The sequence below is a fragment of the uncultured Microbacterium sp. genome (assembly GCF_947632095.1).
In the GTDB taxonomy this organism is placed as follows: Bacteria; Actinomycetota; Actinomycetes; order Actinomycetales; family Microbacteriaceae; genus Microbacterium.
In genome coordinates this window covers 170,659-225,847 of the sequence record NZ_CANROA010000001.1, presented here as the reverse complement: position 1 = coordinate 225,847, position 55,189 = coordinate 170,659, and the positions used below count along the sequence as shown (strand labels likewise).

Genomic DNA, 55,189 nt, shown 5'->3' with positions numbered 1-55,189 from the left:
GGCGACGTCGTCGTCTTCGAAGATCCGGGCGGATGGCTGCCCCCGGCCGTGCAGAAGCCCGCCGGCCCTCCGCTGCTGGAAGGGATCGACAAGCTGCTGACGGTGATCGGGCTCTCCACCTCCGACAGTGAGGACCACCTCGTCAAGAGGATCATCGGCGTCGGCGGCGACCACGTCGTCTGCTGCAACGCGCTCGGCCAGATCGAGATCAATGGCGCGCCGATCGATGAGCTCAGCTATCTGGACCTTCCCGAAGGCGACACGCAGGCCTCCAACGATCCCTTCGACGTCACCGTGCCGGAGGGTGCGCTCTGGCTGCTCGGCGATAACCGTGACCGTTCCCAGGACGCCCGTGCGCACCAGGATCTCCCCAGCGGAGGATTCGTGCCGCTGGAGAACGTCGTCGGCAAGGCCTTTCTGATCACGTGGCCGCTCGGAAGGATCAGTGCGGTCGATGGGCACCATGACATCTTCAACGGCATCCCCGACGCACAATGACGGTGATCGAACCGACGCTGACGCTCGAGCGCGAGATCCTCGCGGAATACGACCTCATCATCGCCCTCGATGAGGTCGGGCGCGGAGCGCTCGCGGGGCCCGTCTCGGTGGGCGCGGCAGTGATGGATGCTGCCGGGGCCCGACGTCGCATCCCCGAAGGCCTGCGCGACTCGAAGCTGATCACCGAGAAACGCCGACCGGAGATGGCGGAACGGGCAGCAGCCTGGGTCCAGGCCTCCGCAATCGGGTGGGCAACAGCATCCGAAGTGGACGAGGTCGGCATCATGCGGTCCCTGGGGCTGGCGGCATCCCGCGCGATCGACGCCGTCGTGGCGCAGGGAGCCTCCATCGCGGGAGCGCTCGTCATCCTCGACGGAAACCATGATTACGTCTCCCGGGTGCACCCGGTCCCGCTGCAGGTCCGCTCCGTTATCAAGGGGGATCGTGACTGCGCCTCGGTGTCGGCGGCATCCGTCATCGCGAAGGTCGAGCGAGACGCGCTGATGGCCGATCTGCATGATTCGCACACCGCCTACCGGTGGGACCGCAACAAGGGTTACGCGAGTCCTGATCACCGCGCGGCCATCCGCGACTTCGGCCTCACGCCGCACCACCGCGCGTCCTGGGCGATCACCGACGCGCCACCGGCGCTGTTCTGATCGGGAACGCCATTTGTTCTCATAGGATGGAGTCATCATGGATGACGAGGCGTTCGACGACTACGACCGCGAGCTCGAGCTCGCTCTCTTCCGGGAGTACCGGGATGTCGTGGGGCAGTTCCAGTATGTGGTCGAGACCGAGCGACGGTTCTATCTGGCTAATGAGGTCAGCGTCGTCCGCCGCGACACCGAGAACGACTTCTACTTCGAACTGTCGATGACGGATGTGTGGGTGTGGGACATCTACCGCGCCGACAGGTTCGTCAAGGCCGTGCGCGTCCTCACCTTCAAGGACGTCAACGTGGAAGAGCTGCAGCGCCGCGAGTTCGAGCTCCCGGACGACCTCTCGCTCGACGGCAAGTGACTTCTTTCCACATCTGAGCGCTTCTCGCTTGTTCTGCGCAGATCGTGCATAGGGCAACAGACCGCTTTGCCGCCCGTCTCATGCTTGAGGGATGGCAGAGAAAGACGACCTCGGACGTGCCGGTGAAGACCGCGCCGTCGACCACCTGACGGCCCGCGGCTATCGCATTCTCGACCGCAACTGGCGCTGTCGTCAGGGCGAGATCGATATCGTCGCCGAGAGCGATGGCGTGTTGTGCATCGTCGAGGTGAAGACCCGGACGAGCATCGGTTTCGGGCATCCTTTCGACGCGATCGATGGGCGAAAGCGCGATCGGCTCTGGCGTCTCGCATTCGCCTGGGCGGCGGATCATCCTGATGTCGCACGCCGACGGATGCCGAGACTGGAGATCATCGGGATCACCGGAGCCGATCCGGCCACCGCGATGATCGAGCACCTGGTCGATCTGCGATGAGGACAGCACGGACCTGGGCCGTCGCGCTCACCGGCGTCGACGGGCACCTCGTCGAGATCGAAGCGGATGTGTCGAATCAGACACCGGGGTTCCGGATCGTCGGTCTGCCGGACAAAGCGCTCGGCGAAGCCGTGCAGCGCGTGCACAACGCCGTATCGAACTCGGGACTGCCCATGACGAGACGGCGCCTCACGGTGAACCTCTCGCCGGCGAGTCTGCCGAAGAACGGCAGCGGGTTCGACCTGGGCGTCGCGATCTCGGCTGTTGCGACGGAAGGCGTTCTGGACGCCGGGTCGATCTCTCGAACGGTGCATATCGGCGAACTCGGTCTCGACGGACGCCTGCGCCCGGTTCCCGGGGTGCTGCCGGCCGTGTTCGCCGCTGCGCGAGCCGGTTTCGAACGCGTGATCGTGCCCTACGCGAATGCCGAGGAAGCCCGTCTGGTGCCCGGCGTCCATGTGCATGCGGCACGCAGTCTTGCCGAAGCGGCGCAGTGGCACGGTGCCGACATCATCGTGCCGGACGTGGAGCCTGTGGCGCGGGAAGAATCTGCCCCGCGGGAGGACGAGGCACTGGACCTGGTCGACGTGGTCGGTCAGGACGAGGCGGTCGAGGCGCTCGTGGTCGCGGCCGCAGGCGGGCACCACCTGTTGATGAGCGGCCCGCCCGGCGCGGGAAAGACGATGCTCGCACGGCGGCTCCCGGGAATCCTGCCTCCGCTGGACGACGACGCGGCACTCGAGGTCGCGGCGATCCGCTCGCTCCACGGAGGAGACGTGGATGCGCTCGACCGGTTGCCGCCCATCGAAGCGCCCCATCACAGTGCTTCGGTCGCCGCGCTCGTGGGTGGCGGATCGCGAGCGGTGCGCCCCGGGGCGATCGTGCGCGCCCATCGCGGAGTTCTGTTCCTCGACGAAGCCGCCGAGTTCTCGCGCGTCGCGCTCGATGCGCTGCGCCAGCCGCTCGAGTCCGGACGCATCGAGATCGACCGCGCGGGCTTCCGCGCGCGTTTCCCGGCGAAGTTCCAACTAGCCCTCGCGACGAATCCCTGCCCCTGCGGAAACTACGGGGTCCGCAATGCCGAATGCATCTGTCCGCCCGTGGCGATCCGACGATACGGCGCTCGGCTCTCAGGGCCGCTCCGAGATCGGATCGACATCGACCTGCAGGTGACGCGCGTGGCGGCCTCGGTCGCGACGGGCGCTGCTGGCTCGGGCCTCACGACGGCCCAGGCGCGAGAACGGGTGGAGCGCGCTCGAATCGCCGCCGCAGGACGTTGGTCCGCAACTCCCTGGCGGGTGAACGCGGAGGTGTCGGGAGCGTGGCTTCGTCAGGGGGAGTGGCGCGTGCCCGCAGTCACCAGGGCGCCCCTGGACCGCGCCCTCGAGCGCGGACAGCTGACCCTGCGCGGATACGACCGGGTTCTGCGTCTCGCCTGGACGCTCGCCGATATCGCCGGCGCAGACCGGCCCGGAGCCGACCACCTCGGACACGCCCTGTTTCTCAAGAGAGGACTCATCGCATGATCGCCGCACTGATGTCGGACGCCCTGCTCCTGCACGCTGCGCGTCAGTTGCGCCCTGACCGGGAGGATCCCGTCGAGACGATCGCCCGGATCGCCTGGAACACCATGACGGAGCCCGGAGACGGGGTCGCCGGAGTGCTGATCGAGCGCCTCGGCGCTGCGGAAGCCTTGCGCGTTGCGTGCGACGAGCGCGGCTTGACCGAGAAGACGCTTCACGAAGCGCGGAAGAGATGGATGCCACGTGCGCGTCCGGCTGCCGTGCACGACGCCCTGCGGGGCGCTCTGGAAGCGGGTTCCGCTCTGCTGCTGCCGGGGGATGCCGCATGGCCGACGGCTGTAGACGACCTTGCAGAGCATGCGCCGACAGCACTGTGGATGCGGGGCGACCCGGCAATTCTGAACATGCGGCAACGCGCGAGCATCGTCGGTGCGCGGGCAGCAACCGCATACGGCGATCGTGTCGCGGCGGAGCTCGCCGGGGATCTCGCGATGGGCGGTGCCGCGGTCATCTCCGGCGGCGCCTACGGAATCGACGGATCGGCTCATCGCGCTGCGCTGGGAGTCGGCGGCGCCACCGTCGCTGTGCTCGCCGGGGGAGTCGATCGCGCGTATCCCGCCGGGCACCAACAACTTTTCGACCAGATCCGATCTTCCGGTGTCGTCCTCAGCGAGCTTCCCTGCGGTGCGGCACCGACCAAGTGGCGGTTTTTGAGTCGAAACAGGATTATCGCCGCGCTCGGCCAGGCGACAGTCGTCGTCGAGGCGGGGTGGCGCAGCGGTTCGCTGAACACAGCCGGGCACGCCTCGTCGCTGGGGAGGCCGCTGGGGGCGGTGCCGGGTCCGATCACCAGTGCTGCTTCTGCAGGTTGCCATCGGCTGCTGCGCGAATACGATGCGCACTGCGTGACCAGCGCCGAAGAGGTCCGCGAGCTCATGGGTGCCGGCGCAGCCTGCCAGGGCGGGCCGTCATTCGCAGAGGATCGTGAAGAACCCGATACCGTTCGGGTGCTGGATGCGCTCAGCAGGAGGGTGGCGCATCCGCCCGCTGAGATCGCGGCACGGTCGGGACTCGCGGTCGACAGAGTCCGCGGGATACTCGGTCTGCTGGGCCTCGACGGGCGTGCGGCGCAGAGTGCCGAAGGATGGCGGCGGGCGTGAGGGGTGGCATGCTGGAAGCATGGAATTCCGGGCGGCGGTGACGCGCTTCCTCACCCATATCGAACAGGTGAGACGGCTGTCGCCGGCGACGGTGCGCGCCTACGATGCTGATCTACGCGATCTCGGAGCGCATCTCGGGGAGCTTTCATTGGGCGACGTCGATCTGGAAGCGCTGCGGGACTGGCTCTGGCACGCAACGCAGCGCGGCGATGCCCGATCGACGTTGGCTCGGCGGGCGTCGACGGCACGTGCCTTCTGCGCCTGGGCGAAGGAAGAGGAGCTGATCAGCCTCGATCCCAGCCTCCGGCTCGTATCGCCCAAGCGTGGACGCACTCTGCCCGCGGTCGCGTCCCAGGACGGCATGCGCGAGCTGCTTGATTCGCGTCGCGCGGCAGCGGCGAGCGGCGACCCGGTGCTGCTGCGCGATCACGCAATCCTCGAAATCCTGTACGGGGCCGGTGTCCGTGTTGCCGAACTCTGCGGCCTTGATATCGACGACGTCGATCGGGAGCGGGCGACGCTGCGGGTACTCGGGAAGGGCGGCAAGGAGCGCGTGGTGCCGTTCGGGCTGCCGGCGCGCGACTCGCTCGACGCTTACCTCACCCGCGGGCGAGGCGCCCTCCAGATGAGGAGCGAACAGGCCTCACCGGCGGTATTCCTCGGAGCCCGCGGTGCCAGGCTCGGTCCTCGCACCGTGTACACGCTCGTCGCCGAGGCGCTGGGTCCCATCGTCGGAAGCGACGCAGTGGGACCGCATGCGCTGCGGCATTCGGCCGCCACCCATCTGCTCGACGGCGGTGCCGATCTCCGTGCCGTGCAGGAGCTCCTCGGGCATGCGAGTCTCGGCACCACCCAGATCTATACGCACGTATCGTCCGAGAGGCTCAGGGCGACGTACCGGCTCGCCCATCCGCGGGCGTGATCGCCTGGCAGCAGGGGAGCAGTACGGCGCGGGGAGCGTCTCCGAAGAGTGCCATCGGATTGATGTACACGCCGTTCCATCGGACCCCGACATGCAGCTGACCCGCCGGTGTGTGGCCGCCCGTGGCGACGTGACCGATCTCTGCGCCGGCGACGATTGCATCCCCGAGGGCGAGATCGGAATCCATCGGCTCGAAGGTTGAGACGAACCCGCCGCCATGATCGATCGTCAGCAGGGGCCGATCGACGACCGTGCCGCGGAACGCGACGACGCCGTGGGCCGGAGCGCGAACCGCAGCGCCGACGGAGGAGGCCAGATCGACCCCGCGATGTCCGGGGCCGAAATCATGGGAGGGTGCGCGGAATACTGTGATCACGTCGCGCGGGCCGTCCAGAGGCCATCGCCAGGACGCAGGGGCCGGCGCAGCGCCGGCAGAGGTGAGGAAGAGCGCAACAAGGCACAGCGACAGCACGAGGAAAGGGCGGCGAAGGCCGTGTGAAGACAGCATGAGCACGATCATCGGCCCTCGAACAGAAATGCATCCGCGTCCAATCCCCGCTGGTGGAGAACCGGCGCCGACGCTGCCGCCGTGGAGGAGAAGTTGATTGATCGCGATCCTGTACACTGGAAGTCGCACCTCGAGTATCGAGGTGACTACGCGTGCCCAGAGCGACTTATGTCGCGGCATTCACTCCCACAGGTCCCTCTCCGCGAGAGGGCGGGTGTGCGCCGGGCACCAGGACAGTCGATCACCTGATCGCGAAACAACCTCAACGGCGCGCGAGCGCCACAACACAAAGGAGACGACCATGGCAGTGGTCACCGTCCGTCAGCTGCTCGATGCTGGCGTTCACTTCGGACACCAGACCCGTCGCTGGAACCCGAAGGGCAAGCGCTTCATCCTCACTGAGCGCAGCGGCATCCACATCATTGACCTGCAGCAGTCGGTCAACTACATCAACCAGGCCTACGACTTCGTCAAGGAGACGGTTGCCCATGGCGGCACCATCCTCTTCGTTGGCACGAAGAAGCAGGCGCAGGAGATTCTCGCAGAGCAGGCGACGCGCGTCGGCCAACCTTACGTGAACCAGCGCTGGCTCGGTGGCCTCCTCACCAACTTCCAGACGATCGCCAAGCGCCTCGCTCGCATGAAGGAGCTCGAGGAGCTCGACTACGAGAACCCGTCTGCTTCGGGCTTCACGAAGAAGGAGCTGCTGCTCAAGAAGCGCGAGCTCGACAAGCTGCACAAGTCGCTGGGCGGTATCCGCAACCTCACCAAGACGCCGTCGGCCCTGTGGGTCGTCGACGCCAAGCGCGAGCACCTTGCGATCGACGAGGCAAAGAAGCTTGGCATCCCCGTGATCGGCATCCTCGACACGAACGCCGACCCGGACGACTTCCAGTACCCGATCCCCGGCAACGACGACGCGATCCGCTCCGTCTCGCTGCTGACCCGCGTCATCGCCGATGCTGCAGCCGAGGGTCTGCAGAAGAAGCACAACCCCGAGTCGGGCGACGCCGAGCCGCTGGCCGCATGGGAGCAGGAGCTCCTCGAGGCTCCGGCCGAGGGTGCTGCTGAGGCTCCCACCGAGGCTCCGGCAGAGGCTCCGGCCGCTGACGCAGCCGACGCCAAGTAATTCCGCGTACACACACCTAACGAAGCAAGGAGCCACCACCATGGCCAACTTCACCATCGCCGACATCAAGGCGCTGCGTGAGCAGCTCGGCACCGGAATGGTTGACACGAAGAAGGCGCTCGAAGAGGCCGACGGCGACCGCGAAAAGGCCGTCGAGCTTCTCCGCCTGAAGGGTGCGAAGGGCAACGCCAAGCGCGCCGACCGTTCGACCAGCGAGGGCCTCGTCGTCTCGCGTGAGCAGGGCAACAGCGTCACGCTCATCGAGCTCGCCTGCGAGACCGACTTCGTCGCGAAGAACGAGCGTTTCATCGCGCTCGCCGACAAGGTCGCGGATGCTGTTGCAGCCGTCAACGCTGACTCGGTCGAGGCGGCCCTGGCCGCGTCGGTCGACGCCCAGACCGTCGGGGACCTGATCTCCGACGAGGCAGCCATCATCGGCGAGAAGGTCGAGCTGCGCCAGGTGCGCACCGTGACCGGTGACGCCGTCGAGGTCTACATGCACCGCACGAGCAAGGATCTGCCCCCGCAGATCGGCGTGGTCGTCGCCTACTCGGGTGACGACGCGGCAACGGCTCGCAGCATCGCGCAGCACATCTCGTTCGCGAACCCGTCCTACCTGTCCCGTGAGGACGTCCCCGCGGACGCCGTCGAGAAGGAGCGCGAGATCGTCACGGAGATCTCCCGCAACGAGGGCAAGCCGGAAGCGGCTCTGCCCAAGATCGTCGAGGGCCGTGTCTCTGCATTCATCAAGCAGGTCGCCCTGCTCGAGCAGGACTACGCCAAGGACAGCAAGCTCTCTGTCGCCCAGGTGGCGAAGGACGCCGGTATCACCGTGACGGACTTCGCGCGCTTCAAGGTCGGCGCGTAGTTATTCTGAAGGGGTTCGGATCCATACGGGTCCGAACCCCTTCTTCATGCCCAGAAGGCACTATCTTGAATCGGGACGAGAGGACATCACACCCATGACTGAACGCACCGGACGCCGCCGCGTCCTTCTCAAGCTCTCCGGTGAGGCTTTCGGAGCCGGCCAGCTGGGCGTCAACCCCGATGTGGTGAGCCAGATCGCCCGCGAGATCGCCGCGGCGGTCGATGAGGTCGAGATCGCGATCGTCGTCGGCGGCGGAAACTTCTTCCGGGGTGCCGAGCTCAGCCAGCGAGGCATGGACCGGGGACGCGCCGATTACATGGGCATGCTCGGGACGGTCATGAACGCACTCGCGCTGCAGGACTTCCTCGAGCAGGCGGGCGCGCCCACGCGCGTGCAGTCCGCCATTTCCATGACGCAGGTCGCCGAGTCCTACATTCCTCTTCGCGCCGAGCGGCACATGGAGAAGGGGCGCGTCGTCATCTTCGGAGCCGGAGCCGGTCTGCCCTACTTCTCGACCGACACGGTCGCTGCGCAGCGCGCACTGGAGATCGGCGCACAGGAGGTCCTCGTCGCGAAGAACGGCGTCGACGCCGTATACACCGCCGACCCGCACAAGGATTCCTCGGCGACGCGCATCGACAAGGTGACCTACCGCGATGCGCTGCAGCGCGGGCTCAAGGTCGTCGATTCGACAGCTTTCAGTCTCTGCATGGACAACAACATGGACATGCGCGTGTTCGGAATGGAGCCCGCTGGCAACGTCACGCGTGCCCTTCTGGGCGAACCGATCGGCACACTGGTCACCGCCTGAGGGCGTGCCGGTGACCGGGGCACAGCCGTGCAGCCCGGTAGAATTGCAAGAACACACTGACGATAGGAGTCACCGTGATCGCGGATGTCCTCGCTGAAACCACCTCTCGCATGACGCGTGCGGTCGAAGCTGCCAAGGAGGACTTCGCCACCGTTCGCACGGGTCGCGCGAACCCCCAGCTGTTCCAGAAGGTGATGGTCGACTACTACGGCTCGCCGACTCCTCTTGCCCAGCTCGCGTCCCTCGCGAACCCCGAGGCCCGTTCGCTGATCATCACGCCGTACGACAAGTCGGCGCTGAAGGCGATCGAGCAGGCGATCCGCGACATGCCGAACCTCGGAGCGAACCCGACGAACGATGGCAACATCGTCCGGGTCACGATGCCCGAGCTGACCGAGGAACGGCGCAAGGAGTACGTGAAGCTCGTCCGCACCAAGGGCGAGGACGCGAAGGTCCACGTCCGCGGCATCCGTCGCAAGGCCAAGGACGAGCTCGACGCGCTGAAGAGCGAGGTCGGCGAGGACGAGATCGCCCGCGGTGAGAAGGAACTGGATGCTGTCACGCGCCAGCACGTCGATCTGATCGATGACGCGCTCAAGCGCAAAGAGGTCGAGCTTCTCGAGGTCTGATCACGATATGAGCGATTCGCGTGGTGACACCGACGCCGACCGCCCGCGCACGCGGCGAGAGGCGCGTGAAGAGCTGACCCCGGATTCGATCGGTCCCGACTCCGTCGAGCCCCCGACGTTCGATGAGGCCCTGATCCCGCCTCGCCCACCGCTTCCGGAACCCGTGGAGCCGGTGTCCGGGGCGGGATCCGCCGTCCGCGAGCAACTGCGCCACGCACGAGGCGAATTCGAGACGCATGTCAACCAGGCCCGCGAGCAGCTGGATCAGGCGAACGAGCGGATCAAGGCCCGTACCGGGCGTGATCTGATCCTCGCGATCCTCGTCGGAGTCGCGCTGGGCGCCCTGCTGCTGGGGTCGTTGCTGTTCATCAAGGAGCTCTTCGTCCCCATCGCCCTGGCGATCGCTCTGCTCGGTGTGTTCGAGCTGACGCGTGCGCTGCGCACTTCGGGACGCCACCTCGACCTGACCCCGCAGATGATCGCGGCAGCCGCGCTCGTGCTGGCCGGTTATTTCGCCCCGGCATGGCTCTACTGGGTCGCCCTCATCTTCGCGGTGGCCTTCGTCATCGTGTGGCGTCTCGTCGCCCAGATGTTCTCGCGGCACGAGCGAACATATGCCGATGTCCTCTCCGATGCGCTCGTGAGCGGTCTGGTTCAGATCTATGTGCCGTTCCTGGCCGGTATCGCGATGATGCTGCTCGCTCAGGAGGGCGGTCAGTGGTGGGTGCTCGGCTTCATCGCCGTCGCGGTTGCCTCGGACACCGGAGCCTACGCCGCGGGCGTTGCGATCGGCAAGCATCCGATGGCTCCCCGAATCAGCCCGAAGAAGACCTGGGAGGGCTTCGGTGGAGCGGTTGTCGCGGCCGTGGCCGTGGGTGTCGTCCTTGCACTCACCCTTCTGGAGCTCCCGTGGTGGGCCGGTGCGATCTTCGGCATCGCGATTCTGCTCACAGCGACGATGGGCGACCTGGCGGAGTCGATGATCAAGCGCGACATCGGGATCAAGGACATGAGCTCCTGGCTCCCGGGCCACGGCGGTCTGCTCGATCGGCTCGACAGCATCCTGCCCTCGACGATTCCCGCACTGAGTCTGTACTTCCTGCTGTCGCCCTGGGCGGTAGCGGGATGAGTTCGAAGACGGAGACCGATGTGAAGGACTTTGAGCCGGATGACGCGCCCACGGCCTTTCGCGTGACGAGTGGTCGTGTGCGCGGATATCACCGTGCGGCAGTCGACACCTTCCTCGCGGCCGCTCGGGAGAGCTTCGAGCACGATCTCGATGAGCTCACCGCGGCGGAAATCCGCATCGCCTCATTCCCGCTCGTCAAGAACGGTTATGTGATCGGCGATGTCGATGCGGCGCTGGGACGAGTTGAAGACGCCTTCGCGGCACGTGAGCGCGAACGATCGGTGCGCGATCTCGGGGCCGAGGCGTGGGTGAGCAGAGCTCGTGGTGAGGCCCAGAGCATCCTCGATCACCTGGCGCGGCCGAACAGGAAGATCTTCGCGCGCACCAGCCTTCTGACCTTCGGGTACCGCGTCGACGAGGTCGATCATGTCGCGGCACGCATCGTCCGCTACCTGCGCGATGGGGATGCCCTATCGGCAGAGCAGCTCCGCTCGGCCGCTTTCCGTATGCAGCGTCGGGGTTATCGTGAGGAGCAGGTCGACGCACTGCTCGATGCGGCGATTGACGTGATTCTGGCGGTTCGCTGAGTGTTCTCATGGTGGACTCAGGCGCAGCTGGCTACACTGAGGATATTGTGACTTCCGGTACTGACATCGAATCATCGGGGGACGTTATCGCTCCCAATGCTCTCGCATCCCGAAAATCACCTTCTCCGGGCGCGAAGCGGCGTTCTCGTCGGGTCTCCGGCATACTCGCGGCGCTGTCGGTCCTGGGACTCGCGGCGGCTGTCGTGGCCCCGACGGGCATGGCCCTGGCAGGCTCCAGTGCGGATGATGTCGAGACCTCGTTCTCGCTGGCTGTCAAGGACACCCAGCAGCTCTCGGTGACTGTCGAGGGGACGACATTCGCTCCGGTCGAGCGCGGCGCGTTCGAGGTCTACGTGACTCCGACTCCGACGCCGGAGCCCGAGCCGGAGCCCGCTTCCAATACGTCGGACAGCGGCGGGACGACCGGCGGTGGGCCGCTCTATTACAGCGGAGGCGGAGCGCCGGCGGAGTGGATGGCTGCGGCCGGAATCTCTTCGGGCGACTGGGGCTACGTCGACTACATCGTCTCTCGTGAGAGCGGCTGGAACCCCAACGCGACGAACTCCTCGTCGGGCGCCTGCGGGCTCGTTCAGGCGCTGCCCTGCAGCAAGGTCCCGGGCAACGGTTACAACCCGATCGACAATCTGCGCTGGGCGAACGGTTATGCGACCGGTCGTTACGGCAGCTGGGCCGCGGCCTACGCCTTCTGGACCAACAACCACTGGTGGTAACCCGCTACGATGGGACGCGCGAACAGAAGGCGCCCGGAGCGCTCGAGCTCTGACGAGTCTTTCGATCGGCTCCTCGCGGGGTGGAAGAGGACAGAAGCCCGACGCGGCCACGAGTGGACTGTGCAACCGGTCTCCGCGCAGCGTGCGGTGAAGGACTACACCTGCCCGGGATGCCGCGGAACGGTGCGTTCCGGATCCGCCCATCTGGTGGTCTGGCGGGCCGATGGCGTACTGGGCGACGCCGCTGATCTGGAAGCGCGCCGTCACTGGCACACCCACTGCTGGAACGTCGCGTGATCCTTCTGCTCGGCTGAGCTGTCTCAGCGCTCGTTCATCCGGGGGATGAGCACCTGGCGGTAGATGATCAGGATGCTGGCGGCGACGGGGATCGCGATGAGCGCACCCAACAGGCCGAGCAACGCGCCGCCGGCGAGGGCTGCGACGACCACGACGGCACCGGGCACGGACACAGCACGGCTCATGATGCGCGGGGTGATCGCATAGGCCTCGATCTGCATGTAGATCAGATAGTAGATTCCGGCTGCCAGCGCGGTTGCGGGGGAGCCCAGCCCCGGGATCAGGCAGACGAGCACGATGATGGTCGATCCGGTCAGCGTTCCGACGAGCGGGATCAGCGAGAAGAAGAACGCGATGACGGCCAGCACCGCGGGGAACGGCGCATCGATGATCGTGAGATAGATGGCGCTGAGAATCCCGTTGATCACGCCGAGCGTGATCTGACCCATGACGTAGTAACCGACGGAGTCGGTGATCTGCTCGGCGAGGTCGACGAAGCGGGCGCGCTTGGATGCGGGGACGAGCTGATAGACCGCCCGCTTCAGCGACGGCGTCGACGCCGTCAGATAGATCGTCAGGATCAGGACGATGAATGCGCCGAACAGGCCCGTGACGATGGTGGTGCCCACGGTGACCACGCTCTCCGTGATGGTCGTCCAGTTCTCGGTGAGCCAGTCGGTGGCGTTGAGGAAAAGGTCGTCCACGAAGCTGCGGCGAACGCCGGGGAAGGTCGCGATGAGCCAGTCCTTGACATCGTCGAGGCGGGTGCTCTGGAGGAAGAAGGTGATCTGGCGGACGAGCTGGCCGATCTGATCGATGAGGATCGGGAGTACGGTGAGCACGATTCCGGCGAAGAGGGCGAGCACTCCGAGGATCGTGGCGAGCACGGCCGCCCAACGGGGGAGTCTGCGTCGCTCGAGGAAGGTGATGACGGGGTCGAGGCCCAGGCTGATGAACAGTGCTGTGCCCACGTAGAGGAGAACGGTCGAGAGCGTTTCCAAACTGCCGATGAGGAGGATGCCCAAGCCGACGCCGAGGGTCGCCACCAGGGCGGTGCGGAATGGATTGTGAACCTTCATCACTGACTCCTCATTGCGGGTGCACCTCAGAGTAATGCGGTTGAGGACAGCGTTCGCCCCGACCTGCCGATGAAGCGACGCGTGAGCTCTCGTAGTCAACACACAGAGAGGTTCGCTAGGCTGAAACGTCGAGCGGAGACCGGACTCGGCGTCACGGTCACGTAAGGAGTCATTTCGTGCGTTTCGTATGGGCCGTCGTGGCCTTCATCCTGGCCACGCTTCTCATCGGAGCGGGCATCGCTCAGCGCACCATCTTCATGGGGCCCGAGACGCAGGAGCTGTCGCTGGTCGTCGAGGAGCCGCAGCCCTATCTGCTGGTGGATGGCGCTGTTCTTCGTGAGCAGCCGGGCCAGCAGACGCTGTTCGTCCGTGGCGAGGGAGAGCTCTTCGTCGCCTATGGGCGCACGGCCGATCTCGAAGCCTGGCTCTCGGATGCCGCATACAACTCGGCGACGATCGATGAGGATGGTCTCGTCGTCGTCAACGGGATCGAACCGGAGCTCGACGATACGGCTGAGGATGGCGAAGAGGCGGACGCCGCTGAGCCGGCCGAAGAAGCCGTCGTCGGTCGTAGCCCTGTCGGCTCCGATCTGTGGCTGCATTCCTTCAACGAAACAGACCAGCTCATCACCGACATGCAACTCCCCGAGGGGATGAGTCTGCTCATCGCCCGTGACGGGACCGCTCCGGCACCGGAGGACGTCGTCGTCTCCTGGCCCCTTGACACGACGACTCCGTGGGCGGGCCCGCTGGTTGCCGTGGGATGCGCTGTGATGCTCGCCGGTCTCGTGATGTACGTCCTCGGGATCCGCCATCAGCGTCGCGGCCGCGGGCCTCGCCGAAAGGGCCCGGGACCGCTGCCCGCGACGGAGCCCATCGACCTCACGATCGATCCTCTGCCCGGCCGCGACGCCCTCGAGCGCCCGGCGGACGGGCAGCCCGGACGCGGGCAATGGACGGCTCAGCGCCGCAGGCGCGTGCTCTCCGTCCCCGTGCTGGGTCTCGCCGCGGTGATGATCGCCGGCTGCTCCAGCGACTCGTGGCCCGATTTCACCTCGTCATCCCCGAGCCCCTCGCCGACGCAGACCGTCATCGCCCCGGAGAACCAGCGGCCCCCGGCGGTCACCGACGCCCAGGCCTCGAGGATCCTTCAAAACGTCTCGACCACGCTGGAAGAGGCGGACGCGGCGCGCGACCTCGAACTCGCGAAGACTCGTCTCGCGGGCGCGGCTCTTGCAGCTCGAACCACCGACTACACCCTGCGGGGTTCCCTGTCCGATCGTGCCCTGCCGGCGGTCATCCCCACGGATGTCATCGAGGTGCTTCTGCCCCAGGCGACCGAGTCCTGGCCGCGCACCGTTCTCGTGCTGAGCAAGAGCAAGAGCGACGACACGGTGCCTCCCGTCATCCTGACCATGACGCAGGCCGATCCGTGGGCCAACTACAAGGTCACCAACATCGCCGAGATGCAGGCCTCGGCCGAGGTTCCGCAGGTCGCGCCGGCCTGGATCGGCACCAGTCTGATCACCGAGAACGCGGCAGCATTCCTGCAGCTGGCACCGGCGGATCTCGCTGCGGCCTTCTCCGACGTCGTCGATGCGGGGGAGAAGAGCGAGTACTACGATCTTTTCGACCCGGTGAGCATCGCGCTTGTCGACTCGCTCATTCAGAGCCGTGCGGCCGTCAAGCAGGCTTTGGCCGATAAGGACGCCGCGGACACCACTTCGCTCGCTTTCGACATCGCGCCGAGTGCGCAGGACCCGGTCGCCTTGGCGACGCTGGAGAGCGGCGCGATCGTCGCAGTCTCCTTCGTCGACAGCGAGAAGATCACGCCCACCTCGGGCGACGCAGTGATCAAGTTCGGGGAGAACCCCGAGGCCAAGGCCCTCACGGGCGTGGAGGAGTCTGCGAAGGGCGTGACGACCACGTACGGCCTGCAGATGTTCTTCGCGGTCCCGGCCCAGGGATCGACCGAGCAGATCAAGCTTCTCGCCGTGCACCAGGACCTCCTCAACGTGGAAGTGATCAAGTGACTGAAATCTCTGCCGCCGCGCTTCGCGGCGCCGTCGACCTGTCGAGTCTGCGCAACCGTCCGGCGGCGGGAGCCGCCCCCGATGGTCAGGATGCCGGGACGGCCCAGCCCGGCGGGTACATCGTCGATGTCACCGATGCGACGTTCGGTCAGATCCTCGAGCTGTCGCGCACGGTCCCGATCGTCGTGGACCTCTGGGCGGAATGGTGCGGCCCGTGCAAGCAGCTCGGTCCCGTGCTGGAGAAGGTCGTCAACGAGCACGCAGGACGCCTGGTGCTCGCCAAGGTCGACGTCGATGCCAACCCCCAGCTCGCGCAGAGCTTCCGCGCTCAGTCGATCCCCATGGTCGTGGCGCTCGTCGCGGGTCAGCCGGTGCCGATGTTCACGGGGGCTGTGCCGGAGGAGCAGGTCCGTCAGGTCGTCGAACAGCTCTTGCAGGTCGCGGCGCAGAATGGCGTGACCGGAACGGTGGGGGCGAAGGAACCGACCGAGACCGCCGGCGAGGACGGAGCGTCGGAGCCGGCCCCGCTTCCTCCGTTGCATGCCGAGGCGTTCGCAGCGATCGAGACCGGTGACTTCGCAACGGCGATCCAGGCCTATGAGAAGGCCCTCGCGGAGAACCCTCGTGACGACGAGGCCCGCGCCGGTCTCGGACAGGTGCGCCTGCTGGACCGTGTGCAGGGAGTCGATCTGCAGCAGGCACGAGGCGCTGCGGCTGCGGCGCCGTCCGATGTCCAGGCGCAGTTCTTGGTCGCCGATCTCGACATCTCCGGCGGACACGTCGATGACGCGTTCGGGCGGCTTCTCGACCTCTTTGGCCTTCTTCCCGCCGATGAGCGGACGCCGGTGCGTGAGCGCCTCGTGGAGCTTTTCGGGCTGATCGGCCCGAACGATCCGCGGGTGGTGGCAGCGCGCAATCGCCTGTCGTCGCTGTTGTTCTGATCAGCGTCCGGTGCATCACTTCCTGTAGCGCAGCCACAGCGTGCTGCGTGCGGGGAGGGTGATGCGTGCTTGCGGCGCGTCGCCAGGAGCTGATCGTCGGCTGACGATCCATCCGTCGTTCCCGCTGCCGGTGCCGCCGTATTCGACGTCATCGGTGTTCAGGATCTCGTCCCATATCCCTTCGACCGGCAGGTCCAGTGCGAGCCGGCTCTTCTCGGTCTCGTCGAAGTTGCTGATGACGAGGACACGACCGCCGTGCGCATCACGGCGTTCGAAGGCGATGACATCGGGATCCCAGGTGGGCGCACCGCGTCGATCGAACCGTGCGCGATCGCGGTCGTACTCCCACAGCGGAGCCGTGCTCCGGTAGGTTTCGTTCATCCGACCGATCAACCGCAGCAGCGCGGCGTGAGGGGGCTGTTCGAGCAGGTCCCATTCCAAGCCGGTGCCGGTGGTCCATTCCGCGAGCTGGCCGAACTCCTGGCCCATGAAGAGCAGCTTCTTGCCCGGGTGGCCCCACATGTGCCCGAGGAACGCGCGCAGATCCGCGAATCTCGCAGCATCCGGCCCAGAGAGTCCGGTCAGCAGGTTCGCCGTGCGATGGGATGTTTCGTCGTGCCCGAGCGGCAGCAGATAGTTCTCTCCGAAGGCATAGACGAAGGAGAAGGTCATTTCGCCCTCGTGATGGGCGCGCTCCACGGGCGTGCGCCTCATGTAACGGAGGGACTCTTCGGCCCAGCCGTCGTTCCATTTGAGCGTGAAACCCAGTCCGGCGTGCTCGGGTGCAGCGGTGACACCGGGGAAGCGGCCGCTCTCCACAGCGATGGTCACGGCGCCGGGATGGCTCCGGTGGACCGCGCGATTGAGGTCTTGGAGGAATCGGATGCCGGCGAGGTTCTCACGGCCGCCATGGATGTTGGGCGTCCACTCGCCCGGCCCGCGGGCGTGATCGAGATAGAGGAGACCGGTGATCGAGCGCAGGCGCAGTCCATCGATGTGGAAGGAATCGAACCAGTAGAGCGCATTCGCTGTCACGGCGGCCCGCACCGCGGCATCGTCGAAATCGATGGCGGTCTCGTACGACAGAGGGTGGATGCCGGTGGGCTCCCATTCCAAGAGGACGCCGATTCCCGCGCGGTGCAGGCGGTCGATGAGGGATCGGAGCTCATCGGACGTGCCGTATCGCGGATCGGGGGCGTATGCCGATGTCGCGCGGATACGTCCGGCCGCTGCGGGCACGGTGAACGGAAGGAATTCGACATGGGTGAAACCGCTGCCGAGCACATGCTCGATCAGTGGTTCCGCGATCGTGGCGTATCCGAGGCCGTCGCGCCAGGAACCGAGGTGGAGCTGGTACACCGACATCGGCTGGGCGACGGCTCGAGTCGCCGCGCGTCTCGTCATCCAGGCACCATCGCGCCAGATGTGCGTCGAGAAGTCGACGACGGATCCGGTGAGGGCGGCGGCGTCTGCGCGGCGGCCGAAGGGGTCGGATGCACGGACCCAGGTGCCGGCATCCGTGAGGATCTCGTAGGCGTAGGCAGTTCCCGGGGAAGCGTCAGGGACGAACAGCTCCCAGATTCCCTGCGGGTCGAGGCGGCGCATCCCGAGCGGGGCACCGGCGGTTTCGGCGAGCGGGCCGACGATGCGAACGGCTTCCGCACGGGGCGCCCAGATGGCGAAGGCGACACCGATCTCGGTGCCGATCGGGCGCGCGTTGGCGCCGAGCGCCTCCCAGAGCCGATCGCGGTCCCCGTTCCGGATGCGGCGCCGATCCTCTTCGCTCAGGGTAGGCGCGTGCCGGTAGGGATCGCCGATGGTCGAAGCTCTTCCGTCGCGGAGCGTTCGCACACGGTAGAAGGAGGGATCGCCGTCGTGCTGACCGATCCACAGGCCGTCTTCGGCAGGGGAGAGCGGGAGGGTCGTGCCGTCGCTGAAGACGAGCGAGACCGCATCGGCATGAGGGCGGAGAACGCGGATCTCCGTGCGCCGGGAACCGGTTCCGGACGCCGCCGGGTGCGGTCCGAGCACGGAGTGCGGCTGCGGATGCCCGCCGATCGAGATCATCCGCGTCGAGAGATCGTCCCCACGTATCGACACCCTTCGATTTTAGCTGTCGGAAAGGGGCGATGGCAGGAGATCCTCAACGCTCCCGACCGGCAACGACGTGCGCGACGAGTGCGTGATGGGGGAGAGTTGAGACATGGTCTTCTATCTCGATCACGCGGCGACGACACCGCTGCGCCCGGAGTCGCGTCAAGCCTGGCTCGCTGCCTCGACGGAACCGGGGAACGCCGCCTCCACTCATGGAGCAGGTCAGCGTGCGCGTCGCCTGCTCGAGGAATCCCGCGAGCGCATCGCGGCAGTGCTCGACTGCGAGCCGATCGAGGTCGTGCTGACATCCGGCGGTACGGAGTCCATCAACACGGCGCTGCGAGGACTCTGGCGCGTTCGCGCGGAGAAGTCCCGGTCGATCGTTCTCCCGGATGGTGAGCACCACGCGACCATGGACACCGTCGGAGCGCTCGTCGCCGACGGTGCGCAGTGCGTGCCGGTGCGGCTCGACAGCGTCGGACGCATCGACGCGGACGCATTCGCCGCAGCGCTTCCGGGAGCCGCTCTGGCGACGGCGCTGGTCGCCAACAACGAGGTCGGCACGGTGAACGACGCAGCCGCGCTCGCCCGGGCGGCGGGCCGGACCGCGGTGCCCATGCACCTCGATGCCGTTGCGGGACTGGGGCATGTGCCGCTGTCCTTCCGAGACCTGCGCGGGGATGCGCCCGCAGCAGGCGGCCTCGTGGCCATGAGTCTGGCCGGGCACAAGGTCGGCGCACCCGTCGGAATCGGGGCATTGATCGTCGCGCGGACGGCGCGGATGGCGCCCTTGCTGCACGGCGGATCCCAGCAGAGGGGTCTGCGTGCCGGCACCCAGGACATCGCCGGGGCAGCGGCGTTCGCCGCGGCGCTCGAGTGCGCCGAAACCGAGCGAGTGACGGAGAATCAGCGGTTGGGCGCACTGCGGGATCTGTTGATCGCCGGGATCCTCGCATCGGTTCCCGCGGCGGAGCTGCTCGGCGATCCCATCGATCGTCTGCCGAACAACGCGCATATCCTCTTTCCCGGCGCTGTGGGGGAGAGCCTTCTCTTCCTCCTCGATGTCGCCGGTGTCGCAGCATCCACGGGGTCGGCCTGCCAGGCCGGCGTCGCCGAGCCGTCGCACGTCGTCATGGCGATGGGGCGCAGCGAGCACGATGCGCGAAGCGTCCTGCGGTTCACATTCGGTCGCACCTCCAGTGATGCCGACGTGGATGCGGTGCTCGCGGTCATCGTGGATGCCTACGCGCGGGCCTCGGGAACTCTGAACGGGCGTTGAGCCGGTGCCGCCGGTGCGCTCGTAGAATAGAGGCATGCGAATTCTGGCAGCTATGAGCGGTGGAGTGGACTCGGCGGTCGCCGCGGCCCGCGCCGTCGAGGCGGGCCACGACGTCACCGGTGTTCACCTCGCGCTCTCCCGCGCCGGTGGAACCCTGCGCAGCGGGAGCCGCGGATGCTGCACGATCGAGGATGCCATGGACGCCCGGCGGGCCTCCGACATGCTCGGCATCCCGTTCTACGTGTGGGACTTCTCCGAACGGTTCCGCGACGACGTCATCGACGACTTCATCAGCGAGTACCAGGCCGGCCGTACGCCCAACCCGTGCATGCGCTGCAACGAGAAGATCAAGTTCGCAGCCCTCCTCGAGCGTGCGCTCGAACTCGGCTTCGATGCGGTCTGCACCGGCCATTACGCCAACCTCGTCTCGACGGAGACCGGACTCGAACTGCACCGGGCGGCCGATGATGCGAAGGATCAGTCCTACGTCCTCGGTGTGCTCACAGCCGAGCAGCTCGCCCACACGTACTTCCCGCTCGGGTCAACCCCGTCGAAGGCTCTCGTTCGTGCAGAGGCCGCCGAGCGAGGTCTGAGTGTGGCTCAGAAGCCGGACAGCCACGACATCTGCTTCATCCCCGATGGCGATACCCGCGGTTGGCTGGCTGACAAGGTCGGTGCGGCGGACGGCGAGATCCTCGATCAGTCCGGCGCGGTGGTGGGCAGTCACGAGGGAGCGCACGCGTTCACCGTCGGTCAGCGCCGCGGTCTCAAGCTCGGGGTCCCGGCCGCGGACGGCAAACCGCGCTTCGTGCTCGAGGTCCGGCCCGTGTCGAACACGGTGGTCGTCGGCCCGAAGGAGGCTCTCGCAATCGCAGAGATCTCCGGAGAGCGGTACTCGTGGGCGGGTGCCGCGCCCCTCGCACCGGATTTCGAGTGCCATGTGCAGATCCGCGCACATTCCGAGCCCGTGCTCGCACAGGCCTCGGTCTCGGATGCCGGTGTGCGGGTGGTCCCGTCGGTCCCGCTCGATGGCGTCGCGCCTGGCCAGACCGCGGTGCTCTATCTCGGCACTCGTGTTCTGGGTCAGTTCACGATCGATACGACGGTCTCGGCGGTTCCTGCTACGGCCTGACGGCCGTGCGCACCGGCATCCGACTGGTCAGCCGTAGGTGTAGAAGCCGCGGCCCGTGGACGTGCCCAGGTAGCCCTTGTCGATGTAGTCGGTCTTCAGCTCCTCGGCGAATGCCTTCATGTCGGGATCAGCGCTGTCCTTGTTGAGCATGTACGGCGTCATCATGCCGACGACGTCGTAGATCTGGAAGGGGCCCAACGGAGCCCCGGTGGAGACGCGCCAGACCTTGTCGATGTCCTCGATGTCGGCGATGCCGTTCACGTGCAGCTTCGCCGCGGCGGCGAGGAAGGGCACGAGCAGCGAGTTGAGCACGTAGCCGGGCTGCTCCTTGTGAATTCGGATCGGGACCATGCCGATCTGCTCGGCGAACTCGACCGCCGCAGCGAACACCGCGGCGTCCGTTCCGGGATGCTCCATGATCTCGCAGGTGTTGAACTTCCAGACCTCGTTCGCGAAATGCATCGCGAGGAACTTCTCGGGACGGTCGGTGAACGGAGCGATCCGACTGGGCAGCAGAGTGGAGGAGTTCGTTGCGAAGATCGTCCTCGCGGGCGCGACGGCGCTGACCTTCTTCCAGGTGTCCTGCTTGATGTCGAGACGCTCCGGAACCGCCTCGATGATGAGGTCGGCATCCTTGACGGCATCCGTGAGATCGCTGCTGACACGGATGCGCGCCACGGCGGCATCGAGCTTCTCGGGCGTGGCATCGGGCAGATCGCGCAGGTACGAGGGCTTCAGCTGTTCCCAGCGTGCCGGCAGCTTCTGGAGGATCTCGTCGCTGATGTCATAGGCGACGACGTCCTTGCCGGAGTACGCGGACTGAAAGATGATCTGCGACCCGAGCACGCCTGTGCCCAGGACCGTGAGATTCTGCATATTTCCCCCTCTGAGATGGTTTCGGCGGATGCCGTTGCACGGCACCTTATGAGGAGATCAGCCACTTCGGCAAGGCAGCGCGTCTTCGGCGCCGAGAATGTCGGCGGCCGCTCGTAGACTGGATTCGTGCCGGAGAACATTCCCTTGGACGACGCCCGTATCGAGGCGGATTCGCTGACAGAGCGCATCCTCGAGGCGAAGGACGCGTACTACGGGCGCGATACGTCGCTCGTCGACGACGCGACCTATGACGGGTGGATGCGGCGACTCGAAGAGCTCGAGCGGTTGCACCCCGAGCTGCAGGGGCAGGACTCGCCGACGCAGATGGTCGGCGCGGCTGAGGCCACGGGCCTCGATACCATCGAGCACGCCGAGCGGATGCTCAGCCTCGACAACGTCTTCTCCATCGATGAGCTGCGCGAATGGGCGGCGAAGACCCATGCCGCGGCCGGTCGCGAGGTCGCCTGGCTCACCGAGCTGAAGATCGATGGTCTTGCGATCAACCTGCGCTATGAGAACGGAATTCTGACCTCGGCCGCGACGCGCGGAGATGGGCGCGTCGGCGAGATCGTGACAGAGAACGCTCTGCGGCTGGGCATGATCCCGTCGAAGCTGAGCGGCACGGGGCATCCGGAGATCGTCGAGGTGCGCGGCGAGGTGTTCATCCCCGTCGCGGCGTTCGAGAGGCTCAACGCGGCGCAGGCGTCTTTCCGCGAGCGGGCGTATGCGGATGCGCTGGGGAAGTGGGAGGCGCGCAGCGGCGCGAAGAAGCCGTTCGACGAAGAGAAGGCGCGCACGGCGGCCGCCCGTCGCTTCCCGGCGTTCGCGAATCCGCGCAACGCGGCGAGCGGCGGCCTGCGGCAGCAGATCGACAAGAAGGACGGCCTCGAGCTCGAAGCCGGCCGTCTGCGGCTCGAGTCTCTCGACCTGTACGTGCACGGCATCGGCGCGTGGACGAACCCGCCCGTCGCCGCGCAGAGCGAGGTCTATGAGCTGCTCTCCGATTGGGGCCTGCCCACGAGCCCGCACACGAAGGTCTGCGCGACGATCGACGAGGTCGTCGCATTCGTCGAGCACTTCGGGGAGCATCGGCACGACATCGAGCACGAACTCGACGGCATCGTCGTGAAGGTCGATGAGCTCGCGCTGCATGACGAGCTCGGCATGACCTCGCGCGCACCGCGCTGGGCGATCGCCTTCAAGTATCCGCCCGAGGAGGTGCAGACGACGCTCCTCGACATCGTCGTCTCCGTCGGTCGCACCGGCCGGGCGACGCCGTACGCCGTGATGGCGCCCGCGCATGTGGCAGGATCCGTCGTGCGCCAGGCGACCCTGCACAACAAGGACGTCGTCAAGGCCAAGGGCGTCCTCATCGGCGACACCATCGTGCTGCGCAAGGCCGGGGACGTGATCCCCGAGGTCCTGGGCCCCGTGGTCGACAAGCGCGATGGAACCGAGCGCGAATTCGTGATGCCGGTGGGATGCCCCGAGTGCGGCACGGAGCTTCGGTCGATGAAGGAGGGCGACATCGATCTGCGCTGCCCGAACGCCCGCTCGTGTCCCGCGCAGGTGCGCGGACGCGTCGAGCACATCGGATCGCGCGGTGCACTTGATGTCGAGGCGCTCGGTGAAGTGACGGCCGCCGCTCTGACGCAGCCGAGCTTCCCCGAGGTTCCGCCGCTGGTGACCGAGGCCGGACTGTTCGATCTCACACTCGAGCAGATCGTGCCGGTCGAGGTCGTCGTGCGCGACGCCGAGACGGGGCTGCCGAAGGAGGACGAGGACGGCGTCATGAAGACGCGTTCGCCGTTCCGCCGCAACGCCACCGCCGCGGAGAAGAAGGAGGGGGCCGTCGCGAGTCAGCCCTCGTCCCAGGCGGTGAAGCTGCTCGCGGAGCTCGAGAAGGCGAAGACGAAGGAGCTGTGGCGTCTACTCGTCTCGCTGAACATCCGTCACGTCGGGCCGGTCGCCGCTCGTGCGCTCGCACAGTGGTTCGGTTCTCTCGACGCCATCCGCTCGGCCTCGCTCGAAGAGCTGTCGGCCGTCGACGGAGTAGGCGGCATCATCGCGGAGTCGCTGCTGGCCTGGTTCGAGGTGGACTGGCACATGGACATCGTCGACCAGTGGACGGCTGCCGGTGTGCAGTGGGCCACGCCGGGCCACCCGGGCCCGGGCGCCGCCGTCGCCGAGGGGGGAGTGCTCGAAGGCCTCACCATCGTCGCCACCGGCTCGCTCGACGGCTACACCCGCGACGGCGCCCAGGAGGCGATCATCTCCGCCGGCGGCAAGGCGGCTTCGAGCGTCTCGAAGAAGACGGACTTCGTCGCCGCCGGGCCCGGTGCGGGCTCGAAGCTCAAGAAGGCGGAGGACCTCGGCATCCGGGTCCTCGACGCAGCTCAGTTCCGCATCCTCGTGACCGAGGGGCCGGACGCGCTCGACGCCTGAACGACGAAGCAGGACTTCCCGATCGGGAAGTCCTGCTTCAGCGCGAACAGCTCAGTTCTTGTGGCGGGGCTTGCGCTCGTAGCCGCCGTCACGGCTGCCGCGGTCACGGTCGTATCCGCCCCGGCGGTCGCCGCCGTCACGACGCTCGTATCCTCCGCGACGCTCGTAGCCGCCTTCGCGACGCGCACCGCCGCCGCGCGGACCGTTGTCGGGCTTGATCTCGATGAGACGGCCCGAGATGCGGGTGTCGCTGAGCTTGTCGAGGACCGCGGGGTCCATGGTCACGGGGAGCTCGACGATCGAGAAGTCCGGCTTGATGTTGATCGCGCCGAAGTCGTCACGGCCGAGACCGCCCTCGTTCGCGAGCGCACCGACGATCTGTCGGGGCTCGACACGGTGGCGGCGGCCCACCTCGATGCGGTAGGGAGTGTAGTCGCCGCGACCGCGACGCTCGCGCGGCTCACGGGCCGGACGGTCGCGGTCGTTGCGCTCGCGCGGGGGACGGTTGTCGCGCTCGACGGCGGCGGAGAGACGATCGTTGTCGGCATCCAGCAGCAGCGGTGATTCGCCCTGGGCGACGACGGCGAGGGCCGCCGCGACGTCGGTCTCGGGAACATCGTGGTTGCGCACGTAGTGGGCGATGATGTCGCGGAACTTCTCGATGCGACCGGTTTCAGCCAGTGCCGAGGTGATCGCATCGTCGAAGCGTGCGAGGCGCGTCGTGTTGACGTCCTCGATGCTCGGCAGCTGCATCTGGGCGGGCTGCTGGCGGGTTGCGCGCTCGATGCTCTTGAGCAGGTAGCGCTCGCGCGGGGTGATGAAGCTGATCGCGTCACCGGTGCGGCCGGCGCGGCCGGTGCGGCCGATGCGGTGCACATAGGACTCGGTGTCGGTCGGGATGTCGAAGTTGACGACATGACTGATGCGTTCGACGTCGAGTCCGCGGGCAGCGACGTCCGTGGCGACGAGGATGTCGAGCTTGCCGTCCTTGAGCTGGTTGACGCTGCGCTCGCGCTGCACCTGGGCGATGTCGCCGTTGATGGCTGCCGCGGAGTACCCGCGGGCGCGCAGCTTCTCGGCGAGGGTCTCGGTCTCGTTCTTCGTGCGGACGAAGATGATCATGCCGTCGAAGTTCTCGACCTCGAGGATGCGGGTGAGGGCGTCGACCTTCTGCTGGTAGGAGACGACCAGGTAGCGCTGGGTGATGTTCGTGTTCGTCGCGGTCTTCGACTTGACCGTGATCTCTTCCGCGTCGCGCAGGTACTGCTGGGCGAGGCGGCGGATGCTCGGAGGCATGGTCGCGGAGAAGAGAGCGACCTGCTTCTCCTCGGGCGTCTGGGAGAGGATCTCCTCGACGTCCTCCGCGAAGCCCATCTTCAGCATCTCATCGGCCTCGTCGAGCACGAGGTACTTCAGCTCGGAAAGGTCGAGTGTGCCCTTGGCGAGGTGGTCCATGATGCGACCGGGGGTGCCGACGACGACGTGGACGCCGCGACGGAGCGCGGACAGCTGGACGCCGTAGCCCTGACCGCCGTACACGGGGAGGACGTGGACGCCCTTCATCTTCGTGGAGTACGACTCGAAGGCCTCGCACACCTGGAGTGCGAGCTCACGGGTCGGGGCGAGCACGAGCGCCTGGGGGGTCTTCTGGGAGACGTCGAGGCGTTCGAGCACGGGCAGAGCGAACGCGGCCGTCTTGCCGGTTCCGGTCTGAGCCATGCCGACGACGTCGCGGCCGCCGAGGAGGGTGGGGATCGTCGCGGCCTGGATCGCCGAAGGCGTCTCGTAGCCGAGGTCGCGGATGGCCTTCAACACGGGGCCGGTGATGCCGAGCTCCTCGAATCCGAGTGTGGACGGGGCGTCGGGCGTCTGGTCTTGATCAGCAGTCACTTCCCGAGCGTAGCGCTTTCACCTGGGAAGCCGCCTGGCGACAGGCCTCGGGCGCGTCAGCTGCCCGAGGTGAGCGATAGGAGGTTGTCCTTGACCTGACGGCGCAGAACCTTGCCGATCATCGACTTCGGCAGCTCATCGACGACGAAGAGTCGTCGCGGCACCTTGTAGGGAGTCAGGATGCCGCGGACGTACTCGCGGATGCCGTGCTCGTCGAGCTCCGCGCCGGCATCGAGGACGACGGCTGCGACGACCTCTTCGCCGCTGTGGCTGCTCGGGAGGCCGACGACGGCAGCATCGGTGACGTCGGGGTGCTGGCGCAGCGCGATCTCGACTTCGGTGGGCGCGACGTTGAAGCCGCCTGTGATGATGAGCTCCTTGATGCGGTCGACGATGCGGAAGAATCCGGCGTCGTCCATCGTCACGACGTCGCCCGTGCGGAACCAGTCCTCGTGGAACACCGCGGCGGTGGCCTCCGGACGACCGTAGTAGCCGGAGAACACCTGGGGGCCGCGCACGAGGAGCTCGCCGGGCTGCCCGGGGGCGGCATCCTTCGACGGGTCCTCCTGATCCGCGATGCGCACTTCGGTTCCCGGCATCGGAAGACCGATGCTTCCGGCGGTGCGCTTGTCATCGACGGGGTTGACCATGAGCACGGGGGAGCACTCCGAGAGCCCGTAGCCCTCGATGAGCATCCCGCCGGTCTCGGCCTCCCAGGGCTCGACGAGTTCCTTGTCGAGGGCCATCGCGCCGGAGACCGCGATCCCGGTGCCGGCGAGGGAGATGCCTCGCTCGCGCGCACGGGCGAGGAGGCGTTCGGCGATCGGGGGCACGAGCGGCAGGACCGTCGCGGGGCGCTTCTTGACGACGTCGAGCACCATATCGGGATCGAACTTCGGGAAGAGCACGAGACGGGCCCCGACAGACATCGCGAAAGTCAGGCAGAGGGTGAGCCCGTATGCGTGGAACATAGGCAGCACCGCGTAGAACACCGTGCCGGCGCCGCGCTCGACCATCGGGATGCACGAGACCGCCTGCATCGCATTGGCGAGCAGGTTGCGGTGGGTGAGGGAGGCTCCCTTCGGGTCACCGGTGGTGCCGCTGGTGTATTGGATGATCGCCAGGTCGTCGGTCTGCGGACGTGGATGCTGGGCGGCGAGGGGCTCGTGGGAGACGATGTCCTCCCAACTGATGGCGTCGCGGACCGGGCGCGTCAGCTGGGCGCGCTTGGCACGCAGCGAGGGCACCGGAAGCTTCAGCGCAAGCTGCATGACGGCGGGCATTCCCCGGGTGATGTCGACGGAGATCAGCGTGTCGACGGCGAGGTCTGCGGGGAACTCCTGCACGAGGTGGGCGACGTTGCTCCACGCGATGACGTGCTTGGATCCGTGGTCGGAGAACTGCTTGCGCAGCTCGCGCGGGGTGTAGAGCGGGTTGTGCTCGACGACGATGGCGCCGAGTCGCAGGATCGCGTAGAAGGCGATGATGTGCTGCGGGCAGTTGGGCAGGATGATCGCGACGGGGTCGCCTGCGCGGACGCCACGGGCGGCGAGGCCGGCGGCCGCGCGTTCGATGGCCGACTGCAGCTCGCGGTACGTGGTCTCGCGTCCGAAGAACTCGAGCGCCGGGGCATCCGGATAGTCGCGTGCGGAGGCTTGGACGATGTCGATGAGCGAACCGGAGATCTCACCGAGGTCTTGCGGAACTCCCGGAGCGTACGAGGCTGTCCACGGGCGCGGGGGGTCGAACGTGATCATGAATCACAGCATATTGGGACGCGCGACCGGTGACTGCGCACTGCGCGCTCTAGACTGTTGTGGTGTCTGAAATCACCCCTGATCTTGTGCGCCATCTCGGCGTGCTCGCGCGTATCCAGCTGAACGACGACGAGGTGACGCGGCTCACGGGCCAGCTCGATGCCATCGTCGACAACATCGCGAAGGTCGCGGAGGTCGCAACGGCCGATGTCGCCGCGACGAGCCACCCGATTCCGCTCGCGAACGTCTTCCGTCCCGATGTGGTCGGTGAGACGTTGACGCATGAGCAGGTGCTGCAGAACGCACCGGATGCCGCGGATGGCCGTTTCCGCGTGACCGCGATCCTGGGAGAAGAGCAGTGACCGACATCATCCGCCTCACCGCGGCCGAGCTCGCCGACAAGCTGAACGCCGGAGAGCTCTCCAGCCGCGAGGCCACCCAGGCCCACCTCGACCGCATCGCCGCCGTCGACGGCGACGTCCACGCCTTCCTGCACATCAACGAGGGCGCGATCGCCGCGGCGGATGCCGTCGACGCCTCCCGTGCCGCGGGGGAGCAGCTGCACCCGCTGGCCGGTGTCCCGCTGGCCATCAAGGACGTGCTGGTCACCAAGGACCAGCCGACCACCAGCGGTTCCAAGATCCTCGAGGGCTACATGTCGCCCTACGACGCGACCGTCGTGGCCCGTGCCCGTGCGGCCGGCCTCATCGCGCTCGGCAAGACGAACATGGACGAGTTCGCGATGGGCTCCTCCACGGAGCACTCCGCCTACGGACCGACCCGCAACCCGTGGGACCTCGATCGGATCCCCGGCGGTTCCGGTGGAGGCTCGGCGGCCGCGGTGGCCGCTTTCGAAGCGCCGCTCGCACTCGGCTCGGACACCGGCGGATCGATCCGCCAGCCCGCCCACGTCACCGGCACGGTCGGCGTCAAGCCCACCTACGGCTCGGTGAGCCGCTACGGCTCGATCGCGCTGGCGTCCAGCCTCGACCAGGTGGGCCCCGTCACCCGTACGGTGCTCGACTCGGGGCTCCTGCACGATGTCATCGGCGGCCATGACGCGAACGACTCCACCTCGCTGACCGACGCCTGGCCGTCGTTCGCCGAGGCCGCTCGCGAGGGCGCCCGCGGCGACGTGCTCAAGGGCCTGAAGGTCGGCGTCATCAAGGAGCTGCCCGATTCCGGATTCCAGCCCGGCGTCGCGGCATCCTTCCGCGCCTCGCTCGCCCTCATGGAGCAGCAGGGCGCAGAGATCGTCGAGATCTCGACCCCGCACTTCGAGTACGGTGTGGCCGCCTACTACCTGATCCTGCCTGCCGAGGCTTCCAGCAACCTGGCGAAGTTCGATTCCGTGCGCTTCGGCATGCGCGTGACCCCTGAGGGCGGCGCGACGGTCGAGGACGTCATGTCGGCGACCCGCGAGGCCGGTTTCGGCGACGAGGTCAAGCGCCGCATCATCCTCGGCACCTACGCGCTCTCGGCCGGCTACTACGACGCCTACTACGGCAGCGCGCAGAAGGTCCGCACCCTCATCCAGCAGGACTTCGATCAGGCGTTCTCCCAGGTCGACGTCATCGCGACGCCGACGGCACCGACCACCGCCTTCAAGCTCGGCGAGCGCATCGGCGACCCGCTGCAGATGTACCTGAACGACCTGACGACGATTCCGGCGAACCTCGCCGGCGTCCCCGGCATCTCGATCCCGTCCGGCCTGGCCGAGGACGACGGTCTGCCCGTCGGCATCCAATTCCTCGCGCCGGCGCGCGAGGACGCCCGCCTGTACCGCGTGGGCGCCGCGCTCGAGACCGCACTCGTCGACTCGTGGGGAGCCCCCCTGCTCACCCGCGCACCGCAGCTCGCAGGAGGAAAGAACTGATGGCCGCCGCAGCCAAGCTCATGGACTTCGACAAGGCGCTCGAGATGTTCGAGCCCGTGCTCGGCTTCGAGGTGCACGTCGAGCTGAACACCGAGACCAAGATGTTCTCGGGCGCCCCGAACCCGGCGAACGAGAAGTACCACGCGGCGGAGCCGAACACGCTCATCGCCCCGGTCGACATGGGCCTGCCCGGCGCCATGCCCACGGTGAACGCCACGGCGATCCGCTCCTCGATCAGCCTCGGCCTCGCGCTCGGCTGCTCGATCGCCGAGTCGAGCCGCTTCGCGCGCAAGAACTACTTCTACCCGGACCTCGGCAAGAACTACCAGATCTCGCAGTACGACGAGCCGATCGCCTACGAGGGTGAAGTCGTCGTCGAGCTCGAGGACGGCACGCTCGTCACCGTGCCGATCGAGCGCGCGCACATGGAGGAGGACGCCGGAAAGCTCACCCACATGGGTGGTGCGACCGGTCGCATCCAGGGCGCCGAGTACTCGCTGGTCGACTACAACCGCGCCGGCGTGCCGCTGGTGGAGATCGTCACCAAGACGATCTTCGGCACGGACCACCGCGCCCCCGAGGTCGCGAAGGCCTACGTCTCGACGATCCGCGACATCGTGCGCAGCCTCGGCATCTCAGAGGCCCGTCTCGAGCGCGGCAACCTGCGCTGCGACGCGAACGTCTCGCTGCGCCCGCGCGTCGCCGATGGCGAGGAGCCCGCGCCGCTGGGAACCCGCACCGAGACGAAGAACGTCAACTCGATGCGCTCGGTCGAGCGCGCCGTGCGTCACGAGATCCAGCGCCAGGCGCAGATCCTCGCCGATGGCGGCACGATCATCCAGGAGACCCGTCACTGGCACGAGGACACCGGCACGACCTCGCCGGGCCGTCCGAAGTCGGATGCCGACGACTACCGCTACTTCCCGGAGCCCGACCTGCTGCCCGTGCAGCCGGCCGCCGAGCTCATCGAGGAGCTCCGGGCAGCGCTGCCCGAGCAGCCCGTCGCGCGCCGTCGCCGTTTGAAGGCCGAGTGGGGCTTCACCGACCTCGAGTACCAGGACGTGCGCAACAGCGACCTGGTCGACGTCGTCGAGGCGACCATCGCCGCCGGTACGACCCCGGCCGCCGCACGCAAGTGGTGGACGGGTGAGATCACCCGCCAGGCCAATGCGCAGGACAAGTCCGCCGTCGAGCTCATCTCGCCGGCATCCGTCGCCGCTCTCCAGCAGCTCGTCGATGCCGGAACGCTGAACGACAAGCTCGCCCGTCAGGTGCTCGAGGGCGTCATCGCCGGCGAGGGCACCCCGCAGGAGGTCGTGGACGCCCGCGGTCTCGCGGTCGTCTCGGACGACGGCGCGCTCATCGCGGCGATCGATGAGGCACTCGCCGCGCAGCCCGACGTCTTGGCGAAGATCAAGGACGGCAAGGTTCAGGCCGCGGGCGCCGTCATCGGCGCCGTCATGAAGGCGATGAAGGGTCAGGCCGACGCCGCACGCGTGCGGGAACTGATCCTGGAGCGCGCCGCGCAGTAACAGCGACTCCACGTCCGGTTGCCGGGCCGATCCTCGTGATCGGTCCGGCATCCGTGCGTCCGGCGGGCCGGCGTCGATGTCGGAGGATTCGGGGAGAATGGAAGCATGGGGCGCGGTGACGGACGAGGCAGGGTCGTATCCCCGGACGGGGCCGACGATTCGGGTACCCGCATCCTGCACGTCGACATGGATGCCTTCTACGCGGCCGTCGAGGTCATGCACGATCCGTCGCTCGCCGGCCTGCCTCTGATCATCGGCGCACCGGATGGTCGCTCCGTGGTCTCGAGCGCCTCCTACGAGGCGCGGCGATACGGTGTGCGCGCGGCGATGCCGGTGGCCCAGGCGGTCAGACTGTGCCCGTCCGCACGGATCGTCCCGCCGCACTTCGAGCGCTATCAAGCGGTGTCACGGCAGGTCATGGGGGTCTTCGAATCGATCACTCCACTTGTCGAGCCGCTGTCGGTTGATGAGGCATTCCTCGATGTGCGGGGTGTGCGACGGCTGTGGGGGAGTCCGGGGGAGATCGCACGCCTTGTGCGGGCACGGGTGGAGTCCGAAGTGGGGATCACCTGCAGCGTCGGCGTCGCAGCGACCAAGCACGTCGCGAAGATGGCGTCGACGCTCTGCAAACCCGACGGGATGCTGATCATCCCCGAGTCCCAGACCATCGAGTTCCTTTCGCCTCGATCGGTGCGTGCGATGTGGGGTGTGGGCCCGAAGGCGGCGGATGCGCTGGAAGCACGGGGCATTCGAACGATCGGCGACATCCGGGAAGCGCCTCAGGATATGCTCGATCGCGCGGTCGGCCCGGCGCTCGGGGCGCGGATCGCCGCGCTGTCGCGCGGAGTCGATCATCGCGCCGTCGATACGGACCGAGTGGAGAAGAGCATCGGCCACGAGGAGACGTTCGACGTCGACATCACCGACCGCGAGACGCTTCATGCCGAACTGCTGCGGCTCGCCGATCGCGTGGCTGCGCGCCTGCGCAAGGCCGGTTGGGAGTGCGCGTCCGTCGCGATCAAGGTGCGCTTCGACGACTTCACCACGCTGAGCCGCTCCCAGACGCTGCCCGAGCCGACCTCGGTCGGACAGCGCATGGGAGAGGCCGCACAGGCGCTTTTCGAGACCATTGGCCGGCGCGATCCGGTGCGCCTCATCGGCGTCCGGGCCGAGAAGCTGCGCCCCGCGGGAGGGGCGGCGTTCGCGCTGTGGGACGATGATGAGCACTGGCGCAAGGTTGAGGGCGCGCTCGACGATGCCCGGGCGCGCTTCGGGTCTGCGACGATCACGCGCGCCAGGCACCTCGGCCGTGGCGAGGGGCGCGGAGCGCCGAAGCATCCGAAATCCCATGGTCTGGAGTGAACCCGCACAGCGCGCGAGTTCCTGGGATAACGTGGACTCATGCCGAACATCGCAGTGGAACTCGGAAAGCAAGCAGCCTCCTTCGGAGTGAAGAGCGCGTACGGTGAAACCCAGGACGTCGACGGCGTGAGCATCACGCCCGTCGCGCTGACCATGTCCGGCTTCGCCGGCGGTGCGGGAGGCGCGGAGAGCGCCGAAGGCGGCAGCGGAGAGGGCGGAACTGGCGGGGGCGTATCCGTTCCGCTGGGCGTATACGTGCGCCGAGAAGAGGGGCTGCGGTTCGAACCGAACATCGTCACGCTTCTGGCCGTAGCGATTCCTTTCGTCTGCGTCGCCGGTCGCGCGCTGGCTCGCGTCATCCGTGCGCTCAAGAAGTAACGATCCGTTCGCCCTGGCGCTCCAGCGCGGCACCGCCGCGGTTCTGGACGCCGTGGTGGCGGTTGAAGCATCCAATCCGGTCGTGCTGATCGATGGCAGATCGGGGGCGGGGAAGACGACGCTTTCTCGGATGCTCACCGCGAACTGGCCGCTTTCAGCGCGGCCGCAGCTCGTGGCGCTGGATTCGATCTATCCCGGTTGGGACGGCATGGATGCCGGCGCCGAGAAGGCTCTGCACGATGTGCTGCGTCCGCATGCGCGGGGCCTGCTGAGCACGTGGCGCCGCTGGGACTGGAACGATCAGAGCGAAGCAGAGGCGCACGCGGTGAGTCCTGCGCTCGGGCTCATCGTCGAGGGGTGCGGCGTCCTCACCCCGGCATCTGCGCGGATCGCCGATGTGCGCGTCTGGGTCGAATCTCCGGAAACGTCGCGCAAGCGCCGTGCCCTCGAGCGGGATGGCGATGGATTCCGTCCTCACTGGGATCGATGGGCGACGCAGGAGGACAAGCACATCGCGCGCGATGATCCACGCAGCCTCGCCGACGTGACGGTCGTTCTGCCCTAGTCGTCGGTGGGCGGATCCTCCGCGTACTCATCGAGCGCATCGGCGAGCGCGACCAGGGAATCCAGGCGGAAGCCCAACCAGTCGTAGACCCCGAATCGATCGTCGTCGTCATCATGGTCGTCGTCGTCGATCACGCCGAGACGGTCCGCGATGATCACCCGCAGCGCTGCGAGTGTGCGCAACCAGGAGTCGACGTGCGCCGCGGTGATGTCCACCGTGACCTGAGCCATCGCATCGGCTTCGTCGTCGAGATCCGCCACGGGGGCGAGCCCGTCGAGCATCGCCCGGGCATCCGTGGCCCGACGCCCCAGGAGATCTGTGCGGGTGAGCGCAGCGAACTCCGCGGAGGCGTGCTCGTCACCCGGGTAGGCGCTCGGCGTCAGCCGGGCGAGTGCTGGGTCCGTCGGATCGTCGACGGCGAGGAGCCCGGTGAGGTCCTCGACGAGCCGGCGCAGGTTCACGGCCTCGATGTGCGCCATCTCGAGGCGGATCATGCGCTCCATCATGCATCCGCCTTCCGCACGGTCGCCCACAGTCCGTAATCGTGCATCGCCTGGGCGTGCACCTCCATCGTCTCCCGGGGCCCGGTCGCGACGATCGCATGTCCGTCGTGGTGGACGGCGAGCATCAGTTGCGTCGCGTGCTCCTTCGAGTATCCGAAGTACGTGCGGAAGACGCGCACGACGTAGCTCATGAGATTCACGGGATCGTTCCAGACGACGACCTGCCAGGGCACCAGCGGCGCGGCCTGCAGATCGACGTCTTCATCGAGGTCGGGAGCCGGACTCGACATGCTCATCACGCCCATCCCATCTCATGCAGCCGGTCATCATCGATGCCGTAGAAGTGCGCGATCTCGTGCACCAGAGTCGTGTGGACCTCATCGCGCAGCTCCTGTTCGTCATCGCACTGGGCGAGGTGCGGTTCACGGTAGATGATGATGCGATCGGGAAGATCGCCCATGCCGTAATGGCCGCGCTCGGTCAGCGCGAGGCCGTCGTACAGGCCCAGCAGGTCGAGACTGCCGTCCTCCGGGCGGTCCTCGACGACGAACACGACATTGTCGAGTCCGTCGACCATCTCATCCGGCAGCTGATCGAGCTCGTCGATGACGAGTTCCTCGAAGGCCGTGGCATCCATCTCCATCGTGTCCAGCCTATGGGGCCGGAGCCGTCAGTGGACGACGAGCAGGAGTATGGCGAGGCCGAGAAAGAGCGCTCCGAAGAGCGCGTTGAGCGTGCGCACCCCCGTGCGGGTGCGGGTCAGACGGCGGAACGGGCGGGCCGCCGTCGCGAAGAAGCCCCACATCACGATCACATCGACGACGATGACCGTCCCGATGAGGATCAGATACTGGGGGAGAGCCGGCTGATCGAGGCGGATGAACTGCGGCACGAAGGCCAGGAATAAGACGATGGCCTTCGGATTCAGCACGTTCACCCAGAATCCGCGCCGGATCATCGATAGGCGCCCTTCGCGTGTCGGCAGCGGGCCATCGTCGGCAGCCGGCTCGGGAACGCGACTGAGGATCATTCGGATGCCGAGGAAGACGAGATAGGCCGCGCCCGCGCAGCGGATGCCGTTGAACAGCACGGGGGGAGCGGGAGACGATCAGCCCCACACCTGCGGCGACGATGATGACGTGCACGATCAGAGCGATCTGCTGCCCGATGATCCCCCAGACGGAACGGCGCCACCCCTGAGCAAGCGCATTCGACATGGTGTTGATCGCACCGGCGCCGGGCGTGAAGCTGATCACGACGGATGCCCCCAGCACGGAGAGCCAAGCGGTCAGGGTCACAGAGCGATTCTATGGATTGCCCATGCTGTATGTCGTCGCTCGGCAGGAGCCACCGCTGCCGAGACACGGACCGATCACGGTCGACGGCGGATGGATCATGCCTCGACGGCCGGGCGTGCCGGGCTCTCTGCCGAACAGTGGCTCACATGCAAAGATCCCCCACCTGCATACAGGCGGGGGATCTCTCTGGGGTGGCTAACGGGACTTGAACCCGCGACCCCCGCGACCACAACGCGGTGCTCTACCAACTGAGCTATAGCCACCATGTTCCCGCCGAAGCAGGCAACTCCATAAGTGTATTACATGTCTGAGGTGAACTTTGACACAGCGCGCTCCGAAATGGCCCGAGCCTCGTCGCTGGTGGGTCCGGGATCGGCCACGAACACCGCTTCTCGGTAGTAGCGGAGCTCACGGATCGATTCAAGGATGTCAGCCAGTGCGCGGTGTCCGCCGTTCTTCGCGGGGGCTTGGAAGAAGACCCGCGGGTACCAGCGGCGGGAGAGCTCCTTCACACTGGAGACGTCGACGTTGCGGTAGTGCAGGTACTGGTCGATCTGCGGCATGTATTTCGCGAGGAACATGCGGTCGGTGCCGATCGTGTTGCCGGCGAGCGGAGCCTTGCGCTCCTGCGGCACGAACCGCCGGATGTACGCGAGCGTCTGCGTCTCGGCCTCGGCAAGCGAGACGCCGTTCGGGATCTCTTCGATGAGCCCGGAGGTCTCGTGCATGTTCGTCACGAAGTCGTTCATATTCGCCAGAGCGGAGTCGCTGGGCTTGATGACGACCTGGAACCCCGTGTCGACCGGTCGGAGTTCGAAATCGGTGATGACGACGGCGATCTCGACGAGTTCATCGACGGCGAGGTCGAGTCCCGTCATCTCGCAATCGATCCAGACAAGGCGGTCGTTCTCGGACGCAGATACCATGGGGTCATTCTATCGAGGGCAGGGACATCGCCCTGGTAGCGTAGAGAGGTCCGCCTCCGTAGCTCAGCGGAAGAGCAACGGCCTTCTAATCCGTCGGTCGCAGGTTCGAATCCTGCCGGGGGCACAGTCATCCATTGCGCAGCGACTGCACAGCGTCGTCTGCGCGCCAGAAGTCGCCGACGGGACGGAACGTCGAGGTCGGACGGTGCAGCCGTTCCGCGCGATATCGAAGACCCTCATCGGCGGACATCACGCGCAGGTGCCCGATGATGCGTTCGGTGCCATTCTCGACGACCCGCCAGAGCCGATCGGATGCTCGGACCAGATGCTCTCGCGGGGAGTCGATGTTCGGCTGGAGTGATGGTGTTCTCAATGCGCTGGTCATGGCTCCTCCGTTCGCAACGACCGTAGGACGGGCTTCCGACATTGCGCCGACACCCGTTCTGCACGATTCCCTGCGCCGGGGCCTTTGCGCACATGTCCCGGGTTCTGGGCGATGGCGTCACCCGGCGGGAACGCATTCTGGGAGGCATCCGGGCAGGGTCCCGGACGATCGAAGGAGAGCGAAATGAATGACAGCGTCACGATTCTCGGGCGTGTTGCAGCCGATCCGAATCGGAACACCACCAGCGCCGGGGTGCCCGTGGTGAACTTCCGCGTGGCCAGCACGCAGCGCCGTTTCGACAACAAGTCGGGCCAATGGGTCGATGCCGGGACGAACTGGTACAACGTGTCGGCCTTCCGCCAGCTCGCCGAGCATGCGAAGTCTTCCCTGCGGCAGGGGCACCCGGTGATCGTCACGGGAAAGCTCAAGCTCCGCGAGTGGGAGAGCGGCGAGCGCCGCGGGATCAGTGCCGACATCGATGCCGATTCGATCGGACACGACTTGCGTTGGGGAGCGAGCGCCTACGTGGCGGCATCCCCGCGCGTCGTCGCCGGGGCTTCGGCGGAAGTGGCCTCGAATCCAGCAGGACACATGGCTGGGAGCTCGCAGCTACACGGTGGGGAGGTCGCGCTCGACGGCCGCGATACCGCTGAGAATTCCGAATCCGACGAGGACTGGCGTTTGCCGGCGTGAGATCGGTGCGGGACGGAGCCGGCGAATCCAGTGCGAGTGCGCACGCATCATGAGCGACGGTCGGCGGGGTGCGCCGTAGGATCGGAGCGTGCCTCGTCGACTTCGCCCTGTACGTTCCATCTCCGCAGCAGCGGGAGTGCTGCTGGCCGGTGCGCTCGTGTTGACCGGATGCTCCCTCCTCCCGGACCTGGGCTTCACGGGCGATCCGGAGCCGACGGCGACGATCAGTGCACCCGTGCCGGAGGGCACCGCGGTCCCGTCGGGTCCTGCGCTGGTTCCCGATGGAACCGCGCAGGACAACCTGCCGCTCTTCCAATCCGTGACGGCCGAGGTCTGGGCCTCAGACCAGCGCGCCTCCGGGCGCGCCTATATCGATGCTCTGGTGGCGGCAGGCTTCGACAAGGCGGCCATGCAGGTCACGGAAGACGCATCGACGGTCGGAAACGCCGCCGAGAGCCTGCAGTTCTCCGTCCGCTGGGGGAATGCGGAGTGCCTCGTGGGTCAGGTGGGCCCTTCGACCGGTGATCCGGTCACCATTGTCGTCGACCAGCTCGCCGAAGGGCGCTGCCTGATCGGAAAAACCCGACTGATCGACTGGTGACCCAGAGCCGGTAGGCTGGAGTGTCGATCCTCGACGCCTACTTAAGGAGCGGTTTTCGGTGGCAGAGTACATCTACTCGATGGTTCGTGCGCGTAAGGCTGTGGGTGAGAAACTCATCCTCGACGACGTGACGATGTCGTTCCTGCCGGGAGCGAAGATCGGCATGGTCGGTCCGAACGGTGCTGGAAAGTCGACGATCCTCAAGATCATGGCCGGCCTCGATCAGCCGTCCAACGGCGAGGCGAAGCTGACGCCCGGCTTCACGGTCGGCATTCTCATGCAGGAGCCGGAGCTCGACGAGTCCAAGACGGTTCTGGAGAACATCCAGGACGGCGTCGCGATCAAGGCCAAGCTCGACCGCTTCAACGAGATCTCCGCCCTCATGGCAGACCCGGATGCGGACTTCGATTCGCTCCTGGCTGAGATGGGCGTTCTGCAGGAGGAGATCGACGCGGCCGACGGTTGGGACCTCGACTCCCAGCTGGCCCAGGCGATGGATGCTCTGCGCACCCCGCCGGCGGATGCATCGATCGCGCCCCTCTCCGGTGGTGAGAAGCGCCGCGTCGCTCTGGCCAAGCTGCTGCTACAGAAGCCCGACCTGCTGCTGCTCGACGAGCCCACCAACCACCTCGACGCCGAGAGTGTTCTCTGGCTCGAGCAGCATCTGAAGTCCTACAAGGGTGCCGTCATCGCGATCACCCACGACCGGTACTTCCTCGACAACGTCGCGGAGTGGATCGCCGAGGTCGACCGCGGACGCCTCTACCCGTACGAGGGCAACTACTCGACCTACCTCGAGAAGAAGGCCGAGCGCCTCGAGATCCAGGGCAAGAAGGACGCCAAGCTCTCCAAGCGTCTGAAGGACGAGCTCGAGTGGGTCCGCTCCAGCGCCAAGGGTCGCCAGACCAAGTCCAAGGCGCGTCTGGCGCGTTACGAGGAGATGGCTGCTGAGGCCGAGCGCACTCGGAAGTTGGACTTCGAAGAGATCCAGATCCCCGCGGGCCCGCGCCTGGGCTCCGTGGTCATCGATGCGAAGAACCTCAAGAAGGGCTTCGGCGACCGCGTCCTGATCGACGGCCTGAGCTTCAGCCTGCCGCCGAACGGCATCGTCGGCATCATCGGCGCCAACGGTGTCGGCAAGACGACGCTCTTCAAGACCATCGTCGGCCTCGAGCCGCTCGACAGCGGCGATCTCAAGATCGGCGAGACGGTCAAGATCAGCTACGTCGACCAGTCGCGAGCGAGCATCGACCCCGAGAAGAACCTCTGGGAGGTCGTCTCCGACGGGCTCGACTTCATCACGGTCGGCAAGACCGAGATCCCCTCGCGCGCCTACGTCTCGAAGTTCGGATTCAAGGGCCCGGATCAGCAGAAGAAGGCCGGTGTCCTCTCCGGTGGTGAGCGCAACCGACTCAACCTCGCTCTGACGCTGAAGGAGGGCGGCAACCTGCTGCTGCTCGACGAGCCGACGAACGACCTCGACATCGAGACGCTGAGCTCGCTCGAGAACGCACTCCTCGAGTTCCCGGGTTGCGCCGTGGTCATCACCCACGACCGCTGGTTCCTGGACCGCATCGCGACGCACATCCTCGCCTATGAGGGCACGGATGAGAACCCTGCCCAGTGGCACTGGTTCGAGGGCAACTTCGAGTCGTACGAGAAGAACAAGATCGAGCGCCTCGGTCCCGATGCGGCGAACCCGCACCGTTCCACGCACCGCAAGCTCACGCGTGACTGACGAGAACATGGCATCGGCCCCGGCGGAATCCGCCGGGGCCGATGCCCGTCTCCACCTGCCGATACATCTGCGCTGGGGCGACCTCGACGCGTTCAACCACGTGAACAACACGTCGATGCTCAAGCTGCTCGAAGAGGCACGTGTGCGGGCCTTCTGGAAAGCGGACGACACAGAGGACGCCCCGCCGACAGCCGTGATCGAGTCCGGCATCGAGCAGGGCGTTCTGACGCTCATCGCCCGCCAGGAGATCGAATACCTCGCTCCGGTGCCGTACCAACGTCGTCCGCTCGAAGTGCAGATGTGGTTCGGGAAGATCGGCGGATCCAGCGTCGAGGTCTGCTATGAGGTCTTCAACGATCCCTCCTACGACGCGCGCGTCCTCTACGCGCGCTCGACGGCCGTCATCGTGCTCGTGGATGCGGCCACAGGTCGGCCGGTGCGAGTCTCGGAAGACATGCGGCGCGTATGGGGCCCGTATGTCGGACGGCCGATCGCCTACGCGCACCGCTGACGTCGGACCGTCGACGACGGGGCCGAGAACTGTCAGTCCGTGGGGACGCGGATCATGATCTCCTGCGCGACGCTGGCGACGAGAACACCCTCGCGCGTGTAGATGCGACCGGTGGACAGGCCTCTTCCGCCGCGCGCATTCGGCGACTCCTGAACGTACAGCAGCCACTCGTCGACCCGCGCCGGACGGTGCCACCACATCGCGTGGTCGAGGCTGGCGACCTTGAGCCCCCTCGTCGACCACGGGATGCCGTGGGCGCGCAGGATCGACTCCTGGATGGTCATGTCGCTGAGGAACGCGAGAGCGGCGCGATGCAGACGCGGGTCGTCCGGCATCGGGGCGCGCATGCGCATCCAGACCATCTGGCCGGCCTGCTTCGCGCCGTCAGCGGTCACGTACAGCGGTGACTCCACGTGCCGAATGTCTGCCGGGCGCTCGCTGAAGAGCCGCTGAGTGATCGGGTGGGCGTCGTGCAGCAGATCCTCGTCGGAGGGGATATGCTCCGGCTCGGGGACCCCGTCTGGCATGGCTGCCGCATGCTCGACGCCGGGGGCCTCGTCCTGGAACGAGGCGATCATGGAGAAGATCGGCACACCGTTCTGGTACGCCTGCGAACGCCGGGTCGAGAAGGAGCGTCCGTCGTGGACGCGGTCGACCGCGATCGTGAGGCCCTGGGCCGAGTCCCCGGGACGCAGGAAATAGCCGTGCATCGAATGGGCCGCGCGTTCGATCGGCATGGTGCGCTCGGCGGCGATCAACGACTGCGCGAGCACCTGACCGCCGTAGATCCGTCCGCTCGGCATGCTCTGCGACTGGCCGGTGAAGATGTCTTCGGTGGTGCGGGCGCGGGTCTCATCGAGGTCGAGGACATCGAGCAGGTTCTGGACGGATTGCCGTGCCTCGGCTTCTGCGGTCATGCCGGCCCTTTCTGCGACCGATGATCGCCTCATCGGTAGTCTAGATCCTGTGTCTGCACGCCTCCTCCTCGCCGATCCCGATACGGCCCGTGATGTCCTGACCTTCGTGGGCCGAGCACGGAAGGCCTCGGATGAGGGCATTCGGCTGCAGGCGTCCGGGGGAGTGCTCGCTCTGACGGCGCCGGCACTGGCCCCGCAGGGGCTGTTCGATCAGACCCCGACGATCCTCGCGATGCGGATCGTCCGCGCGGATCCTGAGCTGGTCTGCGATCTCGTGATCGATGAACTCATGGCGGACGAGGACGAGAAGAGGATGCTGGTGCTGCCGGAGAGCGGCTTGTCGCCCTCCTGGGCGGGGATCTCGCCTCCGCGCGGGGGCTGGGAGCCCGCAGGCGATCTCGAGGCCTCCACGGTCGCGCAGCGCGCGCAATGGGGGATCAGCGCCGTTGCACGCGGTGCGGGGGCCGGGTCCGGGGAAGAAGCGGTCCGTTCCCTTCGAGCGTCGATCTGGGGCGAGCCGGATGAAGATCTTCTCGGTCTCCCGCGCGGTGTGGCCTTCGCCGCTCATGCGTTCGGCTTCATCTCCGGTGAGGAGCAGGTGAGGGTCACGTCCGCGGGACGCTGGCACCGGCTCGCGTTCTCCCGCGGACATGTGCTGGCCAGGGGACCGATGGCCACGGGCCTCACGGCGGTGCGCCTGACCGGAGGCGAATCCTGAGACATCAGCGCGCTGCTGCGCGCCCCGCCTGGCGGCCCGAGAACAGGCAACCGCCGAGGAATGTGCCTTCCAATGCGCGGTAGCCATGCACACCACCGCCTCCGAAGCCACTGGCTTCCCCCACAGCGAACAGGCCGGGGATCACGGTGTCATGCTCATCACGGGCTCGTCCGTCGAGGTCGGTCTTGATCCCGCCGAGCGACTTGCGCGTGAGGATGTGCAACTTCACCGCGATCATCGGCCCGGCGCCCGGATCTGTGAGTCGGTGGGGAGCGGCGGTGCGGATCAGGCGGTCTCCCCGGTAGGACCGCGTCGCGCGCAGCATTGAGATCTGCGCGTCTTTACCGAAACCGTTGGTGATCTGTGCATCGCGGGCGCGGACTTCGCGGCGCACTTGATCGACATCGAGCACATCACCGCCGGCATGACGGGCCATTTGACGGAGTAGCGTTTCGAAGTCGTCCTCGACGATGAAGTCCTCACCCTCGTCGAGGAACGACTGGACTGGTCCTGTCGGTCCCTTCGCCAGCCGAGACTTCAGGAGGAGGCCGACGTCCTTGCCCGTCAGGTCGGGGTTCTGCTCGCTGCCGGAGAGGGCGAACTCCTTCTCGACGATCCGCCTCGTCGTGATGAACCAGGAATGATCGTGCCCGGTGATGCGCAGATGCTCGAGCGTGCCCAGCGTGTCGAATCCCGGGTAGAGAGGAACGGGAAGCCGTTTGCCTGTCGCATCGAGCCAGAGGGAGGACGGCCCCGGCAGGATTCGGATGCCATGGCTCGGCCAGACGGGATCCCAGTTCGAGATGCCTTCCACGTAGTGCCACATGCGATCGCCGTTGACCAGGTGCGCTCCCGCCGCAGTGGAGACCGCCTGCATGGATCCGTCGACATAGGACGGAACGCCGGAGAGCATGCGCGCGGGCGGCGTTCCCAGACGTGCTGGCCAGGCTGCGCGAACGAGGTCGTGGTTCCCGCCGATCCCGCCCGACGCGATGATGGTCGCACCCGCGCGGATCTCGAAGTCGCCGACGCGCTCCCGCGCGCTCTCGACGCCGCGGGGAGCGGGGGAGTCGACGAGCCGGACACCACGGGCACCCACCACAGCACCATCATCGCTCAGGAGCTCGGTCACCCGGTGTCGAGGCAGGACGGTGATGACACCATCGTCCTCGCCCCGGTGCACAGCATCCGAGAAGGGCGCCACGATGCCCGGTCCGGTTCCCCAGGTGATGTGGAATCGCGGAACGGAGTTCCCGGGGCCGATGGCGCCGTAACCGCCGCGCTCCGCCCAACCGACGACAGGGAAGAAGCCGATGCCGAGGGAGCGCAGCCAGGCGCGCTTCTCACCGGCGGCGAAATCCAGATAGGCGCCGGCCCATTCGCGGGGCCAATGGTCCTCATCGCGATCGAATGCGGCGTTGCCGAACCAGTCGTCCTGTGCGAGCTCGAGGGAATCATGGACCCCCATGCGTCGCTGCTCGGGCGAGTCGATGAGGAACAGGCCGCCGAAGGACCACCACGCCTGCCCGCCGAGATTGCTCCTCGGCTCCTGATCGACGATCACGACGCGTCTGCCGGCGGCGACGGCTTCCGTAGCCGCGACCAGGCCGGACAGCCCCCAGCCGATGACGAGAACGTCGGTGGACAGGGGCCTGTGCGTCATGTGTTCTCCGTCGAATCCTGACTGACTTCACGAGTCGGGAGCTCGGTGCGCCCCGCGGGCGTCGGGCGGATGCCCGGATGCTCCATGGTGTTCACCATGGCATGCGCAGCTCGATCCAGGTAGTCCCAGAGCGTTGCATCGTGCAGAGGGGAGAGCTGGATCTCGTCGAGAGAGGTGCGCATGCAGCGCAGCCACCGGTCGCGGGCATCCGAGTCGACGCGAAACGGCATATGGCGCATCCGCAGCCGCGGATGACCCCGTCGTTCACCGTACGTCGTGGGCCCGCCCCAGTACTGGACGAGGAAGAGCGTGAAGCGCTCCGCGGCCGGACCGAGATCCTCCTCGGGGTACATGGGCTTGAGCACGGGATCGAGCGCCACTTCCCGGTAGAAGCCGTCAACGATCCTCTCGAACGTGGCGTATCCGCCGACCTCGTCGTAGAACGTCATGCATTGTCCTTCGGTGCGCTCGGGGGCTTCGGGTCTTTCTTGCGCCAGATGCCTCGTGCGGGGGGAACGCCGGTGACCGAATTCGGACGGGTGTGCGGTGGGTTCGCTCCGCGCACGCGGCGTGCGCCGGCGATGCCCGTCGGCGTCACCGACTCGAGAGAGGGGACTGCGAGATCGAGTCCTTCGACCGCTCCCTTCAGCCGCATCCGCAGCTCTCTGGCGGCATCATCCATGGCGTTCGCGCGCGTCTTCATGACCACGCGGATGATCAGCGCTTCGCCCTCGACGGACTCCATGCCCCAGACCTCGGGACGTTCGATGATTCGGGTTCGCCACTTCGGATCCTTGGCGAGCTTGTCGGCGGCAGCGAGGAGCGCAGTCTCGACCTCGGGGACATCCGCGTTCGCCGGGACTCCGATGTCGACGATCGCCCGCGCCCACCCCTGGGACATGTTCCCGATGCGGGTGACCTCGCCGTTGCGGACATACCAGAGCGTGCCGTTGACATCGCGCACGTGCGTGATGCGCACGGCGACGTACTCGACGACGCCCGTGGCGAGACCCATGTCGACCATGTCGCCGATGCCGATCTGGTCTTCCGCGACGATGAACAGACCGTTGAGAACGTCTTTCACGATGTTCTGCGCGCCGAAGCCGAGGCCGGCGCCGACCGCTGCGGTCAGCAGCGTGAGCGAACCGACCAGGTCGGGTGCGAGCCGCGTCGTGATCATCACCAGAGCGACGATCGCGATCACGACATTGACGATGTTTTGCAGGATCGTACCGAGTGTTCGCGTGCGCTGGACGAGCCGCATATCGGCCAGGGGCGAGCGCTCGAGCGCCTGCGTGTCGTCGACGTTCGCCTTGACCTTGGCACTGTTGACGATGCGCCGCACGATCCTGCGGATCGCGAGCCGCAGGAGGAACGCGATGACGACGCTCACGACCAGGATTGCGAGCACGTGCGCCATGTTGGCACCGGCCTCGGCCAGCCAGCGGAAGAACGAGCCGAGGGTCTCTTCCAGCCACAGCGGGAACGAGCGGGGCTCGGGCGCGATCTCGAACGGGACGGTGCTCACGCTCCGATCCTAGCGAGCGGGCCTCGGATGCGGCTGTGCGCCGCGTCCGAGGCCCGCTCGATTCCGTGCCGAAGAGGTCAGTCCTGGGTTTCGTCCTCTTCCGCATCGCGAACCTGGGCGGCCAGGGCGCGCTCGACGTCGGCCAGTCCCTCGCTCACGAGACGACGCAGCGCCGGGGCGACGTCGGTGTTCTCGGCGAGCCACGCGCGGGTCGCATCCCGCAGCTCAGCGTTGGCCAGCGGGGTCGGGTACAGTCCGACGATCAGGTAGCTGGCGATCTGGTAGGTACGCGATTCCCAGACCGGAAGCAGCATCTCGAAGTAGCGCGGAACGAACTCGCCGAGCACCTCGGTGCTGTTCGGGTGGACGAACCCAGCGGCCGAGGAACGGACGATCGTGTTCGGCAGATCGGCGCTGTCGATCAACGAGGCCCATGCGGACTGCTTCGCGGCGGACGTCGGCAGCGCCGCACGTGATTGCGCGGCGAACTCGGCCCCCTTGGAGGTGTTGTCCGCGGCCAGTGCGGCCTCGATCGCCGCGGCATCCGTCGCACCGATCGAGGCGAGTCCCACGAGGAGCTGCCACGACAGGTCGGTGTCGATCTCGAGCCCGGGGAGGGAATCCTCGCCGGAGCGCAGACGGCCGATGATGCCCGCCTGCTCGGCGTCGGTCAGCGAAGCGGCGAAGGCGGTGACGAACTGCAGCTGGCTGTCGCTGCCGGCGGCTGCGCCTTCGGCGAGCTCCCACAGCCCGTTGGCGATCTTCGCGCGGGCCGCGTCGCGCTGCGCCGGCGCGACGTACTGGTTGGCCGCCGTGCGCAGCTGCGCGAGCGTGGTGCGGACGGTCGTCGACTCGGTCTCGCGTCCGATGTTTCCGAGCACGAGATCGATGTATGCGGATGCCGGCATCTCGGCGTCGCGGGTCTGATCCCAGGCTGCGCCCCAGACGAGCGAGCGGGCCAGCGGGTCGGCGATCTCGCCCAGGTGCGCGATCGCGGTGGCCAGCGAACGCTCATCGAGGCGGATCTTCGCGTAGGCGAGATCCTTGTCGTTGAGGAGAACGAGGTCGGGGCGCTTGTGGCCCTGGAGCTCCGGGATCTCGGTGCGATCGCCGTCGACGTCGACTTCCTCGTAGTGCGTGCGGGTGAGCGCGCCGTCGATGACATCGTAGAGACCGATGCCGAGGCGGTGCGGGCGGATCGTGGGGTAGTCGGCGGGCGCCGTCTGCGTGATCGCGAAACGCGAGATCAGACCATCCGCGTCTTCGGCGATGACCGGGGCCAGCGTGTTGACGCCCGCCGTCTCGAGCCACTTCTGCGACCAGGTGGTGAGATCGCGGCCGCTGGTGGCCTCGAGCTCGCCGAGCAGATCGCTCAGCTCGGTGTTGCCCCAGGCATGCTTCTGGAAGTATTGGCCGACGCCCGCGAAGAACGCGTCGATCCCGACCCAGGCGGCGAGCTGCTTGAGGACCGATCCGCCCTTGGCATAGGTGATGCCGTCGAAGTTGACGTAGACGTCTTCGAGGTCATTGATCTCCGCGACGATCGGGTGCGTGGAGGGGAGCTGGTCCTGGCGGTAGGCCCAGGTCTTCTCCATCGCGTTGAACGTCGTCCACGCCTCGGTCCACTCCGTGGCCTCGGCAGTGGCGATCGTGGACGCCCACTCGGCGAAGGACTCGTTCAGCCAGAGGTCGTTCCACCACTTCATCGTGACGAGGTCGCCGAACCACATGTGGGCGAGTTCGTGCAGGATCGTGACGACGCGGCGCTCCTTGACAGCATCCGTCACCTTGCTGCGGAAGACGTACGTCTCGGTGAACGTGACGGCGCCCGCGTTCTCCATGGCACCGGCGTTGAACTCGGGGACGAAGAGCTGGTCGTACTTCTCGAACGGGTACGCGACGCCGAACTTCGACTCGAAGTAGGCGAAGCCCTCGCGGGTCTTGTCGAAGATGTAGTCGGCGTCGAGGTGCTCCCACAGGCTCTTGCGGCCGTAGACGCCGAGCGGGATCACGCGGCCGTCGGAGCTGGTGAGCTCGGAGAAGGTCGCCTCGTAGGGGCCGGCGACCAGCGCCGTGATGTACGACGAGATGCGCGGGGTCGGCGCGAAGCCCCACGTCGCGACGTCGTCATGGACGATCGGCTCGGGGGTGGGGGAGTTCGAGACGACCTTCCACGCCGAGGGTGCGGTGACCGTGAACTGGAACGTCGCCTTCAGATCGGGCTGCTCGAACACCGCGAAGACCCGACGGGAATCCGGAACCTCGAACTGCGAGTAGAGGTACACCTCACCGTCGACGGGGTCGACGAAACGGTGCAGGCCCTCACCGGTATTGGTGTACTCGCAGTCGGCATCGATGACGAGCACGTTCTCGGCCTGCAGGCCGGACAGTGCGATGCGCGAGTCGGCGAAGACCTCGTCCGGTGCGATCAGCTCGCCGTTGAGCGAGATCTCGCGCACATCGCGCGCGATCAGATCGATGAACGTGGAGCTCCCCGGCGTGGCGGTGAAGCGGACGACGCTGCGGGATCCGAAGACCTCGGCGCCCTTCGTCAGATCGAGTGAGATCTCGTACGACTGGGTGTCGACGATCGCTCGGCGCTCCTGCGCCTCGATACGGGTCAGGTTCTCTCCAGGCACAGCTTTTTCTCCCAAGGGTTCGGGGTGCGGCCGAGTTTCGACGCGGCTGGCGCCGACGGCAACCCTGACAGCCTACGCCAGGAGCGGCCATCGGCGGCATCGGGAAGTGGGAGGATGGAGGGGTGAGTGCAATCGTTCCTGATGTCGTTCCGTTCGCGTCTGAAGCGGCCGCCGGTGGCGCCGCATTCGTGGAGACCCCGGTCCCGTACGACGCCCTCGTCCTCGCGAGCTTCGGCGGACCGGAGGGGCAGGAAGACGTCATCCCGTTCCTCCGCAATGTCACCGGAGGACGCGGCATCCCGGATGAACGACTCGAGGAAGTAGCCGTCCACTACCGTCATTTCGGCGGTGTGAGCCCGATCAATCAACAGAACCGCGAGCTGAAGTCGGCGCTCGAAGCGGAACTCGCGCATCGCGGCATCGACCTGCCGGTCTACTGGGGAAACCGCAACTGGACCCCCTACCTCGACGACGCCTTCACCGCCGCGGTCGCCGATGGGCACTCGACGCTTCTCGTGCTGGCCACCAGCGCTTACAGCTCCTACTCCAGCGATCGTCAGTATCGCGAGGACATCGCGCGTGTCATGACCGAGAACGACCTCGGTTCGGTCGCCACCGCCGACAAGGTGCGTCTCTTCTTCGACCACCCCGGATTCGTGCAGCCCTTCCAGGAAGGCGTCGACGAAGCGGTGAGCCGCTTCGTCGAGCAGGGGATCGCAGCATCCGACATCCACGTCCTCTTCACCACGCACTCCATCCCGACGGCCGACGCAGAGCGCTCCGGCCCGCGCGACGTCGACTGGGGCGAGGGCGGCGCCTATGCCGCGCAGCACCGCGCCGTCGCCGCGCACATCATCGAGAACCTCGGCGTCGTCACCGGCGGCGCGACCGTTCCGTGGCAGCTCGTCTTCCAGTCGCGCTCGGGTCCGCCGAGCCAGCCGTGGCTGGAACCCGACATCAACGATGTGATCGCGACCCTGCCCGAAGCCGGCGCCAAGGCGGTCGTCATCGTCCCACTCGGGTTCATCAGCGACCACATGGAGGTGCTGTGGGACCTCGACACCGAGGCGCTCGACAGCGCCAAGGCCGTAGGGCTCCCCGCCGTGCGCACGGCGACGCCGGGCACGCACCCGGCGTTCGTCGCCGGACTCGTGGATCTGGTCGTCGAACGCCTCGAGGGAACGCCGGCCGCCGAGCGGCCTCACGCGACCGCGCTCGGACCGTGGCCCGATATCTCCCGACCCGGTGACTGCGAGAACGTCCGTCTCGGTTTCAAGCCCGCCGCGGCCGGACTCGCTCCCTGATGCGCGATGCGCGGGCCTTCTAGGATGGAGCGTATGCGCATCCATATCGCCACCGACCACGCCGGACTCGAGTTCTCCACTCAGCTGCAGGAGCACCTGCGCGGAGCCGGTCATGATGTGGTCGATCACGGGCCGATCGAATACGACGCCGTCGACGACTACCCGTCCTTCTGCATCCGCGCAGCGCAAGCTGTCGTCGCAGATCAGGCGGCCGGCGTCGAGGCTCTCGGAGTCGTCTTCGGCGGATCCGGCAACGGCGAGCAGATCGCGGCCAACAAGGTTGCAGGCATCCGTGCGGCGCTGGTCTGGAACCTCTCGACGGCCGAGCTCGCCCGCGAGCACAACGACGCCAACGTCATCTCGATCGGTGCGCGCCAGCACAGCTTCGATGAGGTCGTCTCCTTCATCGAGCGCTTCATCGCGACGCCGTTCCCCGGTGACGAGCGCCACGTGCGCCGCATCGGCCAGATCGCCGATTTCGAGAACGACGGCACCCTGCTTCCGGACCCCCGCGCCTGATATGCCCGAGGGTCATTCCGTCCATCGCATCGCCCGCCAGTTCGACCGGAACTTCATCGGCAAGGCGCTGAGCGCTTCCAGCCCACAGGGGCGTTTCGCGGAGGGCGCCGAGCTGCTCGACGGGCGTGAAGCGATCAGCGTCCAAGCCGTCGGCAAGCAGATGTTCCTCGAGACCGAGGGAGATCTCTGGCTCCGTGTGCACCTCGGGCTCTACGGGGCTTGGGACTTCGCGGGGGAGATTCTGCTCGATCCGACCATCGCCTCGGCGAACGGACGGATGGGACAGACGAACCAGCGCGGCACCGATCTCGACGGTGACGAATCGATCATGGACGACGACGGCGAGAACTCGCTCTCATCGATCGGGGCTCCCCGCCGCTCCCGCGTGCACGTGCGCATGTCCGAGGACACCCGCGGACTCGCCGAGGACGACCTCGAATGGCCGCCGCCGGTCGTCGGACAGGTGCGTCTGCGCCTCATGACCGATATCACCGCGGCCGATCTTCGCGGCCCGACAGCATGCGTGCTGCAGACCCCCGATGAGATGCTCGCATCCGTCGCCAAGCTCGGACCGGACCCGCTCGTGGGCGATCCCGCCGAGAACGAGGAGCGCTTCGTGCGCGCCGTTCGCAAACGCGGCACCGCCATCGCGCTCCTGCTCATGGATCAGGCCGTGGTCAGTGGAATCGGCAACGTCTACCGTGCCGAGATGCTCTTCCGAGCACGGTTGAACCCGCACATCAAGGGGAAGGACATCCCCGAGGACATCGTGCGCCAGCTGTGGGTCGACTGGGCCTACCTGCTGCCCATCGGCGTCGAGACCGGGCAGATGATGACCATGGACGGCCTCACCGGCGCCGACTACCGTGCGGCGATGGCCCGACGCGATGATCGGCACTGGGTGTATCACCGTGCCGGCCTTCCCTGCCGGTTGTGCGGGACGGAGATCGTGCTCGAGGAGCTCGGCGCGCGCAAGCTCTATTGGTGCCCGCGCTGTCAGGCATGAGCATGGCGGCGACCTGTGATGCCCCGGCGGTGATCAGAGCCGCACGGATCGTCGGCCCCGGGCGAGAGTTCCTCATGGATGACGAGCCGGTTGACGTGCTGCTGGAATCTGGGCGCATCGTCGATATCGCCCCGATGGGGGCGCTCAGATCTCGTGGCGTTGTTCTTGATGCCGAGGGCGCCTGGCTGATGCCGGGATTGTGGGACAACCACGTGCACACCGTGCAGTGGGCGCTGGCTGCCGAGCGAGAATCGCTGGGCGAGGCCACCTCCGCCGCGGAGGCGGCCCGCCGGATGGCCACGGTGGCTCCGCTCGCCGATGGGCGGAGAATCGGAACGGGTTTCCGAGATGCCCTTTGGTCGGATGCGCCGTCCCTCGGAGTGCTTGATCAGGAGACGGGCGCGGTCCCGACTTATCTGATCAACGCCGACGTGCACAGCGTCTGGCTCAATTCGGCGGCCCTCGCCCGCGAGGGGTTCACCTCGCCGGATGGGATGCTGCGCGAACAGGATGCTTTCGAGATTTCCCGACGCGTGAACGCCGCGGATCCGGCCCACGCCGATGAGGCCGTGGCGCGGGCCATGGCCATTGCGGCCTCGCGCGGCGTGACGGGCATCGTCGATTTCGACATGGCCTGGAACGTCGAGGCATGGGAACGTCGAAGCGCCGCGGGGCTGCTGACGCAACGCGTCGAGTTCGCCGTCTACCCCGAGCACCTCGACCGTGCGATCGGCGCGGGGCTGAGAACGGGCGACATCATGGCGGACTCGGGCGGACTCATCACCGTCGGATCGCTCAAGATCATCACCGACGGGTCGCTCGGCACTCGCACGGCGGCATGTGCGCATCCGTACCCTGACCATGGCGGGCGCGGAGTGCTCACCATTGCCCGGGATGAACTCGTCGATCTGCTGACCCGTGCGACCGGCGCGGGGCTCTCCGCCTCGGTCCATGCGATCGGAGACCGGGCAGTGTCATCGGCGTTGGATGCTGTGACCAGCACGGGCGCGACCGGAACCCTGGAACATGCTCAGCTCGTGCGCCACGCGGATCTCGCGCGCATCGCCCGGCTGGGTCTGACCGCCAGCATCCAACCGCAGCACGCACTCGACGACCGCGACCTGGTGGACGGCTACTGGGCGGCACAGACTTCTGTCGGCTACCCGATGGCTTCCCTGTTGCGCGTCGGTGCAGGTCTGCGTCTGGGATCGGATGCTCCGGTGGCACCGCTGGATCCGTGGCAGGCCATCGCCGCGGCCGTGCTGCGCACGGATGACGAGCGCGATCCGTGGCATTCGGAGGAGCGACTCACGGTCGATGAGGCGATCGTCGCGAGCGTGCGGGGTGCGGTTCGGCCGGGCGATCGCGCGGACCTCGTGCTCTGCGGCGCTGATCCGCGCACCGCAGACGCCGCAACGCTGCGCAGCATGCCCGTCGCCGCGACTCTGGTCGCCGGCCGCGTGACGCACAGCGCCTGAGGAAGCGCGAAAGGGCATCGGGACGAATCCCGATGCCCTTCCCGGAGGTGTTCGCGGATTACTCGGCGATGTGGGCGACGAGGAACCAGCGGTCCTTCTCGAGGCCGCGCATGATCTCGATGGCGACATCCTGGCTGGTGAGGTCGATCTCGTCGAGTCCCTCGATCGCAGCCTTCGTGTCGACGAGGATCGCGTCGATGTCGGCGATGATGTTGCGGATGAGATCGGTCGACTGGGCGAATCCTGCCGGGACCTCGGTCGAGTTCTTCGCGGCGACCGCGCTCACACGGGCGTCGATCGGAAGCCCCAGGGCGACGATGCGCTCGGCGGCCTCATCGGCGAATGCGCCGGCGTGCTCGACGATCGTGTCGAAGAGCTCGTGGATGCCGACGAAGTTCGCACCGCGAACGTGCCAGTGGGCCTGCTTGCCGTTGACCGTCAGAGCCTGAAGTCCGAGGACGAGGGGCGAGAGGAACTGGGCCGCTGCAGCGGCGACGGTGGGGTCGCTGGCGGTGGTCGAGATGGTGGTTGCCTTGCTCATTTTTTTCTCCTCCGAAAGTTCTCAAGTCGTGCCTGATGAATACAACGGTACTCGGCCTGAAAGATTCCGCAAGGAAGCTGAGGCTCGGCTTAATGCCCCGAATATCCGCGTAATCACGCGGAAGTGAGGGTAGTCTCACCTCATGAGTATCTCCTCGTCAGCATCCGTTCTCGCCCTTGCCCAGTCGGCTCCGAGCATCGCGGAAGACGCCTTCGTGGCAGACGGTGCACGCATCGTCGGCGCCGTCACCCTCGAAGCCGGATCCAGCGTCTGGTACAACGCGGTCCTGCGGGGCGACTCCGCGCCGATCACTGTCGGTCGCGGCAGTAACGTGCAGGACAACGTCTCGGTCCACGTCGACAGCGACCACGGCGTCACGATCGGGGAGAACGTCTCGATCGGGCACAACGCGGTCGTGCACGGCTGCACGATCGGCGACGGCTCGCTCATCGGGATGGGCGCCGTCGTCCTCAGCGGAGCCGTCATCGGTCGGGGATGCCTCGTCGCCGGGGGAGCCGTGATCCTGGGTGGCACCGTCATCCCCGACGGTTCGTTGGTCGCCGGCGTCCCGGCAAAGGTCCGGCGCGAGCTGAGTGACGAGGAGCGGGCAGGGATCATCGACAACGCCGAGATCTATCACGTGCACCGCGGCACGCATCAGCAGGCCTCACGGCTCCAGTAAAGTGGCTCTTCGGACATTCGGTGGGGGTCATGGGGTCAGTCCGCCGGCGGCGAGGAGCATTCTGAGGCGGTAGTTGTCGCGGTTGCGGAAGCCGCGGGCGAGGCGGCGGTGGAGCTCGATGATGCCGTTGATGGCTTCGGTGCCGCCGTTGTTCGCGCGGCCGGTGGTGAAGTACGCGAGGAACGCGTCGCGCCACCGGCGGAGTGTCCGGCCGAGCCGGGCGATTTCGGGGATAGGACAGGTGTGGAACGTGTCAACGACGGTCGTGGCGGTGACGCGCCCGGCGGTCAGGTCTGCTTGCCGGTAGGCGTCGCGTAGCTGTTGGGCGCAGTGCCAGGCCACTTCCACCTCAACGTGTTCCTCCCGGTGGGTGAACGCCGCTTGGAGTCGGGCGTGCTGTTTCTCGGTGAGGTTCTCCCTTCCTGCGCGGAGGATGGTCTGGATGCCGTAGAGCGGGTCGCCCTTGCGGCCACGATGCCCCAGGGTGGTCTGCTGGACCCGGCGGCGGACCTCGTCAACAGCAGCGGTGCCGAGCTTGACGACATGAAACGCGTCCAACACCGCGACGGCGTCTTCGAGTTCATCGTCGATGGCGTTCTTGTACCCGGCGAACGGGTCAAGCGCGGCCACCTTCACGCGGCGGCGGAATGCATCGCCACGTTGCTGGAGTCAGGTCGCGTACGCCTTCCTTGACCGGCCGGGCACGAGATCCAGCAGCCTGGCGCGCACGCGGCCGTGTTCGTCGCGGGTGAGGTCGACCATCCCGGTCAGCTCTTTCGGACTCTGCTTGCGCGGGTCGACATGGTGCCAGATGTGCTCATCAACGCCAAGGGTACTCACACCCTCGAAGCGCGCCGGGTCAGCAGCCATGCGCTCCAGTTCGGGCACTACCGCCCGCCATACCGTCTTCCACGATGTCCCCAGCTGGCGGGCAAGCCCCTGGATGGTCGCGTGTTCGTGGCGCAGCTGCCTGATCGCCCACGCGATGGCGCGATGGGTGATGGACCCACGGGCAGCAACCAGGCTGGGGACTTGTTCCACGAACGTCTTCTTCGCGCAGTCGGTATCGTCGCACCGCCAGATCCGTTGTCGCCACAGCACCCGAACCCGGGTGACACCCGGCACGTCATGGAGCACACGGGGTCGGCGTCCCCGGCCTGTCGCGATCACCCCGCACGCCGGGCATCCAGTCGGCTGCGGGGGTGTCGAGACCGTCACGACCATCAATGCGTCGTCGCGGTCGACGTGTTCAACCTGCACGCCCTCGAGGCCGAGCAGGAGGTCGCAGCGGGAACACGGGGCGGTAATGGAGCGCGTATCAGGGCACGCCGAAGTATGTTGAAACACGTCGAGGTCCTCGTGGTCAATCAGATAGTCAGCGCTTCTGATCCTCGGGGACCTCGACCCCTACCCGCCCGACCTCACCCGGCGCGCCTCACCCCCACCGAATGTCCGAAGAGCCAGTAAAGTGAGTAGTCGCGGGGCCGTAGCCAAGCTGGTCAAGGCAGCGAGCTCATAACTCGACGATCCGTGGGTTCAAGTCCCACCGGCCCCACCGCTAGCCGCCTCAGAGCGGTCGAGCCGTGATGGCCTCGGCGCCGAGGTCCTTGCGCGCCGTCTTCAGGCACTTCGTGCACAGCAGCTCGACGGTGCGCGGGTGGTCCTCACCGCACGTGCAATCGATCGTGACGCGCCACTTCGCACGGCGTCCGCAGGGGGCGTAGCCCTCGTCATCGCCGTGGTCGCACTCGCAGATCTGGGGTGCGTCGTCGTCCCAGCCGAGCGACATGTCGGCGAAAGCCTGGTCGAATGGATCCGCCGTGAGGTCGGGCAGCACGGGCAGGTGCATGGGACTGTTCTTGGCCATCACATCACGTTCCCGATGTAGGAGTACTTCACGAACACCTCGGCGCCGATTCTGGACTCCTCGAGCACGCCCTGAAGGGCGTTCATCATGTAGTTGGAGTCCCAGCCCATGTAGAGGAAATTCGCGTCATCGAGGCGGTCCCACTGGCCCTTCCACGCCATGCG

At 66.9% G+C, this 55,189-nt stretch carries 55 protein-coding genes, 3 tRNA genes and 2 pseudogenes (2 of these 60 running past the window's edge); 38 read left to right on the top strand and 22 right to left on the bottom strand.

Annotated features, from left to right (window positions below; translation table 11 throughout):
• The 7 genes from lepB to Q0Z66_RS01090 form a co-directional block, all read left to right on the top strand.
• Positions 1-498 carry the 3' portion of a signal peptidase I gene (gene lepB / locus Q0Z66_RS01120; RefSeq protein WP_298036643.1) on the top strand. The gene continues 231 nt to the left of window position 1, outside the view, so only the last 498 of its 729 coding nucleotides appear in the window; the start codon falls outside the window, past its left edge; it ends in the stop codon at positions 496-498.
• Positions 495-1,157: a ribonuclease HII gene (locus Q0Z66_RS01115; protein ID WP_298036639.1), complete on the top strand. Its 663-nt coding sequence runs from the start codon at positions 495-497 to the stop codon at positions 1,155-1,157. The genes lepB and Q0Z66_RS01115 overlap by 4 nt, the downstream gene beginning before the upstream one ends.
• Positions 1,158-1,194: 37 nt before the next feature.
• Positions 1,195-1,521, top strand: a complete 327-nt coding sequence (locus Q0Z66_RS01110; RefSeq protein ID WP_298036636.1) for a DUF2469 family protein — start codon at positions 1,195-1,197, stop codon at positions 1,519-1,521.
• Positions 1,522-1,612: 91 nt separating this feature from the next.
• Positions 1,613-1,975, top strand: a complete 363-nt coding sequence (locus Q0Z66_RS01105; RefSeq protein ID WP_298036633.1) for a YraN family protein — start codon at positions 1,613-1,615, stop codon at positions 1,973-1,975.
• Positions 1,972-3,501, top strand: coding sequence for a YifB family Mg chelatase-like AAA ATPase (locus tag Q0Z66_RS01100; protein ID WP_298036631.1), 1,530 nt, complete (start codon positions 1,972-1,974; stop codon positions 3,499-3,501). The genes Q0Z66_RS01105 and Q0Z66_RS01100 overlap by 4 nt, the downstream gene beginning before the upstream one ends.
• Entirely contained in the window at positions 3,498-4,658 is a 1,161-nt protein-coding gene (gene dprA, locus Q0Z66_RS01095; RefSeq protein ID WP_298036629.1) for a DNA-processing protein DprA, read from the top strand. The genes Q0Z66_RS01100 and dprA overlap by 4 nt, the downstream gene beginning before the upstream one ends.
• 19 nt (positions 4,659-4,677) lie before the next feature.
• A complete protein-coding gene (locus Q0Z66_RS01090; RefSeq protein ID WP_298036626.1) occupies positions 4,678-5,580 on the top strand; it encodes a tyrosine recombinase XerC in 903 nt (300 codons plus the stop codon).
• Here the strand turns inward: Q0Z66_RS01090 and Q0Z66_RS01085 are convergent.
• The gene (locus Q0Z66_RS01085; RefSeq protein WP_298036624.1) at positions 5,543-6,088 is read right to left on the bottom strand and encodes a M23 family metallopeptidase; all 546 of its coding nucleotides are present in this window, start codon (positions 6,086-6,088) and stop codon (positions 5,543-5,545) included. The two genes, Q0Z66_RS01090 and Q0Z66_RS01085, sit on opposite strands and share 38 nt — an antisense overlap.
• 301 nt (positions 6,089-6,389) lie before the next feature.
• Here Q0Z66_RS01085 and rpsB point away from each other — a divergent pair, with 301 nt between their 5' ends.
• The 8 genes from rpsB to Q0Z66_RS01045 all read left to right on the top strand — a co-directional run bounded on the left by rpsB (position 6,390) and on the right by Q0Z66_RS01045 (position 12,269).
• Positions 6,390-7,217: a 30S ribosomal protein S2 gene (rpsB, locus tag Q0Z66_RS01080; RefSeq protein ID WP_298036622.1), complete on the top strand. Its 828-nt coding sequence runs from the start codon at positions 6,390-6,392 to the stop codon at positions 7,215-7,217.
• Positions 7,218-7,257: 40 nt separating this feature from the next.
• Positions 7,258-8,085 carry a translation elongation factor Ts gene (tsf, locus tag Q0Z66_RS01075; RefSeq protein WP_298036618.1) on the top strand — a complete coding sequence of 276 codons (828 nt, stop codon included), beginning with the start codon at positions 7,258-7,260 and terminating at the stop codon, positions 8,083-8,085.
• A gap of 94 nt (positions 8,086-8,179) precedes the next feature.
• The gene (gene pyrH / locus Q0Z66_RS01070; RefSeq protein ID WP_298036616.1) at positions 8,180-8,896 is read left to right on the top strand and encodes a UMP kinase; all 717 of its coding nucleotides are present in this window, start codon (positions 8,180-8,182) and stop codon (positions 8,894-8,896) included.
• A gap of 74 nt (positions 8,897-8,970) precedes the next feature.
• On the top strand, positions 8,971-9,525 hold the full coding sequence (gene frr, locus Q0Z66_RS01065; RefSeq protein WP_298036613.1) for a ribosome recycling factor: 555 nt from the start codon (positions 8,971-8,973) through the stop codon (positions 9,523-9,525).
• 7 nt (positions 9,526-9,532) lie between these two features.
• Positions 9,533-10,654 carry a phosphatidate cytidylyltransferase gene (locus tag Q0Z66_RS01060; protein ID WP_298036610.1) on the top strand — a complete coding sequence of 374 codons (1,122 nt, stop codon included), beginning with the start codon at positions 9,533-9,535 and terminating at the stop codon, positions 10,652-10,654.
• Positions 10,651-11,241 carry a DivIVA domain-containing protein gene (locus tag Q0Z66_RS01055; RefSeq protein WP_298036609.1) on the top strand — a complete coding sequence of 197 codons (591 nt, stop codon included), beginning with the start codon at positions 10,651-10,653 and terminating at the stop codon, positions 11,239-11,241. The genes Q0Z66_RS01060 and Q0Z66_RS01055 overlap by 4 nt, the downstream gene beginning before the upstream one ends.
• Positions 11,242-11,444: 203 nt before the next feature.
• Entirely contained in the window at positions 11,445-11,972 is a 528-nt protein-coding gene (locus tag Q0Z66_RS01050; protein WP_298036607.1) for a transglycosylase SLT domain-containing protein, read from the top strand.
• 9 nt (positions 11,973-11,981) lie between these two features.
• Entirely contained in the window at positions 11,982-12,269 is a 288-nt protein-coding gene (locus Q0Z66_RS01045) for a hypothetical protein (RefSeq protein ID WP_298036606.1), read from the top strand.
• 23 nt (positions 12,270-12,292) lie between these two features.
• Here the strand turns inward: Q0Z66_RS01045 and Q0Z66_RS01040 are convergent, their stop codons facing one another.
• Positions 12,293-13,348, bottom strand: a complete 1,056-nt coding sequence (locus Q0Z66_RS01040) for an AI-2E family transporter (RefSeq protein WP_298036604.1) — start codon at positions 13,346-13,348, stop codon at positions 12,293-12,295.
• A gap of 176 nt (positions 13,349-13,524) precedes the next feature.
• Between Q0Z66_RS01040 and Q0Z66_RS01035 the strand changes: the two genes are divergently transcribed.
• A complete protein-coding gene (locus Q0Z66_RS01035) occupies positions 13,525-15,381 on the top strand; it encodes a glycosyl transferase (protein WP_298036602.1) in 1,857 nt (618 codons plus the stop codon).
• Positions 15,378-16,322 carry a tetratricopeptide repeat protein gene (locus Q0Z66_RS01030; RefSeq protein WP_298036600.1) on the top strand — a complete coding sequence of 315 codons (945 nt, stop codon included), beginning with the start codon at positions 15,378-15,380 and terminating at the stop codon, positions 16,320-16,322. The genes Q0Z66_RS01035 and Q0Z66_RS01030 overlap by 4 nt, the downstream gene beginning before the upstream one ends.
• A gap of 15 nt (positions 16,323-16,337) precedes the next feature.
• On the opposite strand, the gene Q0Z66_RS01025 is transcribed toward Q0Z66_RS01030, so the two are convergent.
• Positions 16,338-18,422 (bottom strand): alpha amylase C-terminal domain-containing protein, encoded by a 2,085-nt coding sequence (locus Q0Z66_RS01025; RefSeq protein ID WP_298036597.1) that lies wholly within the window; start codon positions 18,420-18,422, stop codon positions 16,338-16,340.
• 103 nt (positions 18,423-18,525) lie between these two features.
• On the opposite strand from Q0Z66_RS01025, the gene Q0Z66_RS01020 reads away from it, so the two are divergent.
• Positions 18,526-19,695: a cysteine desulfurase family protein gene (locus tag Q0Z66_RS01020; RefSeq protein ID WP_298036594.1), complete on the top strand. Its 1,170-nt coding sequence runs from the start codon at positions 18,526-18,528 to the stop codon at positions 19,693-19,695.
• A gap of 34 nt (positions 19,696-19,729) precedes the next feature.
• Complete coding sequence (gene mnmA, locus Q0Z66_RS01015) at positions 19,730-20,827, top strand: tRNA 2-thiouridine(34) synthase MnmA (RefSeq protein WP_298036592.1); 1,098 nt, start codon at positions 19,730-19,732, stop codon at positions 20,825-20,827.
• A 27-nt stretch (positions 20,828-20,854) separates the two neighbouring features.
• On the opposite strand, the gene Q0Z66_RS01010 is transcribed toward mnmA, so the two are convergent.
• Complete coding sequence (locus tag Q0Z66_RS01010; protein ID WP_298036591.1) at positions 20,855-21,703, bottom strand: 3-hydroxyacyl-CoA dehydrogenase; 849 nt, start codon at positions 21,701-21,703, stop codon at positions 20,855-20,857.
• A 126-nt stretch (positions 21,704-21,829) separates the two neighbouring features.
• Here Q0Z66_RS01010 and ligA point away from each other — a divergent pair, with 126 nt between their 5' ends.
• Positions 21,830-24,148, top strand: coding sequence for an NAD-dependent DNA ligase LigA (ligA, locus tag Q0Z66_RS01005; protein ID WP_298036590.1), 2,319 nt, complete (start codon positions 21,830-21,832; stop codon positions 24,146-24,148).
• 51 nt (positions 24,149-24,199) lie between these two features.
• Here the strand turns inward: ligA and Q0Z66_RS01000 are convergent, their stop codons facing one another.
• Both Q0Z66_RS01000 and Q0Z66_RS00995 read right to left on the bottom strand, forming a co-directional pair.
• Entirely contained in the window at positions 24,200-26,038 is a 1,839-nt protein-coding gene (locus Q0Z66_RS01000; RefSeq protein ID WP_298036588.1) for a DEAD/DEAH box helicase, read from the bottom strand.
• Between the two features lie 56 nt (positions 26,039-26,094).
• A complete protein-coding gene (locus Q0Z66_RS00995; RefSeq protein ID WP_298036586.1) occupies positions 26,095-27,795 on the bottom strand; it encodes a long-chain-fatty-acid--CoA ligase in 1,701 nt (566 codons plus the stop codon).
• Positions 27,796-27,857: 62 nt separating this feature from the next.
• Between Q0Z66_RS00995 and gatC the strand changes: the two genes are divergently transcribed.
• From gatC to Q0Z66_RS00965, 6 genes are all read left to right on the top strand, one after another.
• Positions 27,858-28,157 carry an Asp-tRNA(Asn)/Glu-tRNA(Gln) amidotransferase subunit GatC gene (gene gatC, locus Q0Z66_RS00990; RefSeq protein ID WP_298036584.1) on the top strand — a complete coding sequence of 100 codons (300 nt, stop codon included), beginning with the start codon at positions 27,858-27,860 and terminating at the stop codon, positions 28,155-28,157.
• A complete protein-coding gene (gatA, locus tag Q0Z66_RS00985; protein ID WP_298036580.1) occupies positions 28,154-29,671 on the top strand; it encodes an Asp-tRNA(Asn)/Glu-tRNA(Gln) amidotransferase subunit GatA in 1,518 nt (505 codons plus the stop codon). The genes gatC and gatA overlap by 4 nt, the downstream gene beginning before the upstream one ends.
• Entirely contained in the window at positions 29,671-31,203 is a 1,533-nt protein-coding gene (gatB, locus tag Q0Z66_RS00980; protein ID WP_298036577.1) for an Asp-tRNA(Asn)/Glu-tRNA(Gln) amidotransferase subunit GatB, read from the top strand. The genes gatA and gatB overlap by 1 nt, the downstream gene beginning before the upstream one ends.
• Positions 31,204-31,308: 105 nt before the next feature.
• Positions 31,309-32,565, top strand: a complete 1,257-nt coding sequence (gene dinB / locus Q0Z66_RS00975; protein WP_298036575.1) for a DNA polymerase IV — start codon at positions 31,309-31,311, stop codon at positions 32,563-32,565.
• 39 nt (positions 32,566-32,604) lie between these two features.
• Positions 32,605-32,943, top strand: coding sequence for a hypothetical protein (locus Q0Z66_RS00970; protein WP_298036572.1), 339 nt, complete (start codon positions 32,605-32,607; stop codon positions 32,941-32,943).
• Complete coding sequence (locus Q0Z66_RS00965; protein ID WP_298036569.1) at positions 32,927-33,508, top strand: hypothetical protein; 582 nt, start codon at positions 32,927-32,929, stop codon at positions 33,506-33,508. Before Q0Z66_RS00970 ends, Q0Z66_RS00965 begins: the two co-directional genes overlap by 17 nt.
• Here the strand turns inward: Q0Z66_RS00965 and Q0Z66_RS00960 are convergent.
• The 6 genes and pseudogenes from Q0Z66_RS00960 to orn all read right to left on the bottom strand — a co-directional run bounded on the left by Q0Z66_RS00960 (position 33,505) and on the right by orn (position 36,235).
• Entirely contained in the window at positions 33,505-34,014 is a 510-nt protein-coding gene (locus tag Q0Z66_RS00960; protein WP_298036566.1) for a DUF2017 family protein, read from the bottom strand. The genes Q0Z66_RS00965 and Q0Z66_RS00960 overlap by 4 nt on opposite strands.
• Positions 34,011-34,316 carry an ATP-dependent Clp protease adapter ClpS gene (clpS, locus tag Q0Z66_RS00955; protein WP_298036563.1) on the bottom strand — a complete coding sequence of 102 codons (306 nt, stop codon included), beginning with the start codon at positions 34,314-34,316 and terminating at the stop codon, positions 34,011-34,013. Before clpS ends, Q0Z66_RS00960 begins: the two co-directional genes overlap by 4 nt.
• A complete protein-coding gene (locus Q0Z66_RS00950) occupies positions 34,307-34,654 on the bottom strand; it encodes a metallopeptidase family protein (RefSeq protein WP_298036560.1) in 348 nt (115 codons plus the stop codon). Before Q0Z66_RS00950 ends, clpS begins: the two co-directional genes overlap by 10 nt.
• A 27-nt stretch (positions 34,655-34,681) precedes the next feature.
• Positions 34,682-35,309 (bottom strand): annotated as a pseudogene (locus Q0Z66_RS00945) (LysE family transporter).
• 187 nt (positions 35,310-35,496) lie between these two features.
• A tRNA-His gene (locus Q0Z66_RS00940) sits at positions 35,497-35,572 on the bottom strand.
• A gap of 36 nt (positions 35,573-35,608) precedes the next feature.
• Complete coding sequence (gene orn / locus Q0Z66_RS00935; protein ID WP_298036558.1) at positions 35,609-36,235, bottom strand: oligoribonuclease; 627 nt, start codon at positions 36,233-36,235, stop codon at positions 35,609-35,611.
• A 52-nt stretch (positions 36,236-36,287) separates the two neighbouring features.
• Here orn and Q0Z66_RS00930 point away from each other — a divergent pair.
• A tRNA-Arg gene (locus tag Q0Z66_RS00930) sits at positions 36,288-36,359 on the top strand.
• A gap of 3 nt (positions 36,360-36,362) precedes the next feature.
• Here Q0Z66_RS00930 and Q0Z66_RS00925 read toward each other — a convergent pair.
• Positions 36,363-36,620, bottom strand: a complete 258-nt coding sequence (locus Q0Z66_RS00925; protein ID WP_298036555.1) for a hypothetical protein — start codon at positions 36,618-36,620, stop codon at positions 36,363-36,365.
• 183 nt (positions 36,621-36,803) lie between these two features.
• Between Q0Z66_RS00925 and ssb the strand changes: the two genes are divergently transcribed.
• The 4 genes from ssb (at position 36,804) to Q0Z66_RS00905 (ending at position 40,163) form a co-directional block, all read left to right on the top strand.
• Positions 36,804-37,313 carry a single-stranded DNA-binding protein gene (gene ssb / locus Q0Z66_RS00920; protein WP_298036553.1) on the top strand — a complete coding sequence of 170 codons (510 nt, stop codon included), beginning with the start codon at positions 36,804-36,806 and terminating at the stop codon, positions 37,311-37,313.
• An 88-nt stretch (positions 37,314-37,401) separates the two neighbouring features.
• Positions 37,402-37,914, top strand: coding sequence for a hypothetical protein (locus Q0Z66_RS00915; RefSeq protein ID WP_298036551.1), 513 nt, complete (start codon positions 37,402-37,404; stop codon positions 37,912-37,914).
• 58 nt (positions 37,915-37,972) lie between these two features.
• Positions 37,973-39,652, top strand: coding sequence for an energy-dependent translational throttle protein EttA (gene ettA / locus Q0Z66_RS00910; protein ID WP_298036548.1), 1,680 nt, complete (start codon positions 37,973-37,975; stop codon positions 39,650-39,652).
• A gap of 7 nt (positions 39,653-39,659) precedes the next feature.
• Complete coding sequence (locus Q0Z66_RS00905) at positions 39,660-40,163, top strand: thioesterase family protein (RefSeq protein ID WP_298036724.1); 504 nt, start codon at positions 39,660-39,662, stop codon at positions 40,161-40,163.
• 32 nt (positions 40,164-40,195) lie between these two features.
• On the opposite strand, the gene Q0Z66_RS00900 is transcribed toward Q0Z66_RS00905, so the two are convergent.
• A complete protein-coding gene (locus tag Q0Z66_RS00900) occupies positions 40,196-41,080 on the bottom strand; it encodes an acyl-CoA thioesterase II (RefSeq protein ID WP_298036546.1) in 885 nt (294 codons plus the stop codon).
• Positions 41,081-41,129: 49 nt separating this feature from the next.
• Between Q0Z66_RS00900 and Q0Z66_RS00895 the strand changes: the two genes are divergently transcribed.
• Positions 41,130-41,798, top strand: coding sequence for a hypothetical protein (locus tag Q0Z66_RS00895; RefSeq protein WP_298036544.1), 669 nt, complete (start codon positions 41,130-41,132; stop codon positions 41,796-41,798).
• A gap of 4 nt (positions 41,799-41,802) precedes the next feature.
• Here the strand turns inward: Q0Z66_RS00895 and Q0Z66_RS00890 are convergent, their stop codons facing one another.
• From Q0Z66_RS00890 to pepN, 4 genes are all read right to left on the bottom strand, one after another.
• Positions 41,803-43,461: an FAD-binding dehydrogenase gene (locus Q0Z66_RS00890; protein ID WP_298036542.1), complete on the bottom strand. Its 1,659-nt coding sequence runs from the start codon at positions 43,459-43,461 to the stop codon at positions 41,803-41,805.
• Complete coding sequence (locus Q0Z66_RS00885) at positions 43,458-43,910, bottom strand: globin (RefSeq protein WP_298036540.1); 453 nt, start codon at positions 43,908-43,910, stop codon at positions 43,458-43,460. The genes Q0Z66_RS00890 and Q0Z66_RS00885 overlap by 4 nt, the downstream gene beginning before the upstream one ends.
• Positions 43,907-44,989: a mechanosensitive ion channel domain-containing protein gene (locus Q0Z66_RS00880; protein WP_298036538.1), complete on the bottom strand. Its 1,083-nt coding sequence runs from the start codon at positions 44,987-44,989 to the stop codon at positions 43,907-43,909. Before Q0Z66_RS00880 ends, Q0Z66_RS00885 begins: the two co-directional genes overlap by 4 nt.
• A 77-nt stretch (positions 44,990-45,066) precedes the next feature.
• On the bottom strand, positions 45,067-47,628 hold the full coding sequence (gene pepN / locus Q0Z66_RS00875) for an aminopeptidase N (RefSeq protein ID WP_298036537.1): 2,562 nt from the start codon (positions 47,626-47,628) through the stop codon (positions 45,067-45,069).
• A 122-nt stretch (positions 47,629-47,750) separates the two neighbouring features.
• Between pepN and Q0Z66_RS00870 the strand changes: the two genes are divergently transcribed.
• From Q0Z66_RS00870 to Q0Z66_RS00855, 4 genes are all read left to right on the top strand, one after another.
• Positions 47,751-48,932 (top strand): ferrochelatase, encoded by a 1,182-nt coding sequence (locus Q0Z66_RS00870; protein WP_298036533.1) that lies wholly within the window; start codon positions 47,751-47,753, stop codon positions 48,930-48,932.
• 33 nt (positions 48,933-48,965) lie between these two features.
• Positions 48,966-49,451 carry a ribose-5-phosphate isomerase gene (locus tag Q0Z66_RS00865; protein WP_298036531.1) on the top strand — a complete coding sequence of 162 codons (486 nt, stop codon included), beginning with the start codon at positions 48,966-48,968 and terminating at the stop codon, positions 49,449-49,451.
• 1 nt (position 49,452) lies between these two features.
• On the top strand, positions 49,453-50,457 hold the full coding sequence (locus Q0Z66_RS00860; protein ID WP_298036529.1) for a DNA-formamidopyrimidine glycosylase family protein: 1,005 nt from the start codon (positions 49,453-49,455) through the stop codon (positions 50,455-50,457).
• A gap of 74 nt (positions 50,458-50,531) precedes the next feature.
• Positions 50,532-51,935: an amidohydrolase family protein gene (locus tag Q0Z66_RS00855; RefSeq protein ID WP_298036721.1), complete on the top strand. Its 1,404-nt coding sequence runs from the start codon at positions 50,532-50,534 to the stop codon at positions 51,933-51,935.
• 58 nt (positions 51,936-51,993) lie between these two features.
• Here Q0Z66_RS00855 and Q0Z66_RS00850 read toward each other — a convergent pair whose 3' ends face one another.
• The gene (locus tag Q0Z66_RS00850) at positions 51,994-52,476 is read right to left on the bottom strand and encodes a DNA starvation/stationary phase protection protein (protein WP_298036528.1); all 483 of its coding nucleotides are present in this window, start codon (positions 52,474-52,476) and stop codon (positions 51,994-51,996) included.
• Positions 52,477-52,618: 142 nt separating this feature from the next.
• Here Q0Z66_RS00850 and Q0Z66_RS00845 point away from each other — a divergent pair, with 142 nt between their 5' ends.
• Positions 52,619-53,158: a gamma carbonic anhydrase family protein gene (locus Q0Z66_RS00845; protein ID WP_298036526.1), complete on the top strand. Its 540-nt coding sequence runs from the start codon at positions 52,619-52,621 to the stop codon at positions 53,156-53,158.
• A 27-nt stretch (positions 53,159-53,185) separates the two neighbouring features.
• Here Q0Z66_RS00845 and Q0Z66_RS00840 read toward each other — a convergent pair.
• A pseudogene (locus Q0Z66_RS00840) lies at positions 53,186-54,382 on the bottom strand (ISL3 family transposase).
• A gap of 256 nt (positions 54,383-54,638) precedes the next feature.
• On the opposite strand from Q0Z66_RS00840, the gene Q0Z66_RS00835 reads away from it, so the two are divergent.
• Positions 54,639-54,713, top strand: a tRNA-Ile gene (locus tag Q0Z66_RS00835).
• A 12-nt stretch (positions 54,714-54,725) separates the two neighbouring features.
• On the opposite strand, the gene Q0Z66_RS00830 is transcribed toward Q0Z66_RS00835, so the two are convergent.
• Positions 54,726-55,025 (bottom strand): hypothetical protein, encoded by a 300-nt coding sequence (locus Q0Z66_RS00830; RefSeq protein ID WP_298036524.1) that lies wholly within the window; start codon positions 55,023-55,025, stop codon positions 54,726-54,728.
• On the bottom strand, positions 55,025-55,189 hold the 3' portion of the coding sequence (locus Q0Z66_RS00825) for a DUF262 domain-containing protein (RefSeq protein ID WP_298036521.1). The gene runs 1,833 nt beyond the window's last position; the window shows 165 of its 1,998 coding nt (coding positions 1,834-1,998); its start codon lies beyond the right edge, outside the window — the gene reads right to left on this strand; its stop codon occupies positions 55,025-55,027. The genes Q0Z66_RS00830 and Q0Z66_RS00825 overlap by 1 nt, the downstream gene beginning before the upstream one ends.

Bases quoted from the DNA above. Each gene is read 5' to 3' on its own strand.
- Q0Z66_RS01115 (WP_298036639.1), top strand. From the start codon at position 495: ATGACGGTGATCGAACCGACGCTGACGCTCGAGCGCGAGATCCTCGCG.
- Q0Z66_RS01110 (WP_298036636.1), top strand. From the start codon at position 1,195: ATGGATGACGAGGCGTTCGACGACTACGACCGCGAGCTCGAGCTCGCT.
- Q0Z66_RS01105 (WP_298036633.1), top strand. From the start codon at position 1,613: ATGGCAGAGAAAGACGACCTCGGACGTGCCGGTGAAGACCGCGCCGTC.
- Q0Z66_RS01100 (WP_298036631.1), top strand. From the start codon at position 1,972: ATGAGGACAGCACGGACCTGGGCCGTCGCGCTCACCGGCGTCGACGGG.
- dprA (WP_298036629.1), top strand. From the start codon at position 3,498: ATGATCGCCGCACTGATGTCGGACGCCCTGCTCCTGCACGCTGCGCGT.
- Q0Z66_RS01090 (WP_298036626.1), top strand. From the start codon at position 4,678: ATGGAATTCCGGGCGGCGGTGACGCGCTTCCTCACCCATATCGAACAG.
- Q0Z66_RS01085 (WP_298036624.1), bottom strand. From the start codon at position 6,088: ATGCTGTCTTCACACGGCCTTCGCCGCCCTTTCCTCGTGCTGTCGCTG.
- rpsB (WP_298036622.1), top strand. From the start codon at position 6,390: ATGGCAGTGGTCACCGTCCGTCAGCTGCTCGATGCTGGCGTTCACTTC.
- tsf (WP_298036618.1), top strand. From the start codon at position 7,258: ATGGCCAACTTCACCATCGCCGACATCAAGGCGCTGCGTGAGCAGCTC.
- pyrH (WP_298036616.1), top strand. From the start codon at position 8,180: ATGACTGAACGCACCGGACGCCGCCGCGTCCTTCTCAAGCTCTCCGGT.
- Q0Z66_RS01060 (WP_298036610.1), top strand. From the start codon at position 9,533: ATGAGCGATTCGCGTGGTGACACCGACGCCGACCGCCCGCGCACGCGG.
- Q0Z66_RS01055 (WP_298036609.1), top strand. From the start codon at position 10,651: ATGAGTTCGAAGACGGAGACCGATGTGAAGGACTTTGAGCCGGATGAC.
- Q0Z66_RS01045 (WP_298036606.1), top strand. From the start codon at position 11,982: ATGGGACGCGCGAACAGAAGGCGCCCGGAGCGCTCGAGCTCTGACGAG.
- Q0Z66_RS01040 (WP_298036604.1), bottom strand. From the start codon at position 13,348: ATGAAGGTTCACAATCCATTCCGCACCGCCCTGGTGGCGACCCTCGGC.
- Q0Z66_RS01020 (WP_298036594.1), top strand. From the start codon at position 18,526: ATGGTCTTCTATCTCGATCACGCGGCGACGACACCGCTGCGCCCGGAG.
- mnmA (WP_298036592.1), top strand. From the start codon at position 19,730: ATGCGAATTCTGGCAGCTATGAGCGGTGGAGTGGACTCGGCGGTCGCC.
- Q0Z66_RS01010 (WP_298036591.1), bottom strand. From the start codon at position 21,703: ATGCAGAATCTCACGGTCCTGGGCACAGGCGTGCTCGGGTCGCAGATC.
- Q0Z66_RS00995 (WP_298036586.1), bottom strand. From the start codon at position 27,795: ATGATCACGTTCGACCCCCCGCGCCCGTGGACAGCCTCGTACGCTCCG.
- gatB (WP_298036577.1), top strand. From the start codon at position 29,671: ATGGCCGCCGCAGCCAAGCTCATGGACTTCGACAAGGCGCTCGAGATG.
- dinB (WP_298036575.1), top strand. From the start codon at position 31,309: ATGGGGCGCGGTGACGGACGAGGCAGGGTCGTATCCCCGGACGGGGCC.
- Q0Z66_RS00970 (WP_298036572.1), top strand. From the start codon at position 32,605: ATGCCGAACATCGCAGTGGAACTCGGAAAGCAAGCAGCCTCCTTCGGA.
- Q0Z66_RS00960 (WP_298036566.1), bottom strand. From the start codon at position 34,014: ATGATGGAGCGCATGATCCGCCTCGAGATGGCGCACATCGAGGCCGTG.
- clpS (WP_298036563.1), bottom strand. From the start codon at position 34,316: ATGGGCGTGATGAGCATGTCGAGTCCGGCTCCCGACCTCGATGAAGAC.
- Q0Z66_RS00950 (WP_298036560.1), bottom strand. From the start codon at position 34,654: ATGGAGATGGATGCCACGGCCTTCGAGGAACTCGTCATCGACGAGCTC.
- orn (WP_298036558.1), bottom strand. From the start codon at position 36,235: ATGGTATCTGCGTCCGAGAACGACCGCCTTGTCTGGATCGATTGCGAG.
- Q0Z66_RS00925 (WP_298036555.1), bottom strand. From the start codon at position 36,620: ATGACCAGCGCATTGAGAACACCATCACTCCAGCCGAACATCGACTCC.
- ssb (WP_298036553.1), top strand. From the start codon at position 36,804: ATGAATGACAGCGTCACGATTCTCGGGCGTGTTGCAGCCGATCCGAAT.
- Q0Z66_RS00905 (WP_298036724.1), top strand. From the start codon at position 39,660: ATGGCATCGGCCCCGGCGGAATCCGCCGGGGCCGATGCCCGTCTCCAC.
- Q0Z66_RS00900 (WP_298036546.1), bottom strand. From the start codon at position 41,080: ATGACCGCAGAAGCCGAGGCACGGCAATCCGTCCAGAACCTGCTCGAT.
- Q0Z66_RS00890 (WP_298036542.1), bottom strand. From the start codon at position 43,461: ATGACGCACAGGCCCCTGTCCACCGACGTTCTCGTCATCGGCTGGGGG.
- Q0Z66_RS00885 (WP_298036540.1), bottom strand. From the start codon at position 43,910: ATGACGTTCTACGACGAGGTCGGCGGATACGCCACGTTCGAGAGGATC.
- Q0Z66_RS00865 (WP_298036531.1), top strand. From the start codon at position 48,966: ATGCGCATCCATATCGCCACCGACCACGCCGGACTCGAGTTCTCCACT.
- Q0Z66_RS00860 (WP_298036529.1), top strand. From the start codon at position 49,453: ATGCCCGAGGGTCATTCCGTCCATCGCATCGCCCGCCAGTTCGACCGG.
- Q0Z66_RS00855 (WP_298036721.1), top strand. From the start codon at position 50,532: ATGGATGACGAGCCGGTTGACGTGCTGCTGGAATCTGGGCGCATCGTC.
- Q0Z66_RS00850 (WP_298036528.1), bottom strand. From the start codon at position 52,476: ATGAGCAAGGCAACCACCATCTCGACCACCGCCAGCGACCCCACCGTC.
- Q0Z66_RS00845 (WP_298036526.1), top strand. From the start codon at position 52,619: ATGAGTATCTCCTCGTCAGCATCCGTTCTCGCCCTTGCCCAGTCGGCT.
- Q0Z66_RS00830 (WP_298036524.1), bottom strand. From the start codon at position 55,025: ATGGCCAAGAACAGTCCCATGCACCTGCCCGTGCTGCCCGACCTCACG.